59 protein-coding genes and 1 pseudogene are annotated in these 41,424 nt (G+C 50.2%); 18 read left to right on the forward strand and 42 right to left on the reverse strand.

Annotated features, from left to right (window positions below; all coding sequences use genetic code 11):
- Positions 1-316 precede the first annotated feature (316 nt).
- Positions 317-871, forward strand: a complete 555-nt coding sequence (locus SIK69_RS07150) for a gamma carbonic anhydrase family protein (RefSeq protein WP_319629216.1) — start codon at positions 317-319, stop codon at positions 869-871.
- Here SIK69_RS07150 and SIK69_RS07155 read toward each other — a convergent pair.
- The 6 genes from SIK69_RS07155 to dprA are packed head-to-tail and all read right to left on the reverse strand — an operon-like array spanning position 847 to position 4,640.
- Positions 847-1,104, reverse strand: a complete 258-nt coding sequence (locus SIK69_RS07155; RefSeq protein ID WP_319785745.1) for a DUF1488 family protein — start codon at positions 1,102-1,104, stop codon at positions 847-849. The two genes, SIK69_RS07150 and SIK69_RS07155, sit on opposite strands and share 25 nt — an antisense overlap.
- Positions 1,101-1,919, reverse strand: coding sequence for a shikimate dehydrogenase (aroE, locus tag SIK69_RS07160; protein ID WP_319629218.1), 819 nt, complete (start codon positions 1,917-1,919; stop codon positions 1,101-1,103). Before aroE ends, SIK69_RS07155 begins: the two co-directional genes overlap by 4 nt.
- Positions 1,920-1,923: 4 nt before the next feature.
- Positions 1,924-2,496, reverse strand: coding sequence for an L-threonylcarbamoyladenylate synthase type 1 TsaC (tsaC, locus tag SIK69_RS07165; RefSeq protein ID WP_319785747.1), 573 nt, complete (start codon positions 2,494-2,496; stop codon positions 1,924-1,926).
- The gene (locus tag SIK69_RS07170; protein ID WP_319629219.1) at positions 2,486-3,043 is read right to left on the reverse strand and encodes a DNA topoisomerase family protein; all 558 of its coding nucleotides are present in this window, start codon (positions 3,041-3,043) and stop codon (positions 2,486-2,488) included. Before SIK69_RS07170 ends, tsaC begins: the two co-directional genes overlap by 11 nt.
- A gap of 27 nt (positions 3,044-3,070) precedes the next feature.
- A complete protein-coding gene (smg, locus tag SIK69_RS07175; protein WP_319629220.1) occupies positions 3,071-3,544 on the reverse strand; it encodes a DUF494 family protein Smg in 474 nt (157 codons plus the stop codon).
- Entirely contained in the window at positions 3,516-4,640 is a 1,125-nt protein-coding gene (gene dprA / locus SIK69_RS07180) for a DNA-protecting protein DprA (RefSeq protein ID WP_319785749.1), read from the reverse strand. The genes smg and dprA overlap by 29 nt, the downstream gene beginning before the upstream one ends.
- 129 nt (positions 4,641-4,769) lie before the next feature.
- Here dprA and def point away from each other — a divergent pair, with 129 nt between their 5' ends.
- The 5 genes from def (at position 4,770) to mscL (ending at position 9,536) form a co-directional block, all read left to right on the forward strand.
- Positions 4,770-5,279, forward strand: a complete 510-nt coding sequence (gene def / locus SIK69_RS07185) for a peptide deformylase (RefSeq protein WP_319785751.1) — start codon at positions 4,770-4,772, stop codon at positions 5,277-5,279.
- Between the two features lie 14 nt (positions 5,280-5,293).
- Complete coding sequence (fmt, locus tag SIK69_RS07190; RefSeq protein ID WP_319785753.1) at positions 5,294-6,241, forward strand: methionyl-tRNA formyltransferase; 948 nt, start codon at positions 5,294-5,296, stop codon at positions 6,239-6,241.
- 51 nt (positions 6,242-6,292) lie between these two features.
- Positions 6,293-7,582: a 16S rRNA (cytosine(967)-C(5))-methyltransferase RsmB gene (gene rsmB / locus SIK69_RS07195; protein WP_319785755.1), complete on the forward strand. Its 1,290-nt coding sequence runs from the start codon at positions 6,293-6,295 to the stop codon at positions 7,580-7,582.
- A gap of 21 nt (positions 7,583-7,603) precedes the next feature.
- Entirely contained in the window at positions 7,604-8,980 is a 1,377-nt protein-coding gene (gene trkA, locus SIK69_RS07200; protein ID WP_319629225.1) for a Trk system potassium transporter TrkA, read from the forward strand.
- 145 nt (positions 8,981-9,125) lie between these two features.
- Positions 9,126-9,536 carry a large-conductance mechanosensitive channel protein MscL gene (gene mscL, locus SIK69_RS07205; protein ID WP_319629226.1) on the forward strand — a complete coding sequence of 137 codons (411 nt, stop codon included), beginning with the start codon at positions 9,126-9,128 and terminating at the stop codon, positions 9,534-9,536.
- On the opposite strand, the gene SIK69_RS07210 is transcribed toward mscL, so the two are convergent.
- The 33 genes and pseudogenes from SIK69_RS07210 to SIK69_RS07370 all read right to left on the reverse strand — a co-directional run bounded on the left by SIK69_RS07210 (position 9,537) and on the right by SIK69_RS07370 (position 26,612).
- Positions 9,537-9,752: an alternative ribosome-rescue factor A gene (locus SIK69_RS07210; RefSeq protein WP_319629227.1), complete on the reverse strand. Its 216-nt coding sequence runs from the start codon at positions 9,750-9,752 to the stop codon at positions 9,537-9,539.
- Between the two features lie 57 nt (positions 9,753-9,809).
- Positions 9,810-10,235: a Zn(2+)-responsive transcriptional regulator gene (gene zntR / locus SIK69_RS07215; RefSeq protein WP_319785757.1), complete on the reverse strand. Its 426-nt coding sequence runs from the start codon at positions 10,233-10,235 to the stop codon at positions 9,810-9,812.
- Positions 10,235-10,606 (reverse strand): annotated as a pseudogene (locus SIK69_RS07220) (DnaJ family domain-containing protein). Before SIK69_RS07220 ends, zntR begins: the two are co-directional and overlap by 1 nt.
- Before the next feature lie 105 nt (positions 10,607-10,711).
- The gene (gene rplQ / locus SIK69_RS07225) at positions 10,712-11,098 is read right to left on the reverse strand and encodes a 50S ribosomal protein L17 (RefSeq protein ID WP_001216372.1); all 387 of its coding nucleotides are present in this window, start codon (positions 11,096-11,098) and stop codon (positions 10,712-10,714) included.
- Between the two features lie 40 nt (positions 11,099-11,138).
- Positions 11,139-12,128 carry a DNA-directed RNA polymerase subunit alpha gene (locus SIK69_RS07230; protein ID WP_002209013.1) on the reverse strand — a complete coding sequence of 330 codons (990 nt, stop codon included), beginning with the start codon at positions 12,126-12,128 and terminating at the stop codon, positions 11,139-11,141.
- A 25-nt stretch (positions 12,129-12,153) separates the two neighbouring features.
- Positions 12,154-12,774, reverse strand: a complete 621-nt coding sequence (gene rpsD / locus SIK69_RS07235; protein WP_097165007.1) for a 30S ribosomal protein S4 — start codon at positions 12,772-12,774, stop codon at positions 12,154-12,156.
- Between the two features lie 33 nt (positions 12,775-12,807).
- Positions 12,808-13,197, reverse strand: coding sequence for a 30S ribosomal protein S11 (gene rpsK / locus SIK69_RS07240; protein WP_043081126.1), 390 nt, complete (start codon positions 13,195-13,197; stop codon positions 12,808-12,810).
- 16 nt (positions 13,198-13,213) lie between these two features.
- Positions 13,214-13,570 carry a 30S ribosomal protein S13 gene (gene rpsM, locus SIK69_RS07245; RefSeq protein ID WP_097165006.1) on the reverse strand — a complete coding sequence of 119 codons (357 nt, stop codon included), beginning with the start codon at positions 13,568-13,570 and terminating at the stop codon, positions 13,214-13,216.
- 147 nt (positions 13,571-13,717) lie between these two features.
- On the reverse strand, positions 13,718-13,834 hold the full coding sequence (gene rpmJ / locus SIK69_RS07250; protein WP_000868187.1) for a 50S ribosomal protein L36: 117 nt from the start codon (positions 13,832-13,834) through the stop codon (positions 13,718-13,720).
- Between the two features lie 30 nt (positions 13,835-13,864).
- Positions 13,865-15,196 (reverse strand): preprotein translocase subunit SecY, encoded by a 1,332-nt coding sequence (gene secY, locus SIK69_RS07255; protein WP_319629230.1) that lies wholly within the window; start codon positions 15,194-15,196, stop codon positions 13,865-13,867.
- Positions 15,197-15,203: 7 nt separating this feature from the next.
- Positions 15,204-15,638 carry a 50S ribosomal protein L15 gene (rplO, locus tag SIK69_RS07260; RefSeq protein WP_319629231.1) on the reverse strand — a complete coding sequence of 145 codons (435 nt, stop codon included), beginning with the start codon at positions 15,636-15,638 and terminating at the stop codon, positions 15,204-15,206.
- A 3-nt stretch (positions 15,639-15,641) separates the two neighbouring features.
- Positions 15,642-15,821 (reverse strand): 50S ribosomal protein L30, encoded by a 180-nt coding sequence (rpmD, locus tag SIK69_RS07265; RefSeq protein WP_319629232.1) that lies wholly within the window; start codon positions 15,819-15,821, stop codon positions 15,642-15,644.
- A 6-nt stretch (positions 15,822-15,827) separates the two neighbouring features.
- Positions 15,828-16,328: a 30S ribosomal protein S5 gene (gene rpsE / locus SIK69_RS07270; protein WP_002438697.1), complete on the reverse strand. Its 501-nt coding sequence runs from the start codon at positions 16,326-16,328 to the stop codon at positions 15,828-15,830.
- Between the two features lie 14 nt (positions 16,329-16,342).
- A complete protein-coding gene (gene rplR / locus SIK69_RS07275) occupies positions 16,343-16,696 on the reverse strand; it encodes a 50S ribosomal protein L18 (RefSeq protein ID WP_006817270.1) in 354 nt (117 codons plus the stop codon).
- Between the two features lie 9 nt (positions 16,697-16,705).
- A complete protein-coding gene (gene rplF, locus SIK69_RS07280; RefSeq protein ID WP_319629233.1) occupies positions 16,706-17,239 on the reverse strand; it encodes a 50S ribosomal protein L6 in 534 nt (177 codons plus the stop codon).
- 12 nt (positions 17,240-17,251) lie between these two features.
- Positions 17,252-17,644, reverse strand: a complete 393-nt coding sequence (rpsH, locus tag SIK69_RS07285; RefSeq protein WP_042396027.1) for a 30S ribosomal protein S8 — start codon at positions 17,642-17,644, stop codon at positions 17,252-17,254.
- Positions 17,645-17,677: 33 nt separating this feature from the next.
- Positions 17,678-17,983, reverse strand: a complete 306-nt coding sequence (gene rpsN, locus SIK69_RS07290) for a 30S ribosomal protein S14 (protein ID WP_074780832.1) — start codon at positions 17,981-17,983, stop codon at positions 17,678-17,680.
- 14 nt (positions 17,984-17,997) lie between these two features.
- Positions 17,998-18,537, reverse strand: a complete 540-nt coding sequence (rplE, locus tag SIK69_RS07295; protein WP_110512466.1) for a 50S ribosomal protein L5 — start codon at positions 18,535-18,537, stop codon at positions 17,998-18,000.
- Positions 18,538-18,551: 14 nt separating this feature from the next.
- Positions 18,552-18,866: a 50S ribosomal protein L24 gene (gene rplX / locus SIK69_RS07300; RefSeq protein WP_159776919.1), complete on the reverse strand. Its 315-nt coding sequence runs from the start codon at positions 18,864-18,866 to the stop codon at positions 18,552-18,554.
- 10 nt (positions 18,867-18,876) lie between these two features.
- A complete protein-coding gene (rplN, locus tag SIK69_RS07305; RefSeq protein ID WP_000613954.1) occupies positions 18,877-19,248 on the reverse strand; it encodes a 50S ribosomal protein L14 in 372 nt (123 codons plus the stop codon).
- A gap of 164 nt (positions 19,249-19,412) precedes the next feature.
- Complete coding sequence (gene rpsQ / locus SIK69_RS07310; RefSeq protein ID WP_097164998.1) at positions 19,413-19,667, reverse strand: 30S ribosomal protein S17; 255 nt, start codon at positions 19,665-19,667, stop codon at positions 19,413-19,415.
- Positions 19,667-19,858: a 50S ribosomal protein L29 gene (gene rpmC, locus SIK69_RS07315; protein ID WP_097164997.1), complete on the reverse strand. Its 192-nt coding sequence runs from the start codon at positions 19,856-19,858 to the stop codon at positions 19,667-19,669. Before rpmC ends, rpsQ begins: the two co-directional genes overlap by 1 nt.
- A complete protein-coding gene (gene rplP, locus SIK69_RS07320; protein WP_002919759.1) occupies positions 19,858-20,268 on the reverse strand; it encodes a 50S ribosomal protein L16 in 411 nt (136 codons plus the stop codon). Before rplP ends, rpmC begins: the two co-directional genes overlap by 1 nt.
- A gap of 12 nt (positions 20,269-20,280) precedes the next feature.
- Positions 20,281-20,979 carry a 30S ribosomal protein S3 gene (gene rpsC / locus SIK69_RS07325; RefSeq protein ID WP_006817277.1) on the reverse strand — a complete coding sequence of 233 codons (699 nt, stop codon included), beginning with the start codon at positions 20,977-20,979 and terminating at the stop codon, positions 20,281-20,283.
- A 17-nt stretch (positions 20,980-20,996) separates the two neighbouring features.
- Positions 20,997-21,329 (reverse strand): 50S ribosomal protein L22, encoded by a 333-nt coding sequence (gene rplV / locus SIK69_RS07330; protein WP_000448832.1) that lies wholly within the window; start codon positions 21,327-21,329, stop codon positions 20,997-20,999.
- Positions 21,330-21,343: 14 nt separating this feature from the next.
- Positions 21,344-21,622 (reverse strand): 30S ribosomal protein S19, encoded by a 279-nt coding sequence (rpsS, locus tag SIK69_RS07335; protein ID WP_001138115.1) that lies wholly within the window; start codon positions 21,620-21,622, stop codon positions 21,344-21,346.
- A 16-nt stretch (positions 21,623-21,638) separates the two neighbouring features.
- Positions 21,639-22,460, reverse strand: a complete 822-nt coding sequence (gene rplB / locus SIK69_RS07340) for a 50S ribosomal protein L2 (protein WP_159762032.1) — start codon at positions 22,458-22,460, stop codon at positions 21,639-21,641.
- 17 nt (positions 22,461-22,477) lie between these two features.
- Complete coding sequence (gene rplW / locus SIK69_RS07345) at positions 22,478-22,780, reverse strand: 50S ribosomal protein L23 (RefSeq protein ID WP_038158532.1); 303 nt, start codon at positions 22,778-22,780, stop codon at positions 22,478-22,480.
- Complete coding sequence (rplD, locus tag SIK69_RS07350) at positions 22,777-23,382, reverse strand: 50S ribosomal protein L4 (RefSeq protein ID WP_319629234.1); 606 nt, start codon at positions 23,380-23,382, stop codon at positions 22,777-22,779. The genes rplW and rplD overlap by 4 nt, the downstream gene beginning before the upstream one ends.
- Before the next feature lie 10 nt (positions 23,383-23,392).
- Positions 23,393-24,022, reverse strand: coding sequence for a 50S ribosomal protein L3 (gene rplC, locus SIK69_RS07355; protein WP_016538466.1), 630 nt, complete (start codon positions 24,020-24,022; stop codon positions 23,393-23,395).
- Between the two features lie 32 nt (positions 24,023-24,054).
- On the reverse strand, positions 24,055-24,366 hold the full coding sequence (gene rpsJ, locus SIK69_RS07360; protein WP_001181005.1) for a 30S ribosomal protein S10: 312 nt from the start codon (positions 24,364-24,366) through the stop codon (positions 24,055-24,057).
- A gap of 249 nt (positions 24,367-24,615) precedes the next feature.
- Positions 24,616-25,077: a type II secretion system protein GspB, cryptic system variant gene (locus tag SIK69_RS07365; protein ID WP_319785758.1), complete on the reverse strand. Its 462-nt coding sequence runs from the start codon at positions 25,075-25,077 to the stop codon at positions 24,616-24,618.
- Entirely contained in the window at positions 25,074-26,612 is a 1,539-nt protein-coding gene (locus SIK69_RS07370) for a peptidoglycan-binding domain-containing protein (RefSeq protein WP_319785759.1), read from the reverse strand. Before SIK69_RS07370 ends, SIK69_RS07365 begins: the two co-directional genes overlap by 4 nt.
- Positions 26,613-26,807: 195 nt before the next feature.
- On the opposite strand from SIK69_RS07370, the gene gspC reads away from it, so the two are divergent.
- The 12 genes from gspC to SIK69_RS07430 are packed head-to-tail and all read left to right on the forward strand — an operon-like array spanning position 26,808 to position 37,676.
- A complete protein-coding gene (gene gspC, locus SIK69_RS07375) occupies positions 26,808-27,608 on the forward strand; it encodes a type II secretion system protein GspC (protein ID WP_319785760.1) in 801 nt (266 codons plus the stop codon).
- 18 nt (positions 27,609-27,626) lie between these two features.
- Positions 27,627-29,636, forward strand: coding sequence for a type II secretion system secretin GspD (gene gspD / locus SIK69_RS07380; protein WP_319785761.1), 2,010 nt, complete (start codon positions 27,627-27,629; stop codon positions 29,634-29,636).
- An 18-nt stretch (positions 29,637-29,654) separates the two neighbouring features.
- A complete protein-coding gene (gene gspE / locus SIK69_RS07385) occupies positions 29,655-31,166 on the forward strand; it encodes a type II secretion system ATPase GspE (protein WP_319785763.1) in 1,512 nt (503 codons plus the stop codon).
- A complete protein-coding gene (gene gspF, locus SIK69_RS07390; protein WP_319785764.1) occupies positions 31,163-32,374 on the forward strand; it encodes a type II secretion system inner membrane protein GspF in 1,212 nt (403 codons plus the stop codon). The genes gspE and gspF overlap by 4 nt, the downstream gene beginning before the upstream one ends.
- Before the next feature lie 10 nt (positions 32,375-32,384).
- Positions 32,385-32,828 carry a type II secretion system major pseudopilin GspG gene (gene gspG / locus SIK69_RS07395; RefSeq protein WP_319629241.1) on the forward strand — a complete coding sequence of 148 codons (444 nt, stop codon included), beginning with the start codon at positions 32,385-32,387 and terminating at the stop codon, positions 32,826-32,828.
- 2 nt (positions 32,829-32,830) lie between these two features.
- Positions 32,831-33,328 carry a type II secretion system minor pseudopilin GspH gene (gene gspH / locus SIK69_RS07400; protein WP_319785765.1) on the forward strand — a complete coding sequence of 166 codons (498 nt, stop codon included), beginning with the start codon at positions 32,831-32,833 and terminating at the stop codon, positions 33,326-33,328.
- The gene (gspI, locus tag SIK69_RS07405; protein ID WP_319629243.1) at positions 33,325-33,699 is read left to right on the forward strand and encodes a type II secretion system minor pseudopilin GspI; all 375 of its coding nucleotides are present in this window, start codon (positions 33,325-33,327) and stop codon (positions 33,697-33,699) included. The genes gspH and gspI overlap by 4 nt, the downstream gene beginning before the upstream one ends.
- The gene (gene gspJ, locus SIK69_RS07410) at positions 33,683-34,297 is read left to right on the forward strand and encodes a type II secretion system minor pseudopilin GspJ (protein WP_319785766.1); all 615 of its coding nucleotides are present in this window, start codon (positions 33,683-33,685) and stop codon (positions 34,295-34,297) included. The genes gspI and gspJ overlap by 17 nt, the downstream gene beginning before the upstream one ends.
- A complete protein-coding gene (gene gspK, locus SIK69_RS07415) occupies positions 34,297-35,316 on the forward strand; it encodes a type II secretion system minor pseudopilin GspK (protein ID WP_319785767.1) in 1,020 nt (339 codons plus the stop codon). The genes gspJ and gspK overlap by 1 nt, the downstream gene beginning before the upstream one ends.
- Positions 35,304-36,446 carry a type II secretion system protein GspL gene (gspL, locus tag SIK69_RS07420; protein WP_319785768.1) on the forward strand — a complete coding sequence of 381 codons (1,143 nt, stop codon included), beginning with the start codon at positions 35,304-35,306 and terminating at the stop codon, positions 36,444-36,446. Before gspK ends, gspL begins: the two co-directional genes overlap by 13 nt.
- The gene (locus SIK69_RS07425) at positions 36,443-36,913 is read left to right on the forward strand and encodes a type II secretion system protein M (RefSeq protein ID WP_319629247.1); all 471 of its coding nucleotides are present in this window, start codon (positions 36,443-36,445) and stop codon (positions 36,911-36,913) included. The genes gspL and SIK69_RS07425 overlap by 4 nt, the downstream gene beginning before the upstream one ends.
- The gene (locus tag SIK69_RS07430) at positions 36,906-37,676 is read left to right on the forward strand and encodes a prepilin peptidase (protein WP_319785769.1); all 771 of its coding nucleotides are present in this window, start codon (positions 36,906-36,908) and stop codon (positions 37,674-37,676) included. The genes SIK69_RS07425 and SIK69_RS07430 overlap by 8 nt, the downstream gene beginning before the upstream one ends.
- Positions 37,677-37,739: 63 nt before the next feature.
- Here the strand turns inward: SIK69_RS07430 and bfr are convergent, their stop codons facing one another.
- The 3 genes from bfr to SIK69_RS07445 all read right to left on the reverse strand — a co-directional run bounded on the left by bfr (position 37,740) and on the right by SIK69_RS07445 (position 40,878).
- Entirely contained in the window at positions 37,740-38,216 is a 477-nt protein-coding gene (bfr, locus tag SIK69_RS07435; RefSeq protein WP_319629249.1) for a bacterioferritin, read from the reverse strand.
- A 74-nt stretch (positions 38,217-38,290) separates the two neighbouring features.
- Positions 38,291-38,485, reverse strand: coding sequence for a bacterioferritin-associated ferredoxin (gene bfd, locus SIK69_RS07440; RefSeq protein WP_319629250.1), 195 nt, complete (start codon positions 38,483-38,485; stop codon positions 38,291-38,293).
- Between the two features lie 158 nt (positions 38,486-38,643).
- The gene (locus SIK69_RS07445) at positions 38,644-40,878 is read right to left on the reverse strand and encodes a glycosyl hydrolase family 18 protein (RefSeq protein ID WP_319785770.1); all 2,235 of its coding nucleotides are present in this window, start codon (positions 40,876-40,878) and stop codon (positions 38,644-38,646) included.
- Positions 40,879-41,424 lie beyond the last annotated feature (546 nt).

Here is a 41,424-nt window from a genome sequence, read left to right on the forward strand (position 1 = left end):
CTTTCGCTTGCTAACTCGAGGTGGCGTATATTACGCTTTCCTCTTTCAGAGTCAACCCATATTTCAGGATTTTTTCTCTTCAACCGAACCGGCTGTTTGTGTGAAGTGATTCACATCCGCCGTGTCGATGGAGGCGCATTATAGGGATCCCATTTTTTTGCACAACCCTTTTTTGCGATCTTTTTTCTGACCGCTGGTTTTTCATTCTTTTTGCTGCGATCCCGTTCGATCTGCCTATTTTTTGAGATGTGAAAGCCGTGTGGAAAGCTGATAATGGAGGTAATTCACCTGACTCCTTTATCTAAGAGGTAACCACATGCCCACCAACATTCGTCCTTACAAAACCTCGCAACCCACTCTCGGCTCCCGCGTTATGATCGACTCCACCAGCGTCGTAATCGGAGATGTACGTCTTTCTAATGACGTGGGAATCTGGCCACTGGTCGTGATCCGTGGTGATGTTAACTATGTCGCTATCGGTGCCCGTACGAATATTCAGGATGGCAGCGTACTTCACGTCACGCATAAATCCTCTTATAACCCGGAAGGCAATCCACTCATCGTTGGCGAGGATGTCACGGTCGGCCACAAAGTAATGCTTCACGGCTGCACCATTGGCAATCGGGTGTTAGTCGGCATGGGGTCGATTTTGCTGGACGGCGTAGTAGTAGAAGATGATGTGATGATTGGTGCCGGAAGTCTGGTGCCGCAAAATAAGCGTCTGGAAAGCGGTTATCTGTATCTCGGCAGCCCAGTCAAACAGATCCGTCCATTAAAGGAAGCGGAACGGGAAGGGTTGAAATATTCCGCTAACAATTATGTGAAATGGAAGGATGAATATCTCGATCAGGAGAGCCATACCCAACCCTGACTGTCTTCCTGTTGATCGCGGATGGCCTGTTCCGCTTCATCTTCCAGATCCCAACGATGCTGGCGAAAACTTTCCAGCCACTGCAACGGCGCATCGCCACCAAAACGATGCGCCAATGATTCCGCCGAGAGGGCACAGTTCACCTGGAACCCATTCACCAGAGCCGGGAAGCAAATGCACTGCTGAGCATCATCCCACCCTTCACGGTCAGGAAAGAGAATCGCCTGATTCACAGTGTCAGTTCCTCTTTCAGCGCATCAATCACAGGCGTAATGTCAGGCAAAACCCCGTGCCACAACAATACGGCATGCGCTGCCTGAGCCACCAGCATACCCAACCCATCTGCGCGCTGTTTGGCTCCCTGCTGTTCACACCAGTTCAGGAAAGCGGTGCTTCCTTTCTGATAGAACATATCGTAGCAATGCACTTTAAGATTGATCAGTGAAGAAGGGATCGCCGGGATTTCTCCATTAATGCCGCTGGACGTGGCATTAATGATCAGATCGAACGCTTCACCCGCCAGGGCTTCCATTGGCAGCGCGGTGATGCTGCCGGTATGCGCAAAGAGTGTCGCCAGTTCCTGAGCTCGGGAAAAGGTCCTGTTTGTCACCGTCACTGCGCAATCGAGCGACAGCAGCGGTAACAACACACCTCGCGCTGCACCGCCTGCGCCAATCAATAGAACACGATAACCGGGTTTGATGAATGCCAGTCGCTCAAGATCGCTTAGCAGGCCGATACCGTCGGTGTTATCCCCAAGAAGTCGCCCATCCTCAAGACGTTTCAAGGTATTAACCGCCCCAGCCAGCGCCGCTCGCTCGGTCAATTCGTCCGCACGCGCAAAAGCATCTTCTTTAAAGGGAACCGTCACATTGCAGCCTTTACCACCTGCAGCAATAAAAGCATCCAGTGTCTCGTTAAAAGCATCTAACGGGGCAAGTACTCGGCCATACGGATGTTCGATCTTGAGCTGTTGGGCGAATCGCAGATGAATAAAAGGCGACTTACTGTGTGCGATAGGGTTACCAAATACGGCGTACTGTTCCATGCAATTATCCCTGGCGGAAAAGTTCGCCCGTCAGGGCATCACGAATTTCAGACGGATTGAGACGCCCGCCTGTTTCCCCTTCGACTACCGGGAAAGCTTCACCAAATTGAGCAAACACTTCATCAACGGTACGGCAGGGTTCTTGACCGGTCAGGTTGGCGCTCGTGGAGACCAATGGTTTTCCGTAAGACTGACACAATTCAACCACCAGCGGATGATCGGTTACCCGGACGGCAAGCGTATCGAAACGGCCTGTCAGCCATCGCGGGGTTGAAGCCTTCGCCGGGAAGACAAATGTCACTGGGCCAGGCCACCGAGAGAAAACTGTTTCACGCTGAGCATCGGTCAACATCGTGTCATCTATATAGGGTTTGAGCTGCTCAAAGTTAGCCGCTATAAGAATCAGGCCCTTCTCGATCGGGCGCTGCTTAAGTTCCAACAACCGCATGACGGCAGTTTCACTGTCCGGATCACAGCCGACACCAAAAACAGCTTCGGTAGGATACGCGATGACGTCTTTATTATTGAGCGCTTCGATAGCTTTCGAAATACGCGCTTGATGCAGGTTACTGTTCACTGATTTGATCCGCCGATACTGGCTTTCCACATTGTTTACTGGCGCAAAAGAGCTTAACGCCCTGCGCCGTTTTCTTTTCGATAAGCAGTGGGTAATGGCATTCAGGGCATTCGCCCACAACCGGTTTATAGTTCAAGGCGAACTGGCAATCGGGGTACCGATCGCAGGAGTGAAAGGTTTTACCATAACGTGAACGACGCTGGACCAGATGCCCTTCGCGGCACTGCGGACAGGCAATGGTTGTATCGTCAGGCTTGTCGATAAGTTCGGTATGTTCACAGGCGGGATACTGGCTGCAGCCGATAAACATGCCAAAACGCCCCTGACGAAGGACCAGTTCCGCGCCACAAACAGGACACAACTGCCCTTCCAGAACTTTGACGATATGTCCGTCCGCCTGGCTTTTTAGCGGTCGCACATAGTCGCATTCCGGATAATGAGAACAGCCCAGAAACGGCCCATGTTTACCGCTTCGGATAACTAACTCGGCCCCGCATTGTGGGCAGGGCTCGTTTTTAGGCACCGAAAACAGTGCTGATTTCGCCATAACAACTCTTGTCACTGCATAATTGAATTAGTGCAGCATACCTTCATTTACTTCGAAGAGTAATTCTTCCATCTGCTGATAGGCATTTTCACAGCCCGGGATGTTAAACAGCACCATCAGAATGACCCATTTCAGATCTTCCAACTCAAACTCTGCGGCATCCAGCGCCATGACGCGTTCGATAACCATTTCACGCGTTTCGAGGTTTAGCACCTGAATCTGCTCCAGGAATAACAAGAATCCCCGGCAACTGGCATCCAGCCGTTGGCACTCATCTGCAGTATAAATACGAACAGAGAGTGGATCTGAAGTCAGCTGCATTGGCTCGGCGAGCCCTTCCTGATAGTCAGCCAGCTTTTCCAACCACAGCAGGGCGTTGTAGATATCTTCGCGATCAAAACCGGCGTCGGTAAGATCCCGCGTCAGCTTGTCCTGATCTACACGCATTTCTGCTTCGTTATGGATGTAAGTCTCAAACAAATACATCAGTACGTCGAACATGGCATGCCCTCCTTAATCGGACATAGCCGCCGGGTACAGCTGCGATCCATCCTGCTAACTCCAGTTCGAGTAATTGGGCTACCGTCACTGGCACAGGTTGGCCGGCACGTTCAGCGACAACGTCAACAGGTGTTACCTCATCTCCTACGTTAGCCAGGAGCTCTGGAAATGGCAATGCCGCAAGGTCCGTATGCGGGGAATAATTTGATTTTTCAGCCTCATCTGGCAGCGATAGCTGCCCGTATTGAACATTTTCGAGAATATCCTCTACCGTGGTGGTGGGTATTGCCCCCTGCTTAATCAGCCAGTGCGGCCCCTCCGAACCCGGACTGCCCAACGGACCTGGAACGGCATACACCTCTCTCCCCTGCTCCAGCGCTGTTCGGGCTGTCACCAGGGAGCCACTTTTCAATGCGGCTTCTACCACTAAGACACCCAGACTTAACCCACTGATGATACGGTTGCGTCGAGGAAAATTCGCGGGCCAGGGCGGCTGCGCCAGCGGGAACTCACTCACCAGCGTCCCGCCGCTTTCAACGATGCGTTGTGCGAGGGAAGCATGCCGCCGCGGATAGGTATGAAAAAGACCATTACCCAATACCGCGATAGTTTTTCCTTCCGCATCTAGCGCCGCGCGATGCGCCACGCCATCAATACCGAGCGCCATGCCGCTGGTTATCGTCATCCCTTTTCTGGCTAAAGCATCACTGAAAATACGCCCCCAGCGTTCGCCGTACCAAGAGTGATTACGGCTACCAACGATGGCTATCTGTGATGACGCCAGAAGTTTGACATCCCCGACGACGAACAACACACCTGGGTAGTCAACTATCGCCCGCAATGAAGGAGGGTATTCTGGATTATCTGCCGTGAGGATTGTGTGATTTACGTTAGCAGACCAGTTCAATGTCTTATCCAGAGCCTCGGACGACAGTGAGAAAAAGTGTTTAATGTGCCGGGCAGAAAAACCATTCTCACGCAGCACATCCGCATCAATAGAACAGGCGTTAATCAGCCGCTTTGCCAGCGTACTCATCGTGTCGCCATATAACCCATTGACCGCCATCAGGCGGATCCATATTTCTGTGGGTATCATCCTTATCCCCTTGCCACAAGCAGTCCTGGCAATCTTTGCGATTGGTCACTGATGCTGTCAATCGGAAGGGGTTTTGTCTAGAATAGAGGTAATAATCTTTCCAACTCCTGAACACAACTCTGGATAATTATGGCAGTTTTGCAAGTGTTACATATTCCGGACGAGCGTCTTCGCAAAGTCGCAGAACCGGTTAAAGAAGTGAATGCAGAAATTCAGCGTATCGTCGATGATATGTTCGAGACGATGTACGCCGAAGAAGGTATTGGTCTGGCTGCGACTCAGGTTGATATTCATCAGCGCATCATCGTCATTGATGTCTCTGAAGAGCGCACAGAACAGCTGGTGCTGATTAACCCGGAACTGCTGGAAAAAAGCGGCGATACCGGTATTGAAGAAGGCTGTCTGTCAATCCCTGAGCAGCGAGCACTAGTGCCTCGTGCTGAAAACGTAAAGATTCGCGCGCTAGATCGCAACGGCAAACCGTTCGAATTAGCAGCCGATGGCCTGCTGGCAATCTGCATTCAGCACGAGATGGACCACCTGGTTGGTAAACTGTTCATTGACTATCTGTCTCCGTTGAAACAACAGCGCATTCGTCAGAAAGTTGAGAAACTGGACCGCCTGAACGCGCGTGCTTAAGGATAAGAATTAACGTGTCAGAATCACTTCGCATTATTTTCGCTGGTACTCCTGACTTTGCAGCGCGTCATCTTGACGCGCTGTTGTCGTCTGGGCATCAGGTCGTGGGTGTGTTTACCCAACCCGATCGACCCGCAGGCCGTGGTAAAAAGCTGATGCCAAGCCCGGTAAAAGTGCTGGCAGAAGAAAAAGGTCTACCGGTTTTCCAGCCTGCGTCACTTCGTCCGCAGGAAAACCAGCAGCTCGTTGCCGAACTGAACGCCGATGTGATGGTCGTTGTCGCCTATAGTCTTATCTTACCGAAAGCGGTTCTGGATATGCCGCGTCTGGGCTGTATCAACGTACACGGTTCACTGCTGCCGCGTTGGCGCGGTGCGGCCCCCATCCAGCGTTCGCTGTGGGCGGGCGATGCCGAGACTGGCGTGACCATCATGCAGATGGATGTCGGGCTCGATACTGGCGATATGCTGCTTAAACTCTCGTGCCCGATTACCGCAGAGGACACCAGCGGCTCGCTGTATAACAAACTGGCTGAACTGGGGCCGCAAGGCCTGATTGAAACGCTGAAGCAGCTGGCCACTGGCACTGCAAAACCTGAAGTTCAGGACGAATCACGGGTAACTCACGCAGAGAAGCTCAGTAAAGAAGAGGCACGTGTCGATTGGTCTCTTTCTGCTGAACAGCTGGAACGCTGTATTCGTGCCTTTAATCCATGGCCAATGAGCTGGCTGGAAATTGACGGACAGCCGGTAAAAGTATGGCAGGCATCCGTTATTCCTACTGACACTGACGCAGCACCAGGGACTATAGTGGATGCGAATAAGCATGGCATCCAGATAGCTACCGGCAGTGGCCTCCTGAACCTGCAATCGCTGCAACCGGCAGGTAAAAAAGCCATGAGCGCGCAGGATCTTTTAAATTCGCGCCGGGAGTGGTTTATTCCCGGTAACCGTCTCAACTGACGGACTCTTACTCCAAGCCCGGTACTGCCGGGCCTTTTCATTTTTACGCTTATGAAAAAAAATACAAATTTACGCAGTCTGGCCGCACTGGCCATTGAGCAAGTGCTTGAACAGGGGCAGTCGTTAAGTAACGTCCTGCCTGTCATGCAGCAAAAAGTCGCTGATAAAGACAGAGCGCTATTACAAGAATTAAGCTTCGGTGTGCTGCGCACGCTGGCTCAACTCGATTGGCTCATCAACAAGCTCATGGCACGGCCGATGACCGGCAAACAGCGCTCCGTGCATTACCTGATTATGGTTGGCCTGTATCAGCTGCTGCATACCCGTATTCCACCTCATGCCGCCCTGGCTGAAACGGTTGAAGGTGCGGTAGCGATTAAACGTCCGCAGCTTAAAGGACTGATTAACGGGGTGCTACGCCAGTTCCAACGTAATCAGGAGTCTCTGTTGGAAGAATTTGCCGCGACAGAGAACCGTTTCCTGCACCCGGCCTGGTTGGTAAAACGCATTAAGAAAGCGTATCCGAAACAATGGCAGTCAGTGCTCGAGGCCAACAATCAGCGTCCGCCAATGTGGCTACGAGTGAATCGTAATCACCATACCCGCGACGAGTGGCTAGCATTACTGGAGCAGGCAGGCATGAAAGGCTTCGCACATGAAGCTTATCCTGATGCTGTTCGACTGGAAACACCGGTTCCCGTATTTACATTGCCTGGTTTTGAAGAGGGCTGGGTAACCGTTCAGGATGCTTCTGCCCAGGGCTGTATGAATTATTTGAACCCGAAAAACGGCGAAGTGATCCTCGATTTATGCGCAGCTCCAGGCGGTAAAACAACACATATCCTGGAGGTTGCCCCTGAAGCGAACGTGCTGGCCGTTGACATCGACGAACAACGTTTGTCCCGGGTGTACGAAAATCTCAAACGTCTTGGCATGAAAGCTAAAGTGAAACAGGGCGACGGGCGTTATCCTTCACAGTGGTGCGGTGAACAGCAGTTCGATCGGATCTTGCTTGATGCGCCTTGTTCGGCAACTGGCGTGATTCGCCGCCATCCTGATATCAAATGGCTGCGCCGCGATCGTGATATCGCTGAGCTGGCACAGCTGCAGGCAGAAATTTTAGATGCGACTTGGGCACATCTCAAACCCGGCGGCACGCTGGTATATGCGACCTGCTCCATTCTGCCAGAAGAAAACTGCGCGCAAATTTCCGCGTTTCTGAAACGTACCCCTGACGCCGCGCTGCACGAAACGGGTAATGCAGAACAACCTGGAGTGCAGAATCTGCCAGCGGCAGAAGAAGGCGATGGTTTCTTTTACGCTAAGCTAATCAAACAGTGATGAAATAACGGATCGCGACTGATGAAAATTATCATACTCGGTGCCGGACAGGTTGGTGGCACGCTGGCAGAAAACCTGGTCGGCGAGAACAACGATATCACCGTGGTAGACACTAACGGCGACCGTTTGCGCAGCCTGCAGGATAAATTCGATCTACGCGTCGTGCAAGGCCATGGCTCTCATCCGCGGGTTTTACGTGAAGCGGGTGCTGACGACGCCGACATGCTGGTCGCCGTAACCAGTTCTGATGAAACAAATATGGTGGCCTGTCAGGTTGCCTACTCATTATTTAACACGCCAAATCGTATCGCCCGTATTCGTTCGCCAGATTACGTCCGGGACGCGGATAAACTTTTCCATTCTGAAGCCGTGCCTATCGATCACCTGATCGCCCCGGAACAGTTAGTGATCGACAGTATTCACCGTCTGATTGAATACCCGGGCGCATTGCAGGTGGTGAACTTTGCAGAAGGAAAAGTCAGCCTCGCGGTAGTGAAAGCCTATTACGGTGGCCCGCTGGTCGGCAACGCGTTGTCCACCATGCGCGAACATATGCCGCATATTGACACCCGTGTGGCAGCAATCTTCCGTCATGACAGACCGATTCGCCCTCAGGGCTCAACCATTGTCGAGGCTGGGGACGAAGTGTTCTTCATTGCAGCATCCCAGCATATCCGTGCGGTAATGAGTGAACTCCAGCGCCTGGAAAAACCCTACAAGCGCATTATGCTGGTTGGCGGCGGTAATATTGGCGCAGGCTTAGCCCGTCAGCTTGAGAAAGATTACAGCGTCAAACTGATCGAACGCGATCAGCAGCGCGCTGCCGAACTAGCGGAAAAACTGCAGAACACAATCGTTTTCTATGGCGATGCATCGGATCAAGAATTGCTGGCCGAAGAACATATTGATCAGGTCGATCTGTTTATTGCAGTCACCAATGACGACGAAGCTAACATCATGTCGGCCATGCTCGCTAAACGTATGGGTGCCAAAAAGGTAATGGTACTGATCCAGCGTCGCGCCTATGTCGACCTGGTTCAGGGTAGCGTGATTGATATTGCGATCTCGCCGCAGCAGGCTACCATTTCTGCGCTGTTAAGCCATGTGCGTAAAGCCGATATTGTCGGTGTTTCGTCCTTACGCCGCGGCGTTGCAGAAGCCATTGAAGCCGTTGCCCATGGTGATGAAAGCACCTCACGCGTCGTTGGCCGCGTCATCGATGATATTAAATTGCCACCAGGGACCATTATCGGAGCCGTTGTACGCGGTAACGAGGTGCTGATTGCCAATGACAATTTACGCATTGAACAGGGCGATCATGTAATTATGTTCCTGACCGATAAAAAGTTTATCACCGATGTAGAACGGCTTTTCCAGCCAAGTCCCTTCTTCCTCTGATCTTCACAGGCGCTCAAACGAGCGCCTTTTTTATTAACCCTTTATAATTTAAGGTTTATTTATTCCATTTGATATCCGCTCTTTAATGGAAATCGACTAAACATTTGTTAAACTTATAAACGTCAGCTGGCACAAGGAGAATAAAATGGGAATGATTAAAGAGTTTCGCGAATTCGCGATGCGCGGAAACGTTGTTGATTTGGCAGTGGGTGTCATTATCGGTGCGGCATTCGGTAAAATTGTATCGTCATTGGTTGCCGATATTATTATGCCGCCGCTGGGCTTATTGATTGGCGGTATCGACTTTAAGCAGTTTGCAGTAACGTTACGCGCTGCGCAGGGCGATGTTCCGGCCGTAGTCATGCATTATGGTTTGTTCATTCAGAATATTTTTGATTTCGTGATCGTGGCATTAGCTATCTTTATGGCAATCAAACTGATCAACAAACTGAATAGTAAAAAAGAAGAACCAGCTGCAGCCCCTGCACCCTCTAAAGAAGAAGTACTGCTGACCGAAATTCGCGATCTGCTGAAAGAACAAAATACCCGTTCTTAATCACGCCACAGAAAGCAGAAGGCCAGTGGTAAAAAAGTGAATGACTTTTTTGCCACTGGCCTCCCAGTTACCTCTGTTACCGTGTTTTCCTTTACGCTGAAAACTCCCCTTTCCTTTCTTATTTTTCTCAACGCGCTGACGATAAAGCGGGTCATGTAGTAGCGCCTCAATGGCGTTGTCCTTTATCTGCCCCTTGGTGTGCTGATAGCGGCTCATAAATTCTCCAGTTTGGTGTTTAAGACGGCGGGAGTGTATTCCCGGTCGCTCAGGAAATCAACATCCTGCTTTCTCTATTTCTGAACCTTGCTCAAGCGCTTCGAGGATTGAGCAATAAACGCTGCTGTGCGCGGTTCCGCAGCAGGCATCATTCAGACGCTGTAAAGACTTTCTCATGGTCTCCAATTGTGAAATTCTGGCTTCCACTTCACTTAAACGGGCCTGCACGATGCTCTTCGACTCCTGACAGGTGTGGCTTTCGGGATCAACACGGATCGACAACAGCTCACGGATCGCTTCAAGCGTAAAGCCTAACTGACTGCCGTGGCGTATAAAGCGCAAACGCTGTAAGTCGCTATCCGTATAAAGCCTAAACCCACCTTCGGTCCTTGCAGGATTGTCCATCATCTGCTGCTTTTCGTAATAGCGGATGGTATCAGGTGTCACCCCAGCAAGCTTAGCCAGTTCGCCAATGCGGAACATTATGATTCCTCATTCATTTTATTGAGTAACTTATCAGCATATTCGCCGCGTAGAAAATCTGTATTGAGGCCTGCTTGACGCAATTTGAACTAAAGGAGCGTTAAACGGCGCTGAAGTTCTTCATATCGGGGATCGTCTTCCCGAATGCCTTTCAATAGATCGGCCAACTGTACAGCTTCTTTGCGCTGTTCAAGTTCCGGGGGAAGGCAGCCTGCATTTTTCAATAATCGGTAACCCGCACGCAATTCAGGAGGGACATGCACATCATCGTCAAGGATGAGCGGTTCACCGCTTCCAGGCAATGCATCGAATTCACCTCTGTTTTGTGCATCACGGATATGGCGTTCAGCCCACTGGTCAAGTAACCACATAGTACGCGTCCAGGTGAACAAAAAGAATACAGCTATTGTAGTGAAACGGTGGAACGGAGGGTATAAAAAAACCCGCCGAAGCGGGTTTTTTCAAATCACTGCAGATTACTCTGCAGCTGCTTCTGCTTTCGATTCTGAACGATCAACCAGCTCGATGTAAGCCATCGGCGCGTTGTCGCCTGCACGGAAGCCACACTTCAGAATACGAGTGTAACCACCGGCACGGCTCGCGAAACGCGGGCCCAGTTCGTTAAACAGTTTTGCCACGATCTCGTTATCACGAGTACGGGCGAATGCCAGACGACGATTAGCAACGCTATCAGTCTTGGCAAGAGTAATCAGCGGCTCAACTACGCGACGCAGCTCTTTCGCTTTAGGCAGGGTCGTCTTGATGATTTCATGACGAACCAGTGAACCTGCCATATTGCGGAACATAGCCTGGCGATGGCTGCTGTTGCGGTTCAGTTGACGACCACTCTTACGATGGCGCATGACCTTATCCTTCTCAGTAAAACCTTAACCTGTGATCCGGTTACTCGTCAGCAATGCTTGCCGGCGGCCAGTTTTCCAGGCGCATGCCCAGAGACAGACCACGAGAAGCCAGCACGTCTTTAATCTCGGTAAGAGATTTTTTACCCAGGTTCGGCGTTTTCAGCAACTCAACCTCGGTACGCTGTACCAGATCACCGATATAGTGGATAGCTTCTGCCTTAAGGCAGTTAGCAGAGCGGACAGTCAATTCCAGATCGTCAACAGGGCGCAGCAGGATCGGATCGAATTCTGGTTTCTCTTCTTTCACTTCCGGCTGACGTACATCACGTAAGTCAACGAAAGCTTCAAGTTGTTCTGCCAGGATGGTTGCCGCACGACGAATCGCCTCTTCAGGATCGATTGTGCCATTGGTTTCCATTTCGATGACCAGCTTGTCCAGGTCGGTACGCTGCTCTACGCGCGCTGCTTCAACATTGTAGGCAATACGCTCTACAGGGCTGTAGCAGGCGTCGACCAGCAGACGGCCGATTGGGCGCTCATCTTCTTCCGAATGAATTCGGGCAGAAGCCGGCACATAACCGCGACCGCGCTGAACTTTGATACGCATATTGATAGATGCGTTCTCATCGGTCAGGTGGCAGATCACATGCTGCGGCTTGACGATTTCGACATCACCGTCGTGGGTAATGTCGGCTGCAGTCACAGGGCCAATGCCAGATTTATTCAGGGTAAGAATAACTTCATCTTTCCCCTGAACTCTCACCGCCAGCCCTTTCAGGTTGAGCAGGATTTCAAGGATATCTTCCTGAACGCCTTCTTTGGTGCTGTACTCATGAAGTACACCATCAATCTCAACCTCGGTCACCGCGCAACCCGGCATCGATGAGAGCAGAATACGGCGCAGTGCGTTACCCAAAGTATGGCCGAAGCCACGCTCTAAAGGCTCAAGGGTCACCTTGGCGTGCGTCGAACTCACTTGCTCGATATCGACCAGGCGCGGTTTTAGAAACTCTGTCACAGAACCCTGCATTGTGTCCTCTCTTTGGTACTAAGCTTTACTTGGAGTAAAGCTCGACGATCAGGTGTTCGTTAATGTCCGCAGACAGATCAGAACGCTCAGGCTGACGCTTGAACGTGCCTTCCATCTTGCCAGCATCAACTTCCAGCCAGGTTGGCTTTTCACGCTGCTCAGCCAGCTCAAGAGCGGCTTTCACGCGAGATTGCTTTTTCGCTTTCTCACGAACGCTGACAACGTCATTCGCTTTAACCTGATAAGAAGCGATGTTAACAACACGACCGTTTACCATGATAGCTTTATGGCTAACCAGCTGACGTGATTCAGCACGAGTAGCGCCGAAGCCCATACGGTATACAACGTTGTCCAGACGACCTTCCAGCAGAGCCAACAGGTTTTCACCGGTGTTGCCTTTCAGACGTGCTGCTTCTTTGTAGTAGTTACGGAACTGACGCTCCAGCACACCGTAGATACGGCGAACTTTTTGCTTTTCACGCAACTGCACACCATAGTCAGACAGACGCGGTTTACGCGCACCGTGCTGGCCAGGAGCTTGTTCAATTTTACACTTGGTATCGATCGCGCGAACGCCAGACTTAAGGAATAAGTCGGTGCCCTCACGACGGCTCAGCTTGAGCTTAGGACCCAAATATCTTGCCATTTTCTTTCTCCAACTAACCTGGAAAACGCAGCGTTATACGCGACGTTTCTTCGGCGGACGACAACCGTTATGAGGGATCGGAGTCACATCAGTAATATTAGTGATGCGGAAACCAGCGGCGTTCAGAGCACGAATGGTAGATTCGCGACCTGGACCCGGACCTTTAACCATAACTTCCAGATTCTTGATACCGTAATCTTTTACGGCTTCAGCGCAACGCTCTGCTGCAACCTGAGCTGCAAACGGAGTGGATTTGCGTGAACCACGGAAACCGGAACCACCGGCTGTTGCCCAACCCAGTGCGTTACCTTGGCGATCGCTGATGGTAACGATGGTGTTGTTAAAAGAAGCATGGATATGAGCCACGCCATCAGAGACTTGTTTTCTTACACGCTTACGTGCACGAACTGGTGCCTTTGCCATTATTCAATCACCCCGATTATTTCTTGATCGGTTTGCGCGGACCCTTACGGGTACGTGCGTTGGTCTTCGTACGCTGACCGCGCACTGGCAGACCACGACGATGACGCAAACCGCGATAGCAACCAAGATCCATCAGGCGCTTGATGCTCATGCTGATTTCACGGCGCAGATCACCTTCAACGACAAATTTGGCAACTTCGTCACGCAGCGTGTCGATTTGTTCTTCAGACAGCTCACTGATCTTAACATCTTCAGCAATGCCCGCCGCAGCCAAAATGGCTTTGGAACGAGTTTTGCCGACACCGAAGATCGAAGTTAATGCGATCACGGCGTGTTTCTGATCAGGAATGTTAATGCCTGCTATACGGGCCACTATGCACTCCTACTATTTAATATGTACGCACCATGCCGAAAAGCCCGTTTTCAGGATACTCAAATGGATACGCACAGACATACAAAAAGATTGGCTGGCTAATCTAGCCAGCTCAACCCAACTTTGCAAGAAAAATATGCGAAATAATCAGCCTTGGCGCTGTTTATGCTTCGGCTCGGCACTGCAAATCACACGGATGACACCATCACGCTTAACGATTTTGCAGTTACGGCATAATTTCTTGACGGAAGCACGAACTTTCATTTTTACTCTCCGTAACTTCTCAGGCGACCATTAACGGCCGTAGCCTTTCAGGTTCGCCTTCTTCAATGCAGACTCATACTGACTAGACATCATCAGAGTTTGCACTTGAGCCATAAAGTCCATAATCACGACGACAACAATAAGCAGCGAGGTCCCACCGAAGTAGAACGGCACTTTCATTGCATCACGCATGAACTCCGGGATCAGGCAGATAAAAGTGATGTACAACGCACCAATCAGAGTCAGGCGTGTCATTACTTTATCGATATACTTCGCCGTTTGTTCTCCCGGACGAATTCCTGGCACGAATGCACCGGACTTCTTCAGGTTATCTGCTGTTTCGCGTGGGTTGAAAACCAACGCTGTGTAGAAGAAACAGAAGAAGATGATTGCAGACGCATAGAGTAACACATAAAGCGGTTGCCCAGGCTGCAAATACAGCGAAATTGTTGTCAGCCAGTTCCAACCAGTACCGCCCCCGAACCATGACGCGATGGTCGCTGGGAACAGAATAATACTGGAAGCAAAGATTGCTGGGATTACCCCCGCCATATTCACTTTCAGCGGCAAATGTGTGCTCTGTGCAGCATAGACACGACGACCTTGCTGGCGTTTCGCGTAGTTTACCACAATGCGGCGTTGACCACGTTCAACAAACACAACAAAGAAGGTCACGGCAAATACTAATACTGCAACCAACAGCAACAGGAGGAAGTGCAGGTCGCCTTGACGCGCTTGCTCGATAGTATGGGCGATGGCCGGCGGGAGACCCGCAACGATACCGGCGAAGATAATGATCGAGATACCGTTACCGATACCACGTTCAGTAATCTGTTCACCGAGCCACATCAGGAACATCGTTCCTGTGACCAGACTTACAACAGCGGTGAAATAGAATGCAAAGCCAGGGTTAATTACCAGGCCTTGCATACCAGGCATATTCGGCAGACCGGTAGCAATACCGGTCGCCTGAAATATTGCCAGCACCAGAGTGCCGTAGCGGGTGTACTGGCTAATCTTACGACGTCCAGATTCCCCTTCCTTCTTAATCTCTGCGAGCGTCGGGTGAACCACCGTCAGCAGCTGGATAATGATCGATGCCGAAATGTACGGCATGATACCTAAAGCAAAGATAGAAGCACGGCTGAGAGCACCACCAGAGAACATGTTAAACATTTCAATGATGGTGCCTCGCTGTTGCTCAAGCAGTTTGGCAAGTACAGCGGCATCGATACCAGGGATCGGAATAAAAGAGCCAATTCGGAACACAATCAACGCACCGATCACAAACAAAAGTCTGCGTTTCAGTTCGCCGAACCCACCTTTGGCACTTTGAAAATCTAATCCCGGTTGCTTAGCCATCTGCTACTTATTCCTCAATTTTACCGCCAGCAGCTTCGATAGCAGCACGAGCGCCTTTAGACACGCGCAGGCCGTTAACAGTTACCGGACGAGTTACTTCACCAGCCAGAATCACTTTCGCGAATTCAATCTGGATGCCGATAATGTTAGCCGCTTTCAGCGTGTTCAGGTCAACTACGTCGCCTTCTACTTTAGCCAGATCGGACAGACGAACTTCGGCTGTGATCATTGCTTTACGTGAAGTGAAACCGAACTTCGGCAGACGACGGTACAGAGGCATCTGACCACCCTCGAAACCGCGACGTACGCCACCGCCAGAACGAGAGTTCTGACCTTTGTGACCACGACCACCGGTTTTGCCGAGGCCAGAACCGATACCACGACCCAGACGCTTAGAAGCGTGTTTAGACCCTTCGGCCGGAGACAGAGTATTTAAACGCATCTCTTACTCCTCCACTTTAAGCATGTAGGAAATCGCGTTAACCATACCGCGTACAGCAGGCGTGTCTTCACGCTCAACGGTGTGGCCAATGCGACGCAGACCCAGGCCATTCAGAGTCGCTTTATGCTTCGGCAGACGTCCGATTGAACTGCGGGTTTGTGTAATTTTAATAGTCTTTGCCATGGTCAATTACCCCAGAATTTCTTCAACGGATTTACCACGCTTGGCAGCGACCATTTCTGGAGAATTCATATTTTCCAGGCCATCGATAGTTGCACGAACCACGTTAATCGGGTTGGTGGAACCATACGCTTTAGCCAGAACGTTATGAACTCCAGCGACTTCCAGGACGGCGCGCATTGCACCACCGGCGATGATACCGGTACCTTCAGAAGCCGGCTGCATGAAGACACGAGAACCCGTGTGAACACCTTTAACAGGGTGTTGCAGGGTGCCGTGGTTCAGCGCGACGTTAATCATGTTGCGACGGGCTTTTTCCATCGCTTTCTGGATCGCTGCTGGAACTTCACGCGCTTTACCGTAACCAAAACCAACGCGACCGTTACCATCACCTACCACAGTCAGAGCTGTGAAGGAGAAAATACGACCACCTTTAACGGTTTTAGATACGCGGTTAACCGCGATCAGCTTTTCCTGCAGTTCGCCAGCTTGTTTTTCGATGTGAGCCATCTTACACCTCTACCTTAGAACTGAAGGCCAGCTTCACGGGCAGCATCTGCCAGTGCCTGGACACGACCATGATATTGGAACCCGGAACGGTCAAAGGAAACATCTTTGATCCCTTTTTCCAGAGCGCGTTCAGCGACAGCTTTACCCACAGCTGCTGCAGCGTCTTTGTTACCGGTGTACTTCAGTTGTTCAGAGATAGCTTTTTCTACAGTAGAAGCAGCTACCAGAACTTCAGAACCGTTCGGTGCAATTACCTGTGCGTAAATATGACGCGGGGTACGATGTACCACCAGGCGAGTTGCGCCCAGCTCTTGGAGCTTGCGGCGTGCGCGGGTCGCACGACGGATACGAGCAGATTTCTTATCCATAGTGTTACCTTACTTCTTCTTAGCCTCTTTGGTACGCACGACTTCGTCGGCGTAACGAACACCCTTGCCTTTATATGGCTCAGGACGACGGTAGGCGCGCAGATCTGCTGCAACCTGACCGATCACCTGCTTATCAGCGCCTTTCAGCACGATTTCAGTTTGAGTCGGACATTCTGCAGTAATACCTGCTGGCAGCTGATGGTCAACTGGGTGAGAGAAACCTAAAGACAGGTTTACTACATTCCCTTTAACCGCTGCACGATAACCTACACCAACCAGCTGCAGCTTCTTAGTGAAGCCTTCGGTAACACCGATAACCATTGAGTTCAGCAGGGCACGCGCGGTACCAGCCTGTGCCCAACCATCCACGAAACCATCACGTGGACCGAAGGTCAGTGCATTATCAGCTTGTTTAACTTCAACAGCATCGTTGAGAGTACGAGTCAGCTCGCCGTTTTTACCTTTGATCGTAATAACCTGACCGTTGATTTTTACATCAACGCCGGCAGGAACAACGACCGGTGCTTTAGCAACACGAGACATTTTTTCCTCCGATTAGGCTACGTAGCAGATAATTTCGCCACCAAGACCAGCTTGGCGCGCTGCACGATCAGTCATAACACCTTTAGAGGTAGAAACAACTGCGATACCCAGACCCGCCATAACTTTCGGCAGCTCATCTTTTTTCTTATAGATGCGCAGACCTGGGCGGCTGACACGCTGAATGCTTTCTACAACAGCTTTACCCTGGAAGTACTTAAGAGTCACTTCCAGTTCCGGCTTGGTGTCGCCTTCAACTTTAAATTCTTCAATAAAACCTTCTTCCTTCAGCACGTTGGCAATTGCCACTTTCAGCTTGGAGGAAGGCATGGTGACCGCAGCTTTGTTCGCGGCCTGACCGTTACGGATACGGGTCAGCATATCCGCGATCGGATCTTGCATGCTCATCTGTCTTTACTCCCGTGATTCAATTGGTGACAATTACCAGCTAGCCTTTTTCAAGCCAGGTACTTCACCGCGCATTGCGGCTTCACGAAGCTTGATACGGCTCAACCCGAACTTGCCCACATAACCATGTGGACGACCAGTCTGGCGGCAGCGGTTACGCTGACGGGACGGGCTGGAATCACGCGGCAGACTTTGCAGCTTGAGAACTGCGTTCCAACGATCTTCGTCAGAAGCGTTTACATCAGAGATGATCGCTTTCAGTTCAGCGCGTTTCGCGAAGTATTTTTCAGCTAAAGCTACGCGTTTAACTTCGCGAGCTTTCATTGATTGCTTAGCCATTAAGTAACCCTACCTTACTTGCGGAACGGGAAGTCAAAGGCAGCCAGCAGAGCACGGCCTTCTTCGTCAGAATTCGCAGTAGTGGTAATGGTAATATCCAAACCACGAACGCGGTCGACTTTGTCATAGTCGATTTCTGGGAAGATGATCTGCTCACGGACACCCATGCTGTAGTTACCACGACCATCGAATGACTTAGCGGACAAGCCACGGAAGTCACGAATACGCGGTACAGCAATAGTGATCAGGCGCTCAAGGAACTCCCACATGCGTTCGCCACGCAGAGTTACTTTACAGCCGATCGGATAGCCCTGACGGATTTTGAAGCCTGCAACTGATTTGCGTGCTTTGGTGATCAACGGCTTTTGACCGGAGATAGCTGTCAAATCAGCTGCTGCGTTATCCAGCAGTTTCTTATCAGCGATCGCTTCACCAACACCCATATTCAGGGTGATCTTCTCGACCCGAGGGACTTGCATGACAGAATTGTAGCTAAACTCAGTCATGAGTTTCTTAACTACTTCGTCTTTGTAGTAATCATGCAGTTTCGCCATCGTACTACTCCAAATTACTTGATAGTTTCGCTGTTAGACTTGAAGAAACGGACTTTTTTGCCGTCTTCGAATCTAAAGCCTACACGGTCAGCCTTGCCGGTTGCCGCATTGAAGATTGCAATGTTAGAGATCTGAAGCGCAGCTTCTTTCTCAACGATGCCGCCTGGTTGGTTCAGGGCCGGAACCGGCTTCTGATGTTTTTTAACCAGGTTGATACCTTCAACAATGACCTTGCCGGAAGACAGGACATTCTTAACTTTACCGCGTTTACCTTTATCTTTACCGGTCAACACGATAACTTCGTCATCACGACGGATCTTCGCTGCCATGATTCGCTCCTTAGAGTACTTCTGGTGCCAGAGAGATAATTTTCATGAACTTTTCATTACGCAGTTCACGAGTTACCGGCCCAAAAATACGCGTGCCGATTGGCTGCTCGCTGTTATTGTTTAAAATAACGCATGCATTACCATCGAAGCGAATGACAGAACCGTCCGGGCGACGAACACCCTTCTTGGTGCGCACCACTACCGCTTTCAGCACATCGCCTTTCTTCACCTTACCACGTGGAATTGCTTCCTTGATGGTAATCTTGATGATGTCGCCGACGCCTGCGTAGCGACGGTGCGAGCCACCCAGAACCTTGATACACATTACGCGACGTGCACCGGAGTTGTCGGCCACGTTCAGCATAGTCTGTTCTTGGATCATTTTAGTGCTCCGCTAATGTCAACTACTACTGAGACTCTAAAATCAGAGTCGTTAAAAAGCCCCATATCGAGGGCGCGGCATTATAACACCGCTCTCAACATATGGGTAGAAAAAATAAACGGCTCATTTCTGAGCCGTTTATTCATTTGAGAAAGGCTACTGTATTACAGAACCGCTTTCTCTACAACGCGAACCAGCGTCCAGGACTTAGTCTTGGACAGTGGACGGCATTCACGGATTTCAACCTTGTCGCCGATACCACATTCGTTGTTCTCGTCATGTACGTGCAGTTTGGTCGTACGCTTGATGAATTTCCCGTAGATCGGGTGCTTCACAACACGTTCGATGGCAACAACAATGGATTTCTCCATTTTATCGCTGACAACGCGACCTTGCAGAGTACGGATTTTATCGGTCATTACGCACCCGCCTTCTGAGTCAGTAAAGTCTTAACACGTGCAACGTTACGACGAACCTGCTTCAGCAGGTGAGTCTGTTGCAGCTGGCCGCTTGCAGCCTGCATACGCAGGTTGAATTGCTCGCGCAGCAGGTTAAGCAGCTCGGTGTTCAGCTCTTCAACGCTCTTTTCACGCAGCTCATTTGCTTTCATTACATCACCGTCTTAGTTACAAAGGTGGTTTTGATAGGCAGTTTCGCTGCTGCCAGGCCGAAGGCTTCACGGGCCAGCTCTTCCGGTACGCCGTCCATTTCATACAGGACTTTACCCGGCTGAATCAAGGCAACCCAGTACTCCACGTTACCTTTACCTTTACCCATACGAACTTCCAGCGGCTTCTCGGTGATCGGTTTGTCCGGGAATACACGGATCCAGATCTTACCTTGACGCTTAACTGCACGGGTCATAGCACGACGTGCTGCTTCGATCTGACGTGCAGTCAGACGACCACGGCCAACAGCTTTCAGACCGAAAGTGCCGAAGCTAACATCCGTACCCTGCGCCAGACCACGGTTGCGGCCTTTGTGCACTTTACGGAATTTTGTACGCTTTGGTTGTAACATCAGCGACGCTCCTTATTTACGGCCTTTACGCTGCTGCTTTTTAGGTTGAGCAGCCGGTTCCGGTTGTTCAACAGCAGCCATACCACCCAGGATCTCGCCTTTGAAGATCCATACCTTAACGCCGATTACACCGTAAGTGGTGTGCGCTTCAGAGGTGTTGTAGTCGATGTCAGCACGCAGAGTGTGCAGAGGTACGCGACCTTCGCGGTACCATTCGGTACGTGCGATTTCCGCGCCGCCCAGACGGCCGCTAACTTCAACTTTAATCCCTTTAGCGCCAAGACGCATTGCGTTCTGTACAGCACGCTTCATAGCACGACGGAACATAACGCGACGTTCCAGCTGTGAAGTGATGCTATCAGCAACCAATTTTGCGTCCAGTTCTGGCTTACGAACTTCGGCGATATTGATCTGTGCAGGGACGCCAGCGATATCCGCTACGACCTTGCGCAGTTTTTCTACGTCTTCGCCTTTCTTACCGATAACGATACCCGGGCGAGCGGTGTGAATAGTCACACGGATGCTCTTAGCAGGACGCTCGATTACGATACGAGATACGGACGCTTTTGCCAGTTCCTTAGTCAGGTACTGACGTACTTTAAAATCGCTGTCCAGGTTGTCAGCGAATTCTTTGGTGTTCGCAAACCAGGTAGAGTTCCAAGGTTTTACAATACCCAGGCGAATACCATTAGGATGTACTTTCTGACCCATTGCTAGTCTCCAGAGTCTCAGCGATCGGACACAACCACAGTAATGTGGCTGGTGCGCTTCAGGATGCGATCTGCACGACCTTTCGCACGCGGCATAATGCGCTTCATGCTTGGGCCTTCGTCTACGAAGATTTTCGTAACTTTCAGATCGTCGATGTCAGCGCCATCGTTGTGTTCAGCGTTAGCAATGGCAGATTCCAGAACCTTCTTGACCAGTACAGCCGCTTTCTTATTGGTGTAGGTCAGAATATCCAGGGCCTGCGACACTTTCTTACCGCGAATCAGGTCAGCAACAAGGCGAACCTTCTGAGCAGAAGAACGAGCATGGCGATGTTGAGCTAAAGTTTCCATCTCTTCCTCCTACCTTATTTCTTCTTCGCTTTTTTATCAGCAGCGTGGCCGCGATAAGTACGAGTCGGTGCGAATTCACCCAGTTTGTGACCGACCATTTCGTCGGAAACAAATACCGGAACGTGCTGACGACCATTATGGACAGCGATGGTCAAACCGATCATGTTAGGAAAGATCGTTGAACGACGGGACCAAGTGCGCAGGGGCTTCTTGTCACCGCTTTCCACCGCTTTCTCTACCTTCTTCAGCAAGTGCAGGTCAATAAAAGGACCTTTCTTGAGAGAACGTGGCATGGCTTATCCTCTAATATTATTTGCTACGGCGACGTACGATAAATTTATCAGTACGCTTGTTGCTGCGGGTCTTCTTACCTTTGGTCTGAACGCCCCACGGAGTTACCGGGTGCTTACCAAAGTTACGACCTTCACCACCACCATGTGGGTGATCGACTGGGTTCATCGCAGTACCGCGAACGGTAGGACGAATACCACGCCAGCGTGCAGCACCTGCTTTACCCAGAACGCGCAGCATATGCTCAGCATTGCCAACTTCGCCCAGGGTTGCACGGCAGTCTGCTTCGACTTTACGCATTTCACCAGAACGCAGACGCAGGGTGACATAAGCACCATCGCGAGCAACGATCTGAACGTAAGTACCAGCGGAACGTGCCAGCTGACCGCCTTTACCTGGTTTCATTTCTACGTTATGAACGGTAGAACCAACCGGGATATTGCGCATCGGCAGAGTGTTACCTGCTTTGATTGCAGCATCAACGCCAGACTGAATCTGGTCGCCAGCTTTCAGGCCTTTAGGGGCCAGGATGTAACGGCGTTCGCCATCTTTGTACAGAACCAGCGCGATGTTCGCGGAACGGTTCGGATCGTACTCAAGACGCTCAACAATTGCCGGGATACCATCTTTGTTGCGTTTGAAGTCAACAATACGATAAGCCTGCTTATGACCACCACCAATGTGACGAGTGGTGATACGGCCATTGTTGTTACGACCACCGGATTTGCTGTTTTTTTCCAGCAGCGGAGCAAAAGGTTTGCCCTTGTGCAGCTCAGGGTTGACCACTTTAACTACGTGGCGACGACCCGGAGATGTCGGTTTACATTTAACAACTGCCATTGTATTACTCCTCCGACTTACTCAGCGCCGCCAACGAAGTCCAGATTCTGGCCTTCTTCCAGGGTGACGTAAGCTTTTTTCCAGTCGCTACGACGACCGATACGCTGTCCGTGACGCTTCACCTTGCCTTTAACAACCAGGGTGCGTACGGTATCAACTTTGACTTCAAACAGTTTCTGCACAGCAGCTTTGATTTCTGCTTTAGTCGCGTCTTTAGCAACTTTGAGAACGATGGTATTGGTTTTTTCCATCGCGGTAGACGCTTTTTCAGAAACGTGCGGTGCACGAAGCACCTTCAGCAAACGTTCTTCACGAATCATGCCAGCATCTCCTCAACTTGCTTAACAGCATCAGCAGTCATTACGACTTTGTCGAAGGCGATCAGGCTAACCGGGTCGATACCATTCGCGTCACGTACGTCAACCTTGTGCAGGTTACGTGCGGCCAGGAACAGGTTCTCGTCCAGCTCACCGGTGATGATCAACACATCTTCCAGAGCCATGTCTTTCAGTTTCTGTGCCAGCAGCTTGGTTTTCGGTGCTTCTACAGAGAACGTCTCGACAACGATCAGACGATCCTGACGTACCAGTTCGGACAGAATGCTTTTCAGCGCGCCGCGGTACATCTTTTTGTTAACTTTTTGACTGTGGTCCTGCGGGCGTGCAGCGAAGGTTACGCCACCGGAACGCCAGATCGGGCTCTTGATAGAACCTGAACGCGCACGGCCGGTACCTTTCTGGCGCCACGGCTTTTTACCGGAACCAGTTACTTCAGCACGGGTCTTCTGAGCACGAGTGCCCTGACGAGCACCAGCTGCATAAGCAACAACAACCTGGTGAACCAGCGCTTCGTTGAAATCACGACCGAAGGTAGTTTCGGAAACAGTCAGCGCGCTCTGCGCGTCTTTCAATACTAATTCCATTGCTATCCCCTTACGCCTTCACAGCTGGTTTAACGATAAGGTCGCTACCGGTAGCACCGGGAACAGCACCTTTAACCAGCAGTAGGTTGCGCTCAGCGTCAACACGTACTACGTCCAGGCTCTGAACGGTTACGCGCTCATTACCCAGCTGACCTGCCATTTTCTTGCCTTTGAACACTTTGCCCGGAGTCTGGTTCTGACCGATAGAACCCGGAACGCGGTGAGACAAGGAGTTACCGTGGGTAGCGTCCTGGGTACGGAAGTTCCAGCGCTTAACGGTACCGGCGAAACCTTTACCTTTAGAGGTACCGGTTACGTCAACTTTTTTAACTTCAGCAAACAGCTCAACGCTAATGTCCTGACCTACGGTGAACTCTTCGCCTTCTGCAAGACGGAATTCCCAAAGACCACGGCCAGCTTCTACGCCAGCTTTAGCGAAGTGACCAGCTTCCGGCTTGGTTACACGGTTAGCTTTTTTAGCACCGGTGGTAACCTGAACTGCACGGTAGCCGTCGTTAGCCAGGTCTTTAACCTGAGTAACACGGTTTGCTTCAACTTCGATTACGGTTACTGGGATAGATACGCCATCTTCAGTGAAGATGCGGGTCATGCCCACTTTTTTACCGACTAAACCAATCATTGTATCAACCTCTCAATCGCTCGATGACCTGATTAACCCAGGCTGATCTGCACGTCTACACCGGCAGCCAGGTCCAGACGCATCAGAGCATCAACGGTTTTCTCGGTTGGCTCAACGATGTCAACCAGACGCTTGTGAGTGCGAATCTCGTACTGATCACGCGCGTCTTTGTTAACGTGCGGAGAGATCAGAACGGTAAAGCGCTCTTTGCGGGTCGGCAGCGGGATCGGACCGCGAACCTGCGCACCAGTGCGCTTGGCAGTCTCGACGATTTCCGCGGTTGATTGATCGATCAGACGATGATCAAACGCTTTAAGACGGATACGGATTCTTTGGTTCTGCATGAGACCAGAGCTCCAATTATTTTATAAACGAAATGGCTACTCCTCACACCCATTACGATTGATGGGGGAGCGCAGCCGTTCTTACGTAGTTCCGCAATTGGGAACATTGTCGACAACAAAGTACGTTGTCGGAGCTCATATCGAACTCGCCGTCACTAAAGACAGCCCGCGCATTATACTTGCATATAGCCCAAATGCAAGTTCTTATGGTTTAAAATTGCTCAGGCCTTGGCAGGGCTTTGACCTTCCTCAGTCGCCTATTTCAGCCAATGCTTTTTGGACTTGTTCACGCAGTGCATCTTTACGTGCTTGTTCTTCTGATGGCATATCGCCATCCTCGCTTGCCGTGTCATCGCCAGGCATATCATCAACATTATCGTATGCCGGAGTTTCAGCATCCTCATCGACAGGCTGATCATCAGGAACCTCAGGCGCGAGTCTTGCTGGTAGGGGTTGCTTCTTAAAGACATAGTGCATATCGGAGAGATGATAATCCTCTACCGCCTTTACCGTTACTTCGCTGTTCACTCGTGGGTGGCGCTGTAACCAGTAATAGTGCGCGTAATAACCGATAAGCCATGCGCAGGCTATCCACACCAATAAGCAAAACCACACCCCTGCATTTCTCGCTATGGCGTTTTCCGCCCTCGCGACATGCTGGGGCGTGTCACTGGCACGATGCGCCACAAAGGCTGAGTAAATCCGCATCATTTCGCTTTCTCCTTCGATGCATCACCTGGCATATCTGTATTCAGGGGCAACTGAGCCGTCAGCCATTCCGATAAGTCCGTGCCTGGGGTCATTTCATTTACTAATCTTGGAGCCTCACCCAGCGCCTGCCGCAATCTAATCAACGTATTTTTGCCCGGCACACCATCTGCCTGCAGTTTCTCATTGCGCTGAAAGAGCTTTACCTTTTCGGTTAGCATTGCCGTCCAGTCACCACTTTCATCTGCCGGAACACCCAAAGCACGGCTGAGCATAGCGTCAAGCCAGATAATGCTTTCAGCATCACTTTTATGGGTAACTCTATTCTTACCGTCAGGTGCCGGAGGCCACATCATGGTGTAATGCCCTTCGGAGTGGGTATCAAACCAATGTCGATTGACAGTCCATGTTTTTTTATTGATGAGAAGATCGATGTCAGTGTCTGAAACACGCATAACCACCGCATAAAGTGGATGCTTATCCACACTAAGTCGTGCAATCCAGGGCAAACCGTTGCTTGCCAAATTACTCACCGTTTCATTGCCGCTTTCGCACACCAAATTGGCACGATCGGCTTGTTCGCACCACGCCTCTCCTGCAGATACGTCGTATCCCCAGGTCGCATACAATTGCTGCATGGCATCATGTACATTGGATGTGACGCTGGTGATTTTTGGGGGCTCGGCCTCTTTAACTGTCGGTTTAGACACGTTCAGCCACTGAGGTGTCGGGAGAGGCAGTGTGATCATATCTGCCCCACCCCAGCCAATTGCCAACGCCAGAACCGCATAGGTAATCAGTAACAAGGCGCTGGGTCTGGATTTGTATGGCAGGCCGACGGCAGCCATCACTAGCCTCTCCTGACGCGAGCTTAATTTTGTCGAGTGTTCCGCCACGGCTAACTGCTTAGCAATCACGGCAATTCTTTTCATGACCCTTAGATTGCCCTTAGTAGCCAAACAGACATGCCGCACAAATCCTGGCCGGAAGACGACATCTTCCCCTGACGGGCCTTCGGACTGCATCGCGTTCATAAACTCATTGCATTCCCGTTCGGAAGGCGGAACCAGACAGATATATAAAGGAAGCCGTTGGCTGAGCTGTTTAGCGCTTTTGAGTTTCACACTCCCGACGAGCAGCAGCTTGACGCTGACCCCCATCGCAGGGACAAGCTGCGTAAAGGATTGAAGGAAGATATCAAGATGTCCTGCCAGTAAATCCGCATTGTCGATGACAATGAGACTTTCGGAGGTTTTGTCTTTAATCAGCGATAATATATCGAGCCAAAAATGGTCGTGGGCATAGGTAACATGTTCTTTTTCATGTTCGCGTGCGGAGATTAGGTGAATATTATCGCCTAGATGTATAGCCGTAAAAACTAATAACGCATCTGATTTAGTTTTGCTTAATTTATTAATAAGGGTTGATTTACCAACACCCTTATTACCAAACAAAACTGCGACCTCACCTGACCACGGTGCGTTTACCACCCACTCGGAGATCAATCCGGGCTGAGTGAACTCGTAACTCCCTGACATTTTTACAATACCTTTAATATTTTGTCATTCAAAATGCTTGGGGATCAAATAGAGAAAACCAAAAACACTTCATCGATATTTATACTGTAGGACCCCCCAACAAATGTCAACCACACAAATGGTAACCATAGACCAGATTGAATGAAATTAAAAAAGAACATACACTATCCTTCGTTTTTTCGATAAGCCCACCCCATGAAAAAAATGATTATTGACATCGATAGCCAGATTATTTGGCTACATAAACATAGCCAGCAATTGCTGTGTGCGGGAGTTTTCTTGCCTACATTGTTATTGTTTATTTGCAGCGTGAATACAGTTTGTGAATCCATACGTACCGCAAATGCTACATCGATTTCAGTGACCGCGGTTACAGATAAAGTGCAGGTGAATCTCAACATGGACGATGGGAGCCATGAAGTGAGTCTGGCCGCCGCTAAGCCGGCGACCACGACAGTTGCGCCCACCTCACTCGCCCTAACCTTAACGGGGATTATCGCCAGTGACGACCGCGTATTTTCTCAAGCCATCATTACCAGTCAGGGTGGCCCGCGAAATTACAATCAGGGTGAGTACATTGAGGGCTTATCTAATGTTTTCATTGAAAAAATAGACATCAACACGGTCAGTATTAATAACAATGGCACGTCTCAGCTAATGACTCTACTTGATGAAGATCCCACCCCGTCAAGTCAGACACAGGAGCAGACCAAGAAAGCACGATTCCTGAGTGATTTCATCATCAGTAACCCGGTCTATGAGAATGAGAAACTCACCGGGGTTAAGTTATATCCTCGTGGTGCCGCAAGCCGTTTTACCAGATTAGGCTTCAAGTTTGGAGATATTGCTTTGAAAATCAATAACCACATTTTAAGCGAGCCTGAAGAAATGAAAGCAGCGTTAAATGAGCTTGGCACACTCGGTGCTGCACAGTTCACTGTGTTACGTAACAGTAATGAAAAGTTAATCAATGCCTCAACAATGGATGTTGAATAGGTCAAGGAAGTAAACAGTATGAAACTCTCTCGTAAATATCTCGCATTTATTTTGGCATTACAAATTATTACACCTACAAGCCCGACTTACGCTGCACAGTATTCTGCCAACTTCAAAAATGCGGATATTCGCGAGTTTATCGCCGCGGTAAGTAAGAACACAGGTAAAACAATTCTGGTTGAACCTTCCGTTCAGGGGAATATATCGGTACGTAGTTATGATAATTTTAATGAAGAAGAGTACTATCAGTTCTTTCTTAGCGTACTTGATATTTATGGGTTTTCAGTCGTCAATCTCGATAATGGACTGGTCAAAGTGGTGCGCTCAGCCTCACTAAAAACAGCCCCGGGTGAGATCAAAGACACCGCGACGCCGTCAGTGGGCGATGAATTCATTACTCGCGTCGTCTCTTTACAGAACGTACCAGTACGTGAACTGGCCCCCCTGCTGCGGCAGATGATGGACAGCGGTGGCATTGGCAATGTCGTGCACTACGACCCCTCTAACGTGTTGCTGATCACCGGCAAAGCGAACGTCGTCAATCGCATTCTCGAAGTGATAAAGCGCGTCGACGTCAATGGCACGCAGGCGCGTGAAGTACTTAAACTGCATTACGCTTCCGCAGTCGACCTCGCTGAAGTCATCAACAATCTGGTACGTGAAGAATCCAAAGAGAGCCCTACACAAATTCTCTTACCCAAAATTGTTGCTGATAAACGCACCAATTCCCTGGTCATTAGTGGTTCCGAGAAGATACGCAAAAAGCTTAAGTCGCTGGTGAGCAGACTCGACGTTGAGCAGAGCACCCAGGGTAATACCCGCGTTTTTTATCTTAAATATGCAAAAGCTGCCAAAATCGTTGAAGTTCTAACCGGGGTATCAGAAAAAATTGCGACCGATAAGAAATCATCATCTCAGGGCAGTAACCGAGAGGATGTTTCGATCAACGCCGACGAGCAGACTAACTCGGTGGTGATTACTGCCGATCAAAGCACCATGCAGGAACTCGAAAATGTCATCGCTCGGCTCGATATCCGTCGTGCACAAGTATTAGTCGAAGCCATTATTGTCGAAGTGCAGGATGGAAATGGCCTCAATCTCGGAGTGCAGTGGTCTAACAGCGAGGTGGGTGGGCAACAATTTACCAAGTCTGGATTACCCATTTTTGATGTAGCCCAGGGAGCGCGACAGTTTAAAAAGAGCGGTTCCATGGGTACTGACAATCCAATGGCCAGTGCGCTCAGTAGTTTTAATGGCCTGGCAACGGGCTTCTTCGAAGGCGACTGGAGCGTACTGCTGACGGCGCTTTCCTCGAATAATAAAAACGATATTCTCGCCACGCCTAGCATCGTCACGCTGGACAATAAAGAAGCGTCCTTCAACGTTGGGCAAGATGTGCCGGTGCTCTCAGGATCGCAAACGACTTCCGGTGACAACGTTTTCAATACCGTTGAACGTAAAACCGTCGGGACTAAGTTAAAAGTCACGCCACAAATTAACGAGGGTGATGCCGTACTGATGGAAATCGAGCAAGAAGTTTCCAGCGTCGATACCACCTCAGGTACCTCGAGCGATCTCGGCCCGACGTTTAATACCCGCACCATCCAAAACGCCGTGCTGGTGAAAACCGGCGAAACGGTAGTACTCGGCGGGTTGCTTGATGACTCCTCGAAAGAACAGGTTTCAAAGGTTCCTCTGCTGGGTGATATCCCGGTCATTGGCCAGCTGTTCCGATACACCTCTACCGATATCTCTAAACGCAATCTGATGGTCTTCATCCGGCCAACGATTATTCGCGACGATGAGGTCTATCGCTCCTTATCAAAAGATAAGTACACCCGTTTCCGCTCATTACAGAAACAACGTATTGATGATTCGCGCAGCGGGTTAGTGGGTATCGATGACGAAGAACGCCCGGTGTTGAAGGAAGTCGATTTTGACGCGCCTAAAACACCTGCCGCCCCAACAAATCCGGCGCCTCAAGCTGCATCGACCCCTGCCGCTCCACGTAATCCTTTTCGGCAATAACGGAGAATGGAATCAGTGATGGAGCAACCTATTGAGCAGGAACAGGCGGAACGAATCGTCCCGCCAATCTATGCGCTGGCGGCCAAATATGGTGCGGTCAGGGTCGGTCATGAATTGGTGTACTGCGTCGATACTGCACTCGAAAATGTGCTGGACCTGCATCACCTAAACGGCGAATGCGCGCTTTTTACAGCGCTAGAACGCCAGCCCTTTGAAGAGCGCCTGGAGCAGATTTTCCATCAGAGCAGCGGTGAGTCTCAGCAAATTGCCCAGGATCTTGATCAGGATATTGACCTTGCAGCACTGACGGAGGAGTTACCCGATAACGCCGATCTCCTTAGTGAAGAAAACAGCGCCCCGGTTATTCGCCTGATTAACGCCATTCTGCACGAAGCGGTCAAAGAAGGCGCATCAGACATTCACATCGAGACTTTTGAAAAGTCACTGGTTATCCGTTTTCGTGTGGACGGTGTTCTGCGGCCAGTCCTTCAGCCAGGCAAAAAGTTAGCGCCGCTGTTGCTCTCGCGCATCAAAGTTATGGCGCGTCTGGACATCGCCGAAAAACGTTTACCGCAAGATGGGCGAATTTCACTCAGGCTGGGTCGCAGAAACATTGATGTACGTGTTTCCACCCTTCCCTCCCAATACGGTGAACGCGCCGTGCTACGTTTGCTGGATAAATCCAGTCTGCGGCTATCCATCGACAAAATGGGTCTGAATAACACGGAAGCCGCGCGTCTGCATTTTTTGACTCAACAGCCGCATGGCATCATCCTGGTCACAGGCCCTACAGGCTCCGGTAAAAGCACCACTCTGTATGCACTGCTGTCAGAATTAAACGCGCCGCAACGCAACATTCTGACCGTTGAAGATCCTATCGAATATGAACTCGAAGGCATTGGTCAAACGCAGGTTAACAGCAGAGTGGATATGTCGTTTGCACGTGGATTACGTGCCATCCTGCGTCAGGACCCTGACATCGTGATGGTTGGGGAAATTCGCGATAACGAAACCGCGCAAATTGCCGTACAGGCATCACTAACCGGCCATCTGGTGCTCTCCACGCTGCATACCAACAGCGCCAGCGGGGCGGTCACACGCTTGCGAGACATGGGGGTCGAGCCTTTTCTGCTCTCTTCTTCATTGTCGGGCGTTATCGCGCAACGACTGGTGCGCAAGTTGTGCCCCGCCTGCCGGACGCAAGTAGATGTCCGCCCCGATCAACAATCGCTGCTGGTTAAGGTGGCACCTGACGTTAAAACCGTCTGGCAGGCCAATGGTTGCCCGCAGTGTCGAGGTAGCGGCTATTCCGGTCGTTTGGCTATCCATGAAATCATGGTGGTGGACAGTGCGTTACGTACCATCATTCATCACGATGCGGACGAACACGCCATTGAAGCGTGTCTGCGCCGAACGTCTTCCAGCCTACAGGAAAACGGTTTGTTGAAGGCCATTGCAGGCGAAACCACACTTGAGGAAGTGATGCGGGTCACAGCGGCTCAACACGATCCCGAGGTGACTGCACCATGATGTATCAATGGCGCGCCCTCGATGCAAAAGGGGCTAAAAAACAAGGCACCCTCGAAGCCACCAGTCTTAAAGCCGCCCGGGAAGCGTTGCGAGAGCAAGGTTTAATCCCAGTTGCCATTGATGAGAAAAAAGGGCTGTCGCTCAGACAATCCGGTCTGTTTCGACCACGTCTGAAGCTCAAGGGTCATGAACTTTCCCTCTTTACTCGCCAACTCGCCACCCTGGCCAACGCCTCCCTTCCACTGGAAGAAGCGTTACATGTAATCGCCCGGCAAAACAAAAACAACAGTCTGGGTAAGATCTTAGCGAGCCTGCGCGAACATATTCTTTCCGGTCATCCTCTGTCGGATGCCCTGGCAGTATGGCCACATGTTTTCGACAGCATTTACCGCACGCTGGTTAAAGCCGGCGAAAAAAGTGGTCAGCTCGGACTGGTGCTGGAAAAACTGGCGGATTACAACGAAATACGCCAGAAAACCCGTAGCTCACTGATTCAGGCCCTGGTTTATCCCGCCATGTTGACCAGCGTCGCGATCATCGTTGTCACAATTCTGCTCACCGCAGTGGTGCCGAAAGTAGTCGAACAATTTGTCCATATGAAGCAACAACTGCCGTTAACCACACGCATTTTGTTGGCCATCAGTGACGCATTGCAGAGCTACGGTTTTATCGCAGTAGTGCTAATGCTGCTGGTCAGCGCCGGGTTTATCTTCTGGCGTCGCCGGCCACTCAATCGCCATCGGATGGATCGCAAACTGCTCGATTTACCTCTGTTACGCGGGCTCATCCGGGCAATTAACTGCGCGCGTTACCTGCGTACATTGAGCATCTTACAAGCCAGCGGTGTGCCACTACTTGAAGGCATGACGTTGTCCGGTGAGGGGATAGGGAACAGTGAAATCCGCCAGCGGCTAACGGCAGCGGCAGACCGGGTTCGTCAGGGTTCTGGATTCCATACCGCGCTGGAAAAGTGCGATCTGTTCCCACCGATGACGCTGTATATGGTCGCCTCAGGTGAGAAAAGCGGACAACTGGAGGAACTGATGGAACGTGCAGCCGACCAGCAAGAAACCCTGCTGCAAAACCGCATCACGCTGGGATTAGCCCTGTTTGAACCCGCTCTGGTGGTCTCGATGTCATTCATCGTGCTGTTCATCATCATGGCGGTCTTACAACCTATTTTGCAACTCAACTCATTGATAAGTTAGGAATCATATAATGGAACTTAATAAGCATAATCATCAGCAAGGTTTTACCCTGATGGAACTCATGGTGGTCATTGTCATTCTGGGCGTATTAGCCAGCCTGGTGGTGCCTAACCTGATGGGCAACAAAGAGCGTGCCGACCGACAGAAAGCGGTCAGTGATATCGTTGCACTCGAAAACGCGCTCGATATGTACAAACTTGATAACCACAAGTATCCCACCACCAGTCAGGGCCTGGTCGCCCTGGTGACTAAACCGACGACCAATCCGGTACCGACCAATTACAACGAATCGGGTTATATCAAACGGTTACCACAAGACCCATGGGGAAATGATTATTTGCTGGTCAGTCCTGGGGAGCATGGTGCATTCGACCTGATTTCCGCTGGCGATGACAACGAAGCCGGTACGGCGGATGACATCAACAACTGGGATCTGGATAAAGCGAAAAAATAACCATGAATGCGTCCAAGGGTTTCACCCTACTGGAGATGCTGCTGGTGTTGGTCGTAATCGCATTGAGCGCATCGACGGTCATGTTGACGACTGGCCAACTGAATGGCTCACAGGGAAAAGCGGCAAAAACAGGTGAACAACTCAATGTGATGATTGAGTATGCAGCAGACTGGGCGACCATGGAAAACAGGCTTATTGGTCTGAGGATCCAGGATACAGACTGGCAGTTTGTGGTGTCTGAAGGAAACGAGTGGCAAGAGCCTGACACTCAGTACCGCTTGCCATCGAAAGGCGGGTGGGATGAGTCATGGCATATTCGGCTCTTACCCGCCTCGCTCAAACAGCGCTCCAGTCGGTCACCGCAAATCATCGTCACTCCTGATGGAGAAATCACCCCGTTTACCTTGCAGGTCGAAGACCGGGACAGCGGCAAAACGCTTTTCACCCTTACAAGCCAGGGTGGTTTGCCGCTGCTTTTGTCATCTGGAGAACAACGATGAAAACGGAGCATGACGGATTCACTATCCTGGAGGTTCTGTTAGCGATGGTGATTTTCGCGGCGGTCAGCATGACGTTGATTTCCAGCATCAATGGGCAACTTTCAGCCACGGCGACGATGCGGGACAACGTCTTCGCCACGTGGGTGGCAGATAACGTGCTGACCACACTTGCGTTGGCGAACAGCAGCGAAGCAAAGACGCAACACGGCAGCATGCTCATGGGCGGCAGCAAATGGGAATGGACACTTGAAGTGGGACCAAGTGACGTAGAGAGCATGACCCGTTGGCAGGTGCAGGTCCCGCTGGAAAATGGTCAACACGTTCAGCTCGAACGCTATGTGATGGAGCCAGAAAATGCCGCACAGCCCTAAAAACCAGTCTGGCTTTACCCTACTGGAGGTCTTGATAGCCATTGTTCTGTTTGCGGTGCTCACGCTGATGACGGGCCAACTCCTGACGGCATCGATTAACAGCAACGAAACGACCAAAAAGCACCAGCAACGCTTCAGCGCATTATTACGCACCGTCAACCTGCTCGAAAAAGACATCAGGCAGTTTGTGCCACGCCAACTCAGGAACAGCCCCCAAATGATTGAGGCCGGCCAAACCGACTTAACGCTGACCACCGCCCGCGCGGATGACGCACTGAATGCCTGCTGTACACCCGCCATCCAGCGGGTCCATTGGTATCTGAAAAAAGGCGTGCTTTACCGTGAAGTTTGGCAATATCCGGATGCCGTAAAACCAACACTGGAGATGCCTATGCTTGATAACGTAGACAGTTTTACTCTGCGCTATTACGCGCAAGGGGCTTTCCTTGATAAGACTGACGCAGGCAAAACGCTACCTCAGGCAGTGGAGTTTACTTTGGGGCTGGTCGATCCGGGTCCGGTCATGCGGCTCATTCGCCTGCCGGAACTTCACCTCCAGCCAGGGATGAGCGCACCTGAGCCTCCGGAAAAACAATAATGAAACGACAGCAACAAGGCATGGCGCTACTGGTTGTGCTGTTGATTCTGGCAATCATGGCAGCTCTGGCGACAGAAATGACATTACGTTTTCAGGTGAACCTGAAACGCACCGGTTATACCGCCTCCCGCCTGGCGCAAAACGAACTCGTCGGGATAGCAGAGCAACAGGCTGTGCGTATTTTGCAACAGGACCTTAAGGACAATGCCAAATACACTTCACCGGAGCAGTATTGGGCCCAGCCACAAGACATTGCGTTGTCCGACGATCGTAGCGTTCACTGGCATCTGGAAGATGCGCAAAACTGTTTTAACCTCAATGTCCTGTCCGCTGTGCCCGTGGATTCAATGGATGATGAACCGTACAGCGTAAAAACATTCCGCGCGCTTTTACACAACAGCGGCGCGGATGGTGCCCGGGCGGACACCATTATTGATTCGATTGCGGACTTTATCGACAGCGACGATATTCCACGTCGTGCCGGGGCCGAAAGTGAGTACTACCATACTCAGGAGATTCCACATGACAACGCAAATACCCTCTTTGTCAGCGTCTCCGAACTCAAAAGCATTCAGGGTATGACTCCGGCTCTCTACCACCGGCTGGCCCCTAATCTGTGTGCGCTACCCAACACAGAATTACAAATCAATGTCAGCACCCTGACCGTCAGGCATGCGTCTCTGTTGGCGGCCATATTTAACAACGTGATTTCAGCCAAGGAAGTCGAAACCCTGTTTGCCAATCGGATGTCGCAAACCTGGCAAAATCCTGTTCAGCTAGCGGGCTATCTGGAGAAAACCTTTCCGGGACACGACCAGGATTTTGCCGCAGCCAAAAGCATTCTTACCACCTTTAGCCATTTTTTTAGGCTGGAAACAAACATTCAGCAGGACGATGGGCGGCAATATTTTACCAGCCAGCTTGAATACGATGAAAAAGAGAAAAAAGTGTTAATCGTGACCCGCTCCGTCGGTGTATACGAACACATGAAGGGAAGTCGATATAAATGGAATCGTTAATTTTGCGCCCAGGCGTAAACACACTTGAGTGTCGTTATCATAATGAGCTCGGTGAACTGGTCATGCAGAAATTCACTAACATCACTGAGCCCGACTGCTTGTGTGATTTACCCGGAAAGGACAGCGCCCTGTTGTTGCTCTCTCCAGCGCATTTTTATTTCCGTGAAGTGACGCCTCCGGCGCAAGATTACAGCATCACGGCACAGACCTTAGGCTGGCTGACGGAGGACGCCGTGGCAGAAAACCCAGACGATCTCCACTGGAGTATTCTCGCGCGCAATGAAGGCAGCTTACAACTCGCGGGCATCCGCAAAGTGGTCCTGACTGACATTCTGCACAGCCTCAGTCTGGCGGGCGTCACGGTCAGACGAGCACTTCCCGATGGTTATGATTTGCCTTTTGAACCTCAGACCTGGACACTCCTTCAGCACGAGGGCAGCTGGCTCATGCGCTATGCGGAACACAAATTTTCTGTGCTTAACACTGCCCTGCTTGAACATTTATTGATGCGCCATCCGACACAACAAATACGCAGTTTTAGTCCCCTGCCCGTCGCGCATAAACTGATAGACATTTTGCCCGCGCAAGACAGGCACACTGCCTGGCATCAACAGCCGACGATAGTCGCAGACATCAACCTACTCCACGGCCCGTTTCGCGTGCGACCGCCGGTCACTGTGGTTAAACCGCTTCACAAAAAGCTCGTCGGCGGCGCGTTTTTATTGGCGCTATTGGTCTGGTTAAGCGCCAAGGGGTTGGTTCTCTGGCAAGTTAGCCAGCAAAACGCAGAACTGAAAGCACAAGGCAAAGCCCTGTGGAGCCGCTATTTCCCAGGCGATACGCGGAGCAGTAACTTTAAATTCTTCTTCGAATCGGCCTCCGGACAAACCTGGCCTGACGTCATGTCTCGCCTGTCACTGATTTCACAAAATCTGCAGGACTTCCCGAAGCTTAAGATTCGTCAATTCGCTTATGACAAGGACAAACACGTCTTGAGGTTAACCCTGAAAGTTGAAGACCCTGTACAGATGGCACAATTCATACAACGTACCCATGACGATCTTAATTTTTCCGTACAACCAAGTGAGACCGCGGGTCTTGTGGTGTTAATCAGCGGAGCTAAACCATGATCAACTGGTGGCAAGGCAAAACGCTCCGGGAAAAAGTCTTCATCTTTCTGTTGGCAGGTAGCTGTTTAATGGCGGGTATCATGTATGGCATCGTTACCCCGTTGAACAACGGTATCGCGCGCCTATCTGCCGAGAACATCCGCCTCGCAGATGAGATTACGTGGCTGAATAATGCCGCCCATCGCAAGGGGATTGTTCCGGCAAATCCCACGACGGCAACGATGGAGCAACTACTGGCGAATACCGCCAGGCAGAGTGGCATTCAGTATAAAAGCCAAAAAACAGACCCTCAGACGCTGTCCATCTCTCTCGCCCCCTTACCCGCCAACACGCTTTTCGTCTGGCTTCAGGCTTTACAGCACAGCGGTTTACAGGTCACACAACTCGATTTTTCTGCCCATCCCTCCGGGAAAAATAGTGTGAAGGTAATAACGCTCAAGCTGCGACAGGTAAAGCCTCATGGATAAGGTTATTGAAATCATCCTGATGGGCATCTTGGGTTTGCTTACCGGCAGTTTTATGAATGTCGTCGTCTATCGGGTGCCTCGAGGCATCAAAGACATCAACGTACCACTTAGCAACATTGCCTGGCCCGGCTCATGTTGCCCTCAATGTCAGCATCCAATACGTTACCGCGACAACGTCCCGCTCCTTAGTTGGCTCTGTCTACAAGGGCGTTGCCGTGATTGCCACGCGCGGATCTCCCTGCGTTATCCTTTGACGGAAGCCGCTTGTGGATTGATGTTTGCGCTAATTACCAGCCTGTTTCCTCTCTACCCAGAAGCGCTGGCTATCTGCCTGCTGTTTTGGTTCCTGCTGGCATTAACGCAAATCGACGCGCAGCATTGTTTGCTACCAGACAAACTAACGTTGCCGTTGTTGTGGCTGGGCCTGCTGTATCACTGCTTGTTTATCGGTATCGACCTGCGCGATGCTGTACTTGGCGCGATGGCCGGCTATCTGGCGCTGTGGCTTGTGTATCAGGCGTTTCGGCTGCTGGCGGGTAAAGAAGGGATGGGCTTTGGCGATTTTAAATTACTCGCCGCGCTGGGAGCATGGTGCGGTTGGCAGGCCTTACCGAGCATCCTGTTACTGTCTTCGATGCTGGCGCTGATTTATGCCGTTGGCCGCCTTATCTTATACGGTAACAAACAGCCGCACATCGCCTTCGGTCCATGGCTAAGCCTGGCAGGCTGGCTGAGTTTTCTGTGGCAAAGCTGGTATGGCTGACAGCGCTGACATGCAGAGCGGCAAAAGCCTGCTTACCGCTCTGCATGCGCAACGTAATAACCGTTAGTTCTCTTCGCGAATCTGGGCCTGAAGATAATTCTGTATACCCATTTTCTGAATCAGATCCAGCTCGGTTTCCAGCCAGTCAATGTGATGTTCTTCTTCGGTCAAAATCTTGATCATCATATCGCGACTGGCGTAATCGAAGACGCTATCGGCATATGCGATAGCTTCCCGCAGGTCCTTCGCACCCTCGAGTTCCAGCCGGAGGTCAGATTGCAGCATCTCCTCGACATCTTCGCCAATTTGAAGCTTGCCTAGATCCTGAAGGTTGGGGATCCCTTCGAGAAACAGAATACGCTCGATATAGATATCGGCATGTTTCATTTCATCGATAGATTCATGGTATTCGACATCGTTTAGACGTTTTAGGCCCCAGTTTTTAAACATACGTGCATGTAAGAAATACTGGTTGATTGCGACAAGCTCATTTCCCAATAACTTATTGAGATAACTTATGATTTTAACATCACCTTTCATTATATAGATCCTCCGCTTCCACTCTAACAAGCGTAGTAGAAGCGAAGAAAAAATAAACGCGAATTGTGGTGTTATCAGGCGATTTCTTTAAATTCAGGGAGTTGGGTCAACTCATCCTGCATGATTTCGCGCGCGGCACGAATACATTTCCCGCACTGCGTTCCGACAGGGACAAACTTTCTGAGTTGTTGAAAAGACTGAGGACTGAACTGGCGTACAGCCTGGCGGATCTTCTTATCACTAACACCATTACACAGACAAACGTACATATCGACTCCCGTACAATTTCTGATCAAAGTGTAAATGAGAATGGTTATGATTTCAATAGAGTTGCATTTTGGAATGGCAAAATCATGCTTCGCATAAAAAAGCGCACCTGCGTTTACTCAGGTGCGCTTTCGTTTAGTTTAGTCTGTGCTCATGACTATTATTTCAGCATGTCTGCGGTAACAACAACTTCAGCAACATAGGCTGGATTTGGCGAAGTACGTTCAATGACAATCTTTTCGCCAACAGAAATCGCTTTGTCATCAGATTTCACCAGGATGGTGTTATCACCCTGATCGCTGGCATTCGCATAGCTGCATTTACCATTGTCACAATAGAAAATGGTATTGCCTATTTGCTGGTCATCGTCAATCACTTTAGCAACATACGAGGAGCCATCTTTGCTTTGTAATTTGTCTTTTGCAAACTCAACAACAGCATAAGGTACGTTATTAATTTTCTGTACAGTCAGAGACTTAACAGAGCCATCATTGATGACGGATTTCTTACCATCAAGCATATCTTGCGTGACGGTGATTTGGCCAATAACCGCCGCATCAGGCGTTGTGCGCTTGACGGTAATCACGCTACCCACAGGGATTTTGCTACTGACATTATCAGTGCTTAATGACACCTCTTTACCCAAATAACCGGCATAAGCGTAATAAGGTTGCACCCCCTCCGTTGAGAAGAGATATTTACCATCAATCTCGACACGATAAGCATGTCCAGAAGTCAGTTTATCAGCGGGTAAGTTGAAGACAACGCGGCGTCCACCATTTTGCAATGTAATGAATAACCCCTTCATATCAGGATCTTGTGCAGGGGTCGTTTTGATTTCTTTAACGATATTCCCCAACTCATGATCTGGCGTATCACCGCTGATATCCCAGACAATCGCGCCAGCAAAACCTTGCTGATTGATGTAGTCTACTTTCTCTTTCACAGACTGCGGATCGTCGTAGGTCAGGAACTCTTTGTTCTGTGGACCGTACAGATACGGCACACCGGATTCGCTATCCCAGTAGCGTACGTAATCGCCGCTGGCCAACTTCTCTTTCAGCACATACCACGGATGGGTACCGGTATTCTGGCCAACGTCATCCCAAGTGCCATGCACGGTCGCTGTTCCCGGTGTAAAGAGGCCTGGCAGACCTTTGACAATTTCAGTGGGTTCAACGTCACCCCAACCACGACCGTAGTATGGAATGCCCATCAGCAGTTTGGATTTTGGCACATTCCAGGTATTAACATATTCATCCATAGTCGCTGCGACGTTCAGCAGTTGATCTTCGTCTTTGCTGTTCGCGTACAGCGGCGCGTTATGGCCGGTAATGGACTCGAAGGCACCGTGGATGTCATACGCCATCACGTTGACAGTATCAAACAGCGGAGTGGTTACCGCTGGGTTGATAAACTCAATTTTATTGTGGTTAGTGGTGACCGCAGCAGAAAGTGAATAGTATTTGTCATCTTTTTTACCCTCGTCATCAAGCTTGGCGCGAACCAGCTGAACCAGTTTAGTGAAGCTCTCTTTTTCAGCATCGGTATCCGGGTATTCCCAGTCAATATCAATGCCGTCAAAGTCCCACTTCAGCATGTATGCCACCATGCTGCTGGCAAGTTTCTCGGTACCTTCCTGGGTTGCCGTTGCCGCTTCGAATACGCCCTCTTCAGAGTTATTCCAGCCACCTACAGAAATGATATGCCTGACACCTGCGGCTTCGGTACGCTCATTCAATTCTTTAATGAGGCCCGGACCTTTTTCGGTATCATGCATGGTGACTTCGCCATTTTTGACCACCGCGAAACCATAGTTAATTTCGGTCAGCGTAGAGTAGTCAATTTTATCTGGCGTGAAGTTATTATGGGCATCATACACACCCCACTCAGGGAAATAACCGATGATTTTACGCATCGCGGCCAGCTTCGCTTTCTGATCGTTCTGGAAATCGATAGCTGCCTGGCCAGTGTAAGGCAGGAATTCAAAGGTGCCCAACGTCTGAATATTGATTGCCGCACCTTTTTGCCATACTTCATTACTACCCGGTACTTCAGCAGGATTCACCCACCATTTGCTGGTCCAGTAATAGCCGTTATAGCGAACAACCGTCCCCGCAGTCGGATAAGACAGCGTTGGGTCATAATTTTCTGACGTGATCGCCAAATTATCTTTGACGGCCACCACCACCGTTTCAGTACCCGGAAAATTATTCTGGGTTTCGCTGGTATATGCCAACCATGAATTACCATTGTCTTTTGAGATCATCTGGCTTGAATCCAGGCCAGTAATGGTATTGCGTTGATCGTCTGCCGTTAATGTCGCCGCTGACGCAGCTAAGGGGGCTAAGGCGAGTGCCATTAACACCGTGAGCGTCTGTTTTTTAAAATGCATTTTAAATTCCTTCTTAAATGTATAAACCGGAACAATATAACTATATAAGTTAATGATGATTGAAGAGACGTGATGATGCAGTAGAAGTCAATATTCACCTGTACTTCTAATGGGGAATGCTGGCAGCATGTATATATATTGTCAATGAACCGTCACTTAAAAAGTCATTAAGCGAGAACAACCTTAAGGCTATCCTTAATAAAATATTGAGGGTTAATATATTTCATGAAAAAATAAATCATCTATAAATGGAAGGCAAAGGCACTATATATATTAATAAAGCCTATATTCTCCCCCCAAAATGAAAGTAACAAGTATATTTAAGAGTGAAAATATTAATCACACCAATAAGACGACTTTTTCAAAACAATAATGAATGTGTAACAAGAAATCGAGGGACGTAAATGTTTGTGTAAAAAAAAAGCCAGCCACTTTTCAGCGGCTGGCCTTCGTTATCAATATCCCTTAAGCAGGGTTCTATTGATTAGCTCAGAACTTTAGCAACAACGCCCGCGCCAACGGTACGGCCGCCTTCACGGATTGCGA

Source organism: Scandinavium lactucae (genome assembly GCF_033843265.1).
Classification (GTDB): Bacteria; Pseudomonadota; Gammaproteobacteria; order Enterobacterales; family Enterobacteriaceae; genus Scandinavium; species Scandinavium lactucae.

Excerpts from the sequence above, each read along its gene's own strand:
- rpmD (WP_319629232.1), bottom strand. The coding sequence starts at position 15,821 with ATGGCAAAGACTATTAAAATTACACAAACCCGCAGTTCAATCGGACGT.
- rpsQ (WP_097164998.1), bottom strand. The coding sequence starts at position 19,667 with ATGACCGATAAAATCCGTACTCTGCAAGGTCGCGTTGTCAGCGATAAA.
- rplN (WP_000613954.1), bottom strand. The coding sequence starts at position 19,248 with ATGATCCAAGAACAGACTATGCTGAACGTGGCCGACAACTCCGGTGCA.
- rpsC (WP_006817277.1), bottom strand. The coding sequence starts at position 20,979 with ATGGGTCAGAAAGTACATCCTAATGGTATTCGCCTGGGTATTGTAAAA.
- gspC (WP_319785760.1), top strand. The coding sequence starts at position 26,808 with ATGAAAAAAATGATTATTGACATCGATAGCCAGATTATTTGGCTACAT.
- rplF (WP_319629233.1), bottom strand. The coding sequence starts at position 17,239 with ATGTCTCGTGTTGCTAAAGCACCGGTCGTTGTTCCTGCCGGCGTTGAT.
- trkA (WP_319629225.1), top strand. The coding sequence starts at position 7,604 with ATGAAAATTATCATACTCGGTGCCGGACAGGTTGGTGGCACGCTGGCA.
- rpmC (WP_097164997.1), bottom strand. The coding sequence starts at position 19,858 with ATGAAAGCAAATGAGCTGCGTGAAAAGAGCGTTGAAGAGCTGAACACC.
- rpsE (WP_002438697.1), bottom strand. The coding sequence starts at position 16,328 with ATGGCTCACATCGAAAAACAAGCTGGCGAACTGCAGGAAAAGCTGATC.
- rplQ (WP_001216372.1), bottom strand. The coding sequence starts at position 11,098 with ATGCGCCATCGTAAGAGTGGTCGTCAACTGAACCGCAACAGCAGCCAT.
- rplV (WP_000448832.1), bottom strand. The coding sequence starts at position 21,329 with ATGGAAACTTTAGCTCAACATCGCCATGCTCGTTCTTCTGCTCAGAAG.
- SIK69_RS07365 (WP_319785758.1), bottom strand. The coding sequence starts at position 25,077 with ATGATGCGGATTTACTCAGCCTTTGTGGCGCATCGTGCCAGTGACACG.
- rpsJ (WP_001181005.1), bottom strand. The coding sequence starts at position 24,366 with ATGCAGAACCAAAGAATCCGTATCCGTCTTAAAGCGTTTGATCATCGT.
- rplO (WP_319629231.1), bottom strand. The coding sequence starts at position 15,638 with ATGCGTTTAAATACTCTGTCTCCGGCCGAAGGGTCTAAACACGCTTCT.
- rpsH (WP_042396027.1), bottom strand. The coding sequence starts at position 17,644 with ATGAGCATGCAAGATCCGATCGCGGATATGCTGACCCGTATCCGTAAC.
- gspD (WP_319785761.1), top strand. The coding sequence starts at position 27,627 with ATGAAACTCTCTCGTAAATATCTCGCATTTATTTTGGCATTACAAATT.
- aroE (WP_319629218.1), bottom strand. The coding sequence starts at position 1,919 with ATGGAACAGTACGCCGTATTTGGTAACCCTATCGCACACAGTAAGTCG.
- SIK69_RS07445 (WP_319785770.1), bottom strand. The coding sequence starts at position 40,878 with ATGCATTTTAAAAAACAGACGCTCACGGTGTTAATGGCACTCGCCTTA.
- rpsD (WP_097165007.1), bottom strand. The coding sequence starts at position 12,774 with ATGGCAAGATATTTGGGTCCTAAGCTCAAGCTGAGCCGTCGTGAGGGC.
- rpsN (WP_074780832.1), bottom strand. The coding sequence starts at position 17,983 with ATGGCTAAGCAATCAATGAAAGCTCGCGAAGTTAAACGCGTAGCTTTA.
- gspI (WP_319629243.1), top strand. The coding sequence starts at position 33,325 with ATGAAAACGGAGCATGACGGATTCACTATCCTGGAGGTTCTGTTAGCG.
- rplE (WP_110512466.1), bottom strand. The coding sequence starts at position 18,537 with ATGGCGAAACTGCATGATTACTACAAAGACGAAGTAGTTAAGAAACTC.
- dprA (WP_319785749.1), bottom strand. The coding sequence starts at position 4,640 with ATGATACCCACAGAAATATGGATCCGCCTGATGGCGGTCAATGGGTTA.
- bfd (WP_319629250.1), bottom strand. The coding sequence starts at position 38,485 with ATGTACGTTTGTCTGTGTAATGGTGTTAGTGATAAGAAGATCCGCCAG.
- rpsS (WP_001138115.1), bottom strand. The coding sequence starts at position 21,622 with ATGCCACGTTCTCTCAAGAAAGGTCCTTTTATTGACCTGCACTTGCTG.
- SIK69_RS07370 (WP_319785759.1), bottom strand. The coding sequence starts at position 26,612 with ATGTCAGGGAGTTACGAGTTCACTCAGCCCGGATTGATCTCCGAGTGG.
- gspF (WP_319785764.1), top strand. The coding sequence starts at position 31,163 with ATGATGTATCAATGGCGCGCCCTCGATGCAAAAGGGGCTAAAAAACAA.
- mscL (WP_319629226.1), top strand. The coding sequence starts at position 9,126 with ATGGGAATGATTAAAGAGTTTCGCGAATTCGCGATGCGCGGAAACGTT.
- bfr (WP_319629249.1), bottom strand. The coding sequence starts at position 38,216 with ATGAAAGGTGATGTTAAAATCATAAGTTATCTCAATAAGTTATTGGGA.
- SIK69_RS07430 (WP_319785769.1), top strand. The coding sequence starts at position 36,906 with ATGGATAAGGTTATTGAAATCATCCTGATGGGCATCTTGGGTTTGCTT.
- rplD (WP_319629234.1), bottom strand. The coding sequence starts at position 23,382 with ATGGAATTAGTATTGAAAGACGCGCAGAGCGCGCTGACTGTTTCCGAA.
- rplP (WP_002919759.1), bottom strand. The coding sequence starts at position 20,268 with ATGTTACAACCAAAGCGTACAAAATTCCGTAAAGTGCACAAAGGCCGC.
- gspG (WP_319629241.1), top strand. The coding sequence starts at position 32,385 with ATGGAACTTAATAAGCATAATCATCAGCAAGGTTTTACCCTGATGGAA.
- zntR (WP_319785757.1), bottom strand. The coding sequence starts at position 10,235 with ATGTTCCGCATTGGCGAACTGGCTAAGCTTGCTGGGGTGACACCTGAT.
- gspL (WP_319785768.1), top strand. The coding sequence starts at position 35,304 with ATGGAATCGTTAATTTTGCGCCCAGGCGTAAACACACTTGAGTGTCGT.
- rplB (WP_159762032.1), bottom strand. The coding sequence starts at position 22,460 with ATGGCAGTTGTTAAATGTAAACCGACATCTCCGGGTCGTCGCCACGTA.
- rsmB (WP_319785755.1), top strand. The coding sequence starts at position 6,293 with ATGAAAAAAAATACAAATTTACGCAGTCTGGCCGCACTGGCCATTGAG.
- SIK69_RS07210 (WP_319629227.1), bottom strand. The coding sequence starts at position 9,752 with ATGAGCCGCTATCAGCACACCAAGGGGCAGATAAAGGACAACGCCATT.
- SIK69_RS07230 (WP_002209013.1), bottom strand. The coding sequence starts at position 12,128 with ATGCAGGGTTCTGTGACAGAGTTTCTAAAACCGCGCCTGGTCGATATC.
- gspE (WP_319785763.1), top strand. The coding sequence starts at position 29,655 with ATGGAGCAACCTATTGAGCAGGAACAGGCGGAACGAATCGTCCCGCCA.
- smg (WP_319629220.1), bottom strand. The coding sequence starts at position 3,544 with ATGTTCGACGTACTGATGTATTTGTTTGAGACTTACATCCATAACGAA.
- gspJ (WP_319785766.1), top strand. The coding sequence starts at position 33,683 with ATGCCGCACAGCCCTAAAAACCAGTCTGGCTTTACCCTACTGGAGGTC.
- gspH (WP_319785765.1), top strand. The coding sequence starts at position 32,831 with ATGAATGCGTCCAAGGGTTTCACCCTACTGGAGATGCTGCTGGTGTTG.
- secY (WP_319629230.1), bottom strand. The coding sequence starts at position 15,196 with ATGGCTAAGCAACCGGGATTAGATTTTCAAAGTGCCAAAGGTGGGTTC.
- def (WP_319785751.1), top strand. The coding sequence starts at position 4,770 with ATGGCAGTTTTGCAAGTGTTACATATTCCGGACGAGCGTCTTCGCAAA.
- rplW (WP_038158532.1), bottom strand. The coding sequence starts at position 22,780 with ATGATTCGTGAAGAACGTTTGCTGAAGGTGCTTCGTGCACCGCACGTT.
- rplR (WP_006817270.1), bottom strand. The coding sequence starts at position 16,696 with ATGGATAAGAAATCTGCTCGTATCCGTCGTGCGACCCGCGCACGCCGC.
- rpmJ (WP_000868187.1), bottom strand. The coding sequence starts at position 13,834 with ATGAAAGTTCGTGCTTCCGTCAAGAAATTATGCCGTAACTGCAAAATC.
- SIK69_RS07170 (WP_319629219.1), bottom strand. The coding sequence starts at position 3,043 with ATGGCGAAATCAGCACTGTTTTCGGTGCCTAAAAACGAGCCCTGCCCA.
- gspK (WP_319785767.1), top strand. The coding sequence starts at position 34,297 with ATGAAACGACAGCAACAAGGCATGGCGCTACTGGTTGTGCTGTTGATT.
- SIK69_RS07150 (WP_319629216.1), top strand. The coding sequence starts at position 317 with ATGCCCACCAACATTCGTCCTTACAAAACCTCGCAACCCACTCTCGGC.
- SIK69_RS07425 (WP_319629247.1), top strand. The coding sequence starts at position 36,443 with ATGATCAACTGGTGGCAAGGCAAAACGCTCCGGGAAAAAGTCTTCATC.
- rplC (WP_016538466.1), bottom strand. The coding sequence starts at position 24,022 with ATGATTGGTTTAGTCGGTAAAAAAGTGGGCATGACCCGCATCTTCACT.
- rplX (WP_159776919.1), bottom strand. The coding sequence starts at position 18,866 with ATGGCAGCGAAGATCCGTCGTGATGACGAAGTTATCGTGTTGACCGGT.
- rpsK (WP_043081126.1), bottom strand. The coding sequence starts at position 13,197 with ATGGCAAAGGCACCAGTTCGTGCACGTAAGCGTGTAAGAAAACAAGTC.